Source organism: Pyxidicoccus caerfyrddinensis, from assembly GCF_010894405.1.
Lineage (GTDB): Bacteria > Myxococcota > Myxococcia > Myxococcales > Myxococcaceae > Myxococcus > Myxococcus caerfyrddinensis.
On record NZ_JAAIYA010000002.1, the window covers coordinates 55750 to 113420 of the forward strand.

A 57671-nucleotide genomic window follows, 5' to 3' on the forward strand; every position below is an offset into this window, starting at 1 on the left:
TCCGGAGAAGGGCGCGCCCTCCTGTTCGGGGCGGCGCTCGGGGCCGAACCAGGACTCGCCGTCGCGCAGGCCGCGCAGCTCCAGCTGGGTGGCCCCGTCCGCGCCCTCGACGCGCAGGAAGAGGGAGGTGGTGTCGTCGCCGCACGACACGGCGGCGGTGAGCAGCAGGGCGAGGAGGGCTCGGGAGGCGCGGCTCATGGCACCGTCACCGTGCCCAGGTTGGCGCGCGGCTCGCTCGAGCGCGTGAGCAGCACCGTGGTGGTGGCCCCGACGGCGACGACGCCCACGCCCGCCCAGAACCACTTGCTGCGCAGGAAGGCGGGGACGGAGGACGGTCGCTCCGCGGACTGCGCCTCGGGTGTCAGGGGCACGGCGAGCGGCGTTCCCTGCCGGGATTTATTCTCGAGCTCGGCCTGCTTCGTGTCCATCGTCTGGATGAGCTCATTGACGAGCGGCGCGTCCGGCGACTCCGGGTCCAGCGCGAGGTAGCGGCGGTAGAAGAACGCGGCGCGCTCGTACTGGCCGAGCTGGCGGTGGCACTGGCCGATGTTGAAGAGGAGCGCGGGCTCGGGGACGAGCCGGTAGGCCTCCGAGTAGCCGCTCAGCGCGTCGTTGAAGTTTCCGAGGTCGTACTCACGCTGCGCGTAGTCGAAGAGGACGCGGGCGGCGGACTTGGGGTCCTCCTTGCTGGCGGCGCCCGGCTTCGGCGGCGCGGCGGACGCGGCGGCGGCGAAGAGGGGCAGGGCGATGAGCAGCCAGCTACTTGCGGAACGGATTGAGGAGGCCATCTGTGGACTGGAGTCTAGCGCCTCGCCTGGGCCCCGCCGGGGCCTTGCCGCCCGTGGAGGCGGCTTTGTTCGGATTCAGCGTCACCTCGACGTGGGCGCCCTCCTCGGGTTTCGCCACCGCCTGCGCGGGCTGATAGCCGCGCAGCTCGAAGCGCAGGGCGCGCGGCTCCGTCACGGAGAGCTGGAGCGGGGTGACGCCGAGCGTCTCGCCCGTGTCGTCCTGAATCACCCGCGCGCCGGCCGGTGTCGAGCGCACCTGGAGGAGGACCTCGGCCGGCGCGGGCGGAGGCGCGGGCGGGGCCGCCACTCGTGGCTCCGCCGCCGTGCCCGTCGAGGCGACCGCCGGCGCAGTCGGCTGGGGGGCCGGTGCTTCCGCGCGCGACCACACGAGGGCGCCCGGAATGACGAGCAGCGCGACGCCCGCGGCGGCGAGCCACGGCCACCGGCGGCGCTTCCGGGACACGGGCTCCGTCACCCGCACCAGCACCGGCATGGGAGCCGGCGCCAGCATGGAGACCGGGGGCTGCTCGGGCACCGGTACCGGCACGGCGGGAATCACGAGCGGAATGGGCTCGCGCGCGAAGGGCCGCAGCGCCTCCGCGAGCGCGTCCATCGACGCGAAGCGGTCCTCCGGCGCCTTCTCCAGGCAGCGCAGCACCACGGCCGCGAGCCCGGGCGGAATCGGCTCTCCGGCGGGCGTCGTCTCGGGCAGCGGCGGCGGGGGCCGGACGATGAGGTCCACCGCCCACGTGCCCAGGTTCGTCGGCTCGAAGGGGCGCCGCCCGGCGAGCAACTCGTACAGCACCGTGCCCACCGCGTAGAGGTCCGCGCGCCCATCCACTTCGAGGCCCGACGCCTGCTCGGGCGCCATGTAGCCGGGCGTGCCAATCACCGCGCCCGCGAAGGTGTCCGGGTTCTTCGCGAGCCGCCCCGTGGTGAGCTTCGCCACGCCGAAGTCGAGCACCTTCACGAAGTCCGGCTCGCTGCCCCGCGCCGTCACGAAGACGTTGTCCGGCTTGATGTCGCGGTGGACGACGCCCGTGCGGTGCGCCGCGCCGAGCGCCGCGCAGAGCTGCTCGACGATGCGCACCGAGCGCCGCACGGCGAGCGTCTCGCGCTCGAGCAACTCCCGCAGGCTGGCGCCCTGGAGCAGCTCGAGCACGCAGTAGATGCGCGCAAGCGCCTGGGCGGGAGCGGGCTCCTCCACGAAGTCGAAAATCTCCACGATGTTCTCGTGGTTGATGGCGTTGACCGCCCGCGCTTCCTGGAAGAAGCGCTGCACCAGCGAGTGGTCCACCACGTGCTGGGGCTTCAGGATCTTCATCGCCACCGGCCGGCCCAGCCGCACGTGCCGGGCCTCGTACACCACGCCCATCGCGCCCTCGCCGATGACGCGCTCGAGCCGGTAGTTGCCGAGCACCTCGCCGAGGTTCGCCACCGGGCTCGTCCCGGCCGCGGGCGGCGGGGGCTCGGGCGTCACCGGAGGTGGGGGCGTGCGGAACCACGTCGCCTCCAGCCCGCCCGGGTCCAGCACGGAGCGGAGGGCCTGCCGCGCCTCCGCCAGGTCGGCGAATCGCGCCTCCGGCTCCGCGTCCAGGCAACGGAAGAGCGGCGCATTCAGACACGCCACGTCGCCTTCCAGCGGCTGCAGCGGCGTGCCGGGCGGCGTGCCGGACGCGGCTTCATAGAGGAGCGCCCCGAGCTGCCGGACGCACTCGCGGGGCTCCGCGGGCGCGGCCCCCACGCCGGGCGCGAGCGACGCGGACAGCTTCGCCAGCCCGTCCTCCAGCACCACGCGGTCCGCCGTCAGCGCGCTCCCCGCGGGCGCTCCCGCCTGCTCCAGGAAGCAGCTCAGCGGCTCGACGAGCTCCAGCACCTCGCGCGGCGACAGCCGACCGAAGCCACGCAGGTACGCGCCCAGCGTGCGCACCTGTGGTGGCGTGGGGAGCACGGTGGGGGCGTCTTGCGGTGGTGGCGTGGACGCGTCGCGCCGGGCACCTGGTGAATCTTCGGTCGATGACATGCGCTGACAGCGGCATTGTGAAGCCGGGCTGCCGTGCCATGCAAGCCGGCGGGGCCGCTGTCCTCGGCAGGACGAATAACGCGAGGGGGGCGGGTAGCCAACCCGATGAGGCAGGACCTAGCTTGGGGGTCGCGTGGGGCCGGTGGCGCCTGGAGGCAACATGGAGACCTTTTCACGGTCGGTCTACGACAGCGCCTTGAACCGCCAGCTCCAGCTGCTGCGCGAGGTGCTGGCCACGCGGCAGCTGGACGCGGAGGCGGTGGAGGCCCTGGAGGTGCTGACGCGCCGGCTCGCGGACCGAGGCCAGCGCCTGCGCATGCTGGGGCAGATGCTGAAGGGAACGCCTCCACCCATGGCGGCGGCCGTCGAGCCCGTCACGCCCGCGTACATCAAGGCCACCGTGGAGCGCTCCGACGCGGAGCTGCTCCAGGAGCTTCCCGCGCTCATCGAGCGGCTCCGCGCGAAGGGTTCCTGAAGACCCGCCCATCCCTGGAGTGCATCGCTGTCCGTTGCCGGACAGTCGAGCCCTGCACTGTCGCCTGGTGACCAGGCAGCACTGTCCGGGGGGCTGGCCCAAGTCCGCGCCAGTGCGGGAGAACACCGCTTCGCCAAGAGATTCCCGTCCCACGGCAGCCGCAGGCTCTGCCGGACCCGGACCGACCAGGGGCTCACATGACCACCAAGAAGGTTTCTCCCCGCCGCCCCCCCGCGGTGGCCCCTCCTCCGCCGTCACGGGCCCGCGAGGAAGACGACGCCAACAGCCTGGACTCGCGACAACTGCTGCGCGTGCTCACCGCCGTCCGCAAGGGCGACTTCTCCCAGCGCATGCCCATGGACAAGGTGGGCAGCGCCGGCAAGGTGGCCGACACGCTCAATGAAATCATCGAGCTCAACGAGCGCATGGCTCGCGAGTTCGAGCGCATCGGCACCGTCGTCGGCAAGGAGGGCCGCATCACCCACCGCGGCAACGTGGTGGGCGCGGTGGGCTCCTGGGCGGACTGCGTGGAGTCCGTCAACACGCTGGTCGCGGACCTGGTGCAGCCCACCACGGAAATGGGCCGCGTCATCGGCGCGGTGGCCAAGGGCGACCTGTCCCAGACGATGGCGCTGGAGGTGGACGGCCGTCCGCTGAAGGGCGAGTTCCTCCGCACCGCCCGGCTGGTGAACGGCATGGTGGAGCAGCTCGGCGCGTTCGCCTCGGAAGTGACGCGCGTGGCCCGCGAGGTGGGCACCGACGGAAAGCTCGGTGGACAGGCCAAGGTGAAGGGCGTGGCCGGCACGTGGAAGGACCTCACGGACAACGTGAACTCCATGGCCTCCAACCTCACCGCGCAGGTGCGCAGCATCGCCGAGGTGACCACGGCCGTGGCCAGGGGCGACCTCTCCAAGAAGATCACGGTCGACGTGCGCGGCGAGATTCTGGAGCTGAAGAACACCATCAACACGATGGTGGATCAGCTCTCCTCGTTCGCCTCGGAAGTGACGCGCGTGGCGCGTGAAGTGGGTACGGAAGGCAAGCTGGGCGGCCAGGCCGTCGTGAAGGGCGTGGGCGGTACTTGGAAGGACCTCACGGACAACGTGAACTCCATGGCCTCCAACCTCACGGCGCAGGTGCGCAACATCGCCGAGGTGACGACGGCCGTCGCGAACGGTGACCTCTCCAAGAAAATCACGGTCGACGCGAAGGGCGAGGTGCTGGAGCTGAAGAACACCATCAACACGATGGTGGACCAGCTGAACAGCTTCGCGTCCGAGGTGACCCGCGTGGCCCGCGAGGTGGGCACGGAGGGGAAGCTCGGCGGTCAGGCCATGGTGAAGGGCGTTGCCGGGACGTGGAAGGACCTCACCGACAACGTGAACAGCATGGCGTCCAACCTCACCTCGCAGGTGCGCAACATCGCCGAGGTGACGACGGCCGTCGCGAACGGTGACCTCTCCAAGAAGATCACCGTGGACGTGCGCGGTGAAATCCTGGAGCTGAAGAACACCATCAACACGATGGTGGACCAGCTGAACTCGTTCGCCTCGGAGGTGACGCGCGTCGCCCGCGAGGTGGGCACCGAAGGAAAGCTGGGCGGGCAGGCCGTGGTGCGCGGTGTCGGTGGCACGTGGAAGGACCTCACCGACAACGTGAACAGCATGGCGTCCAACCTCACCGCGCAGGTGCGCAACATCGCCGAGGTGACGACGGCCGTCGCGAACGGTGACCTCTCCAAGAAGATCACCGTGGACGTGAAGGGCGAGGTGCTGGAGCTGAAGAACACCATCAACACGATGGTGGACCAGCTCCGCGCGTTTGCCTCGGAGGTGACTCGCGTCGCCAAGGAAGTGGGCACCGACGGAAAGCTCGGTGGTCAGGCCGACGTGAAGGGCGTTGCCGGCGTGTGGAAGGACCTCACCGACAACGTGAACAGCATGGCGTCCAACCTCACCGCGCAGGTGCGCAACATCGCGGAGGTGACGACGGCTGTCGCCAACGGTGACCTGTCCAAGAAGATCACCGTGGATGTGCAGGGCGAAATCCTGGAGCTGAAGCAGACCATCAACACGATGGTGGACCAGCTCTCGTCGTTCGCTTCCGAGGTGACTCGCGTCGCCCGCGAAGTGGGTACGGAAGGAAAGCTGGGCGGTCAGGCCGTCGTGAAGGGTGTCGCCGGTACGTGGAAGGACCTCACGGACAACGTGAACTCCATGGCGTCCAACCTCACGGCGCAGGTGCGCAACATCGCCGAGGTGACGACGGCCGTCGCGAAGGGCGACCTGTCGAAGAAGATTACGGTCGACGCGAAGGGCGAGGTGCTGGAGCTGAAGAACACCATCAACACGATGGTGGACCAGCTCTCCTCGTTCGCCTCGGAAGTGACGCGCGTCGCGAAGGAAGTGGGTACGGAGGGGAAGCTCGGTGGTCAGGCAATCGTTCGCGGCGTCGGTGGAACGTGGAAGGACCTCACCGACAACGTGAACAGCATGGCGTCCAACCTCACCTCGCAGGTGCGCAACATCGCCGAGGTGACGATGGCGGTGGCTCGCGGTGACCTGTCGAAGAAGATCACCGTGGACGTGCGCGGCGAGATTCTGGAGCTGAAGAACACCATCAACACGATGGTGGACCAGCTCAACTCGTTCGCCTCGGAGGTGACTCGCGTCGCCCGCGAGGTGGGTACGGAAGGAAAGCTGGGCGGTCAGGCGATTGTGCGCGGCGTCGGTGGAACGTGGAAGGACCTCACCGACAACGTGAACAGCATGGCGTCCAACCTCACCGCGCAGGTGCGCAACATCGCGGAGGTGACGACGGCCGTCGCGAATGGCGACCTGTCGAAGAAGATCACCGTGGATGTGCGCGGCGAAATCCTGGAGCTGAAGAACACCATCAACACGATGGTGGACCAGCTGAACAGCTTCGCCTCGGAAGTGACGCGCGTCGCCCGCGAGGTGGGCACGGAAGGAAAGCTGGGCGGGCAGGCCATCGTGAAGGGCGTTGCCGGGACGTGGAAGGACCTCACCGACAACGTGAACTCGATGGCGTCCAACCTGACGTCGCAGGTGCGCAACATCGCCGAGGTGACGACGGCGGTGGCCAGGGGCGACCTGTCCAAGAAGATCACCGTCGACGTGCAGGGCGAAATCCTGGAGCTGAAGAACACCATCAACACGATGGTGGACCAGCTCTCCTCGTTCGCCTCCGAGGTGACGCGCGTGGCCCGCGAGGTGGGCACCGAGGGCGCGCTGGGCGGTCAGGCCGAGGTGAAGGGCGTGGCCGGCACGTGGAAGGACCTGACCGACAACGTGAACAGCATGGCCTCCAACCTCACCACCCAGGTGCGCGGCATCGCCAAGGTGGTGACGGCGGTGGCCAACGGCGACCTGAAGCGCAAGCTGGTGGTGGACGCGAAGGGCGAAATCGCCGAGCTGGCGGACACCATCAACGGGATGATTGACACGCTCGCGGTGTTCGCCGACCAGGTGACCACGGTGGCCCGCGAGGTGGGCATCGAAGGAAAGCTGGGCGGCCAGGCCCGCGTGCCCGGCACCGCTGGCATCTGGCGCGACCTCACGGACAACGTGAACCAGCTCGCCGCCAACCTCACCACGCAGGTGCGCGCGATTGCGGAAGTCGCCACCGCCGTGACGAAGGGTGACCTCACGCGGTTCATCACCGTGTCCGCGCAGGGCGAAGTGGCCGCCCTCAAGGACAACATCAACGAGATGATCCGCAACCTGAAGGACACCACGCGGAAGAATACGGAGCAGGACTGGCTGAAGACGAACCTGGCCAAGTTCACCCGCGTCCTCCAGGGACAGCGCGACCTGCTCACGGTGTCCAAGGTCATCCTGTCGGAGCTGGCGCCGCTGGTGGATGCGCAGCACGGCGTCTTCTACATCTCCGAGCGCGCCGAGGGCGGCGAGCACATGCTCAAGCTGCTGGCGTCGTACGCGTACCGCCAGCGCAAGGGGCTGGCCAACACGTTCAAGTACGGCGAGGGGCTCGTCGGCCAGTGCGCCCTGGAGAAGGAGCCCATCCTCCTGTCGGACGTGCCGGACTCGTACATCCGCATCTCCTCCGGGCTGGGCGAGGAGGTGCCGCGCAACATCGTCGTGCTGCCGGTGCTCTTCGAGGGTGAGGTCAAGGCCGTCATCGAGCTGGCCTCCTTCCACCGCTTCAGCGAGGTCCACCTGGGCTTCCTGGAGCAGCTCACGGAGTCCATCGGAATCGTCCTCAACACGATTGCCGCCAACATGCGCACGGAGGCCCTGCTCAAGCAGTCGCAGGCGCTCACCGACGAGCTCCGCAAGCAGCAGGAGGAGCTCACGGAGACGAACAAGCGGCTGGAGCAGCAGGCCACGTCGCTCCAGCAGTCTGAGGAGCTGCTCAAGCGGCAGCAGGAGGAGCTGCGCAGCACCAACGAGGAGCTGCAGGAGAAGGCGAAGCTGCTCTCCGAGCAGAAGACGGAGGTGGAGCGCAAGAACGGCGAAGTCGAGCAGGCCAAGCGCGCGCTCGAAGAGAAGGCCGAGCAGCTCAGCCTCACCTCCAAGTACAAGTCCGAGTTCCTCGCCAACATGAGCCACGAGCTGCGCACGCCGCTCAACTCGCTGCTCATCCTCAGCCAGACGCTCAGCGACAACGTCGACGGCAACCTCACCCCGCGGCAGGTGGAGTTCTCGAAGACGATTCACGCCTCCGGCGCGGACCTGCTGGAGCTCATCAACGACATCCTCGACCTGTCCAAGATCGAGTCCGGCACCATGGCCGTGGACGTGGGGCCGCTGCGCTTCAGCGACCTGCGCGAGTTCGTGGACCGCACCTTCCGGCAGGTGGCCGACAAGAAGGGGCTGGAGTTCACCATCGGCCTGGCGGAAGCGCTGCCCGGCGAGCTGGAGACGGACGCCAAGCGCCTGCAGCAGGTGCTCAAGAACCTGCTGTCCAACGCCTTCAAGTTCACCGAGTCCGGCACGGTGGCGCTGCGCATCGGCATGGCGAAGAGCGGCTGGACGTCGGACCACCCGGTGCTGACCACGGCCCCGTCGGTAGTCGCCTTCTCCGTGGTGGACACGGGCATCGGCATCCCGAAGGACAAGCATCAAATCATCTTCGAGGCGTTCCAGCAGGCGGACGGTTCCACCGCGCGCAAGTACGGCGGCACCGGCCTGGGTCTGTCCATCAGCCGCGAAATCGCGCGCCTGCTGGGCGGCGAAATCCGGCTGGAGAGCGAGGTGGGCAAGGGCAGCATGTTCACCCTGTACCTGCCGCTGGACTTCGTGGTGGAGCAGCGCCCCCCGCAGGAGTCGAGGGCCCGCGAGCCGCTCCATGCGGCCCCGACGCTGCCCCCGCACTTCCCCGACGAGGGCGGAGCCTTCCCGTCGGTCCGGGTGGACATCGAGGACGACCGCGGCTCCATCCAGCCGGGAGACCGGGTGCTGCTGGCGGTGACGCACACCGCGGACCACGCGGCGCGGCTGCGGGCCGCGGCGCAGGGCACGGGCTTCAAGGTGCTCGTCTCCACGGAGGTGGAGGGCGCGCTGGACGCCGTGCGCAACGCGCGGCCGGTGGCCGTGGCCGTGGACCTGGACCTGCCGGAGATGGCGGGCTGGGTGGTGCTCGACAGGCTGAAGCACGACGCCGCGACGCGGGCCCTGCCGGTGTACACGGTGTCGGATGACGACCACCGCGAGCGCGCGCTCAACCTGGGCGCCATCGGCCACCTCCAGGCGGCGGCGGACCCGGAAATCGCCGCGCAGGCGTTGGAGTCGCTGAAGAGCTTCGTGGAGCGCAAGGGCCGCGCGCTGCTCATCGTCGAGGACGACGACGTCCACCGGCAGACGCTGGTGGAATTGCTGGGCAGCGAGGACGTGCGCATGACGGCGGTGGGCACCGGCGTGGAAGCGCTGAGCGCCCTGGCCGACCGCCGGTTCGACTGCATGGTGCTGGATCTGGGCCTGCCGGACATGGCGGGCACGGAGCTCATCCGCCGCATCCGCGAGCTGCACGGCGCGGGCGGGCCGCCCATCATCGTCTACACGGGCCGCGAGCTGACGCGCTCCCAGGAGACGGAGCTGCGGCGGGTGGCGGAGGCCATCGTCGTCAAGGACGCGCAGAGCCCCGAGCGGCTCCTGGAGGAGACGAGCCTCTTCCTCCACCGCGCGCCCGCGCAGCTCACCGAGCCCAAGCGCCGCATGCTGGAGAAGGCGCGCGAGAGGGACCCCCTGCTCGTCAGCCGCAAGGTGCTGGTGGTGGACGACGACGTGCGCAACATCTTCGCCCTCAACACGGTGCTGGAGCGCTACGGCATGCGCGTGGCCTTCGCGGAGAGCGCGCGTGAGGGCCTGGGCCTGCTGGAGAAGGACACCGACATCGAGCTGGTGCTGATGGACGTGATGATGCCGGAGATGGACGGCTACCAGGCCATGCGCGCCATCCGCCGCATGGAGCGCGTCAGCCACCTGCCGATTATCGCCCTCACCGCCAAGGCGATGAAGGGCGACCGCGAGAAGTGCCTGGAGGCGGGCGCGTCCGACTACATCACCAAGCCGGTGGACATCGAAAAGCTGCTCAGCCTGCTGCGCGTCTGGCTGCACGCGCCGCGCGGCACGCAGCCTCGCGGCCCGCGCACGGAGGTCTCCAGTTGAGCACGGGCACTCCCAGCGCGGAGCTGGAGTCCATCGAGGTGGACCTGCTCCTCGAGGGCGTGGCCCGGCAGTGGGGCTTCGACCTGCGCAGCCACGCCCGGCCGCTGCTGCTCAGGCGGCTGCGGCGGCACCTGCGCGAGGAGCGGCTGGAGACCTTCTCCGAGCTGCAGGCCCGCGTGCTGCATGACGGCGAGGCGATGGACGGCCTGTTGCGCACGCTGTCCTGCACCCCGCCGTCGCTGTTCTCGGACCCGGACTTCTTCCGCGACTTCCGCGCGCGGGTGGTGCCGGTGCTGCGCACCTGGCCGTCGGTGCGCGTGTGGCACGCCGGCTGCGGCACGGGCGAGGACACCTATGCCCTGGCCATCCTCCTCCAGGAGGAAGGGCTGTGGGGGAAGTGCCGGCTGTATGCGTCCGACTCCAGCGAGGGGCTGCTGGCGGACGCGCGCACCGGCGTGCTGCCGCTGCCTGGCGAGGACGACGCGCGCCGGTACGTGGAGGGCGGCGGCAAGGGCACCCTCACCGACTACTACATGCGCGACGGCAACTGGGCGCTGCTCCAGCCGAAGCTGCGCGACGGCATCTTCTTCACCCAGCACAACCTGGCGACGGACGGCTCGTTCAACGAGTTCCACGTCATCGTCTGCCGGGACACGCTGCTCACGTTCAACCGCACGCTGCACAACCGCGTGCATGGGCGCCTCTTCGAGAGCCTCGCCCGCTTCGGCTTCCTGTGCCTGGGGCGCAAGGAGTCGCTGGCGCGCACGCCGCACGCCGCGGCGTACGAGGAGCTGGAGGGCTCGGGCCGCATCTTCCGGAGGGTGGAATGAGCTCCATTGGCATGCTGGTGGTGGGAGCGCCGCGCGCCGCGGCGGCGGACGTGGAGACGCTGCTGACGCTGCTGCCGCGCGAGCTGTCGGCGCCGGTGGTGCTGGTGCTGCACCGGGGGCCCCATGACGCGCTGGCCGCGCCGCTGGGCCGCCGCTGCGCGCTGCCGGTGGTGGAGCCGGACGACAAGGATGACCTGACGCCCGGCCGCGTGTACCTGGCGCCCGCGGGCTACCACCTGCTGGTGGACAAGGGCAGCGTGGCCCTGTCCGTGGAGCCGCCCGAGCACGGCCAGCGGCCCTGCCTGGACGCCCTCTTCGAGTCTGCAGCGGACAGCTATGGCCCCCGGGCCGCAGGGCTGCTCTTCGCCGGGCACGAGGACGGCCCGGCGGGCCTGGCGCTGCTCCAGGCGCGCGGTGGCCGCGTGGCCGTGGTGGGCGAGGACGGCGAGGGCGGCGGTGGACAGGACGGCCCGGTGGAGCGGCTGTCGCTGGACACCGTGGGCGCGTGGCTGGCGCGACTGGCGTACGTGCCGCGCGCCAAGGTGCAGTCTTGAGCACCCCGCTCACGCGCGAGCGTCTGCCGGCGGTGACGCTGGAGCCCGTCTCCGTCCTCCTGGTGGACGACCAGGCCGAGGGGCTGCTGGCGCTGGAGGCTACCCTGGCGCCTCTGGGGCAGCGGCTCGTCACCGCGCGCAGCGGCCGCGAGGCGCTGCGCCACCTGCTCACCGGCGACTTCGCCGTCATCCTCCTGGACGTCGTCATGCCGGAGATGGACGGCTTCGAGACGGCGCAGCTCATCCGCGAGCGCGAGCGCAGCCGCGACACGCCCATCCTCTTCCTCACCGCCCTGTCCCAGGGGCAGCTGCCGGAGCTGCGCGCCTACGCGGTGGGCGCGGTGGACTACCTCCTCAAGCCCTACGAGCCGGAAATCCTCCGCTCCAAGGTGGGCGTCTTCGTGGACCTGTTCCGCAAGACGGAGCTGGTGCGGCGGCAGGCCGAGGCGCTGCGCGAAGTCCAACGGCACGTGCACGAGCGCGAGCTGGCGGAGGCGAACCGGCGCGCGGAGGTGGAGCGCGGCCGCGTGCGCGAGGAGCTATTGCGGCGGGAGATGGAGACGAGCCGCAACCAGTACCGCTGGCTGGAGGCCGTGCTGGCCGCGCTGCCCACGCCGCTGGCGCTGGTGGAGCCGGGCAGCGGCCGCACGCTGCTGGCCAACCGGGCGGCACAGGGACTGGCCGGCGGGTGTCTGGCGTACCGCGAGGCGAGGGACCTCTACGGCGACGCCGTCTTCCGGGGCCCGGACGGGCAGCCGCTGGCGGAGGCGGCCATGCCGCTGATGCGCGCGGCCGGTGGTGAGGCCCTCCAGGGCCTGGCGGTGGAGTGGGAGCTCAACGGCCACCATGGAGCGGCGCTCGCCTTCAGCGCGCTCATGCCGCAGATGCACGGCCGCCCGGAGACGGTGCTGCTGGCGCTGCTGGACGTGACGGCCCTGCGCGCCACCGAGCGCGAGCTGCGGCGGGCCCTGCTGGGGCGCGACGCCCCGCTCGACGCCGTCCGCCTCGTGGAGGGCCTGCGCGGCCTGCCGGCTCCGGATGGCTCTCCTCCCGCGATGGACACCGGCCAGGCGGCCGACCCCGGCACCCCCAGCGTTGAACATCCCCGCGAGGGAAATGGTTGACGCACCAAATAACATGGGCAAGGTGGGCGTGTGAGCGATGCCGGACTTCCACCGCGGGTCCAGCGCTTCATCACGACGCATATCGACTCCCTCGAGAAGCTGGAGGTGCTCCTCCTGCTTTGGGCCCGAACAGACCGGGAGTGGACGGCGTCAGCGGTGAGCCTGGAGCTGCGAATCACAGAAACCTCGGCGACCGCGCGGCTGGTGGACCTGGCCGCGAGCGGGCTGCTGGTGGGCAACGGGGCGACTCCGCCCGCCTGGCGCTTCAGTCCCTCCCATTCGGAGGACGCGCAGGCGGTGACGGAGCTGTCGGCGGTGTATGGCGCGAAGCGCGTGAGCGTCATCACCTTCATCTTCTCGCGGCCCCTGGACAAGGTCCGGGGCTTCGCCGAGGCCTTCGTGTTGAAGAAGGACAAGGACGGTGGTGGCCATGGCTGAGGCCGTCTACATCCTCTGCGCCCTGACCAGCGTGGCCTGCGCGGTGCTGCTCCTGCGCGCCTGGAAGCGCACCCAGTCGCGGCTGCTCTTGTGGAGCGGCCTGTGCTTCGCGGGGCTGGCCCTCAACAACGTGCTGCTCTTCGTGGACCTGGTGCTGCTGCCCACGGCGGTGGACCTGTACATCCCACGCCTCGTCACCGGCCTGGCCAGCGCGGCCATCCTGCTCTACGGCCTCATCTGGGATGCCTCGTGAAGGTGGACGCATGATCAACCCCATCATCAACGGCGCGACGGCGATGGCGTGGTTCGCGTGCGCGCTGTTCTTCCTGCGCTTCTGGAAGCAGTCGCGCGACAGGCTCTTCGCCTTCTTCGCGCTGACCTTCGCGCTGCTCGCGGGCAACGCGGTGGCGGGCGCGCTCATCGACGTGAGCGACGAGCGGCGCTACTACATCTACGTGGTCCGCCTCTTCGCCTTCCTCCTCATCCTCTACGCCATCTGGGACAAGAACCGGGCCTCGCGCCGCGCCGGGTAGGCCCGACACACGGCCTTCAGCGGCTCCTTGCGCGGACGTCACCACGGTTCCGTGAATTCATGGAATACTAATCCTTCAGACCTTTCTGGAGGAGCATGGATGCGCCTGAACCGTCGTGACTTGCTTCGTCTCTCCGCGCTGGGTGGCGGAGCGTTGGCCCTGGGACCCGCCTTCTGGAAGGAGGCGTATGCCGCGCCGGCCCGGCCGGGGCCGAGCCCGTATGGCGCCATGTCCGGCTCGCCCGACGCCAACGGCGTGCGGCTGCCGGCGGGCTTCTCGTCGCGCATCATCGCCGGCTCGGGGCGGGTGGTGGCGGGCACGGGCTACACGTGGCACGGCGCGCCGGACGGCGGGGCGTGCTTTCCGCTGGCGGCCGGCGGCTGGGTGTACGCGTCCAACAGCGAGCTGTTCGACGGTGGCGGCGCGAGCGCGGTGCGCTTCGACGGCGGCGGCGCGGTGGTGGGCGCGTATCGCATCCTCGCCAACACGCTGCTCAACTGCGCGGGCGGCCCGACGCCGTGGGGCACGTGGCTGTCGTGCGAGGAGCACAGCGACGGCAAGGTGTGGGAGTGCGACCCGACGCGGCCGTCGCAGGGCGTGGCACGCGGGGCGCTGGGCACCTTCCCGCACGAGGCGGTGGCGGTGGACCCGGTGGGCCGGCGGCTGTACCTCACGGAGGACAGCGGCAGCGGGCGCTTCTACCGCTTCACGCCGTCCGCGTGGCCCTCGCTGACGGCGGGCACGCTGCAGGCGGCGAAGGTGACGGGAGACCCGGTCGCCGGCACGGCCACGCTGAGCTGGGTGAACTGCTCCGCGTCCAGCCCGGCGTCGTCGCAGTCGTCCGTGGCGTCGAAGACGACGGTGTTCAACGGCGGCGAAGGCTGCTGGTACGACAGCGGCGTCGTGTACTTCACCACCAAGGGGGACAACCGCGTGTGGGCGCACACGCCGGCCACCCGGACGCTGGAGGTCATCTACGACGACCTCTCCTCGACCTCGCCGCTCACCGGCGTGGACAACGTCACCGTGGCTCGCTCGGGCGACCTCTACGTGGCGGAGGACGGCGGCAACCTGGAAATCTGCATCATCACCCCGGGCCCCAACCGCGTGGTGGCGCCCTTCATCCGGCTGGTGGGCCACGACAGCTCGGAAATCACTGGCCCGGCCTTCAGCCCGGACGGGCGGCGGCTGTACTTCAGCTCGCAGCGGGGCACCACCGGCATGGAAGACGGGGGCATCACGTTCGAGGTGAGCGGGCCGTTCCGCTGAGCCTTCCGGTGACTCGCTGACGTTGGGATGGGGACGCCGTGGCGGGCAGCGCACGGTGTCCCCCGGGGGGCCATGGCGGTGCTTGACGGTGGCGGGGGGCTCCCGCCACAACGCGCGCATGGCCGACTCTTCGCTTCCCCGCTTCAGGCCGCGCCGCGCCCTGGGGCGCACCGGCTTCATCGCCACGGCGGTGGGCATCGGCGACATCGCCGACCGCGCCACGCCCCGGGACACGCTCGTCACTACGCTGCGCCGCGCGCTGGATGCCGGGCTCAACGTCATCGACACCGCGCCCAACTACGAGGAGGGCTTGAGTGAAGAGACGGTGGGCGAGGCGCTGCGCGGCCGGCGCGAGGGCGTCTTCCTCATCGACAAGGTGGACGCGCTGGATGCGCCGGTGGCGCCCCAGGTGGAGGGCAGCCTGCGGCGGCTGGGCCATGAGTCGGTGGACCTGTTCGTGTTCCACGCGGTGTCGGAGCCCGCGGCGTGGGAGCGGCTGGCCGCGCCCGGGGGTGGCCTGGAGCAATTGGACCGGTGCGTGCGCGAAGGCAAGGCGCGCTTCCGGGGCATCTCCAGCCACCACCCGGACGTGCTGCTAGCGGCGCTGCGCTCCGGGCTGTGCGACGTGGTGATGTTCCCCCTGGGGCCCTTCGTGGACGCGCGCTACGTGGTGGACGTGCTGCCGCTGGCTCGCTCGCTGGGCGTGGGCGTGGTGTCCTTCAAGACGTTCGGCGCGGGGAAGTTGCTGGGCGACACGGAGGGCTATGGCCGGCCGCTGGAGGCGAGGCCGCGCGGCAAGGTGGGCTCGGGTGGCCGCGAGGACCGGGACGCGCCCGTGCTGCCGCACCTCACGGTGGAGGAGTGCGTGCGCTACACGCTCACGCTGGACCCGGACGTCATGCTGATGGGCATGAGCCACCCCAACGAGCAGGACGCGGCGCTGCGCGCGGCCGCCGCCTTCCAGCCCCTGTCCACCGAAGAGCTGGCGCGGGTGCGCGAGCACGCCCGCCAGGCCATCCAGGGCAAGGGCGCCGTGTGGTGGGACCCGCCCGCCAAGGCCACCGGCGCGGGGTGACGCGAGGGGCGGGAAGCCACGGCACTCCTTCGCGGGGCGGACTCGTGGAAGGAACCCTCCTTCCGCGCCCGCCGGCTGCGGGGCGGACTCGTGGAAGGAACCCTCCTTCCGCGCCCGCCGGCTGCGGGACGGACTCGTGGAAGGAACCCTCCTTCCGCGCCCGCCGGCTGCGGGACGGACTCGTGGAAGGAACCCTCCTTCCGCGCCCGCCGGCTGCGGGGCGGACTCGTGGAAGGAATCCTCCTTCCACGCCCGCCGGCTGCGAGGGGGGCTCGTGTCCTGGAGGCGTCTCGCTGCGAGGGCCGGATTCCTCACCCGTGGTGCGACGCCCCGTACGGCGCGCGAGCCTGCGGGTCCGCCACCTGACACTCGTCTCGTACTCCAGGGAGGGGGCAGGTGCCCGTATCGCGGGTGCGTCATTATCTGGGGCCGCCATGTCGCGCCGCCCTCCGTCCCTGTCGCGGCCCGCGTCCGTGGCCGAGCCGTCCACGCCCGTCACCGCCGACGCTGGAGGCGTGCATCAGGGCGAGGGTTCCGGGGCGCCCGTTCCCGTCAACAGTGGCAACGTGCTCGTGCGCGAGGGCTTCGATGCGTCCGCTCTCGCGAACGGGGAAGGCATGCATCCGCGCGAGGGCTTCGATGCGCCCGTCTCCGCCGATGGTGGAGGCGTGCCCGCGCGCGAGGGCTCCCGGAGGTCCGTGCGCCTCAATGGACGCGACGACGCGGAGGAGCGCATCGCCTTCCTCGCCACCGCCGGGGAGCTGCTGTCCTCGTCGCTGGAGTGGCGCACGGTGCTGCGGCGACTGGCGGAGCTGACGGTGCCCGTGCTGGCGGACTGGTGCGTCGTGGACGTCCTCACCGACGACGGCCGCGTGGAGCGCGTGGCCGCGACGCACTGGGAGCCGGAGAAGGTGGCGCTGGTGCATGAGCTGTGGCGCCTGCGGCCTCCGGACCTGTCCACCCCGGGCGACCTCTCCGAGGTGCTGCGCACGGGCAAGCCGGTGTTCCTGCCCGAGGTGACGGACGCGATGCTGCCGGGAATGTTGCGCGTCCCCGAGCAGCTCGAGGTGGCGAAGCAGCTGGGCGTCCGCTCCGCCATCGTCGCCCCGCTGCGCGCGCGCGGCCGGACGCTGGGCGCCGTCGCGCTGATACGCGGCGACCAAGGCGGACGCTTCCAGGAAGCGGAGCTGGAGCTGACCCTGGAGCTGGCCCGCCGCGCCAGCCTGTCGATGGACAACGCGCTGCTGTACGCCGAAGCGCGCGAGGCCCAGTTGCGCACCGAGCGGCTGCAGGCCGTCACCGCCGCCCTGTCCCGCGCCGTCAGCGGGGAAGAGGTCGCCGAGGTGGTGATGCGCGAGGGGCTGGGCGCGAGCGGTGCGGTGCGCGGCGCCGTCCTCGAGGTCCGGGAGGATGATGGCATCACCGTGCGGGGCTCCTTCGGCTACACGCCGGAGCTCATCGGGTACTTCCGGGCGTGCAAGGTCTCCGAGGAGCCGCTGCTGCAGCGGGCACGGGAGCAGCGTGAGCCGCACTGGTTCACGCACCTGGAGCGGATGTCGCCCGCGTCGGACCCCGCCGTGGCGCTGGGCGAGGGCGCGCGGGCCCTCCTGCCCCTGCTGGTGGAGCGGGGCACGCGCGGCTTCCTGGTGCTGGCCTGGGATGCGCCGCGCGCCTTCGTCCCCGCCGAGCGCGCCTTCCTGGAGGCGCTGGCGTACCAGTGCGCGCAGGCGCTGGAGCGCGCGGCGCTGTACGAGACGCTGCGCGAGCGCGGCGAGCGGCTGCACCATGCGCTGGAGATGGGGAAGGAGGCCGAGGAGCGGCTGTTCTTCCTGCTCGACGCGAGCCGCGCGCTGGCGGAGCACCTGGACGACGTGGAGTGGACGCTGGAGCACGTGGCCCGCGCGGCGGCGCGAGGCGTGTCCACCTGCTGCCTGGTGGAGCTGGCGGGGCCGGACGGTGCGCTGCGGTGCGTGGCCGCCGCTCACCGGGACGCGACGCGCGACGCCTTCGTGCTGTCCACGCTGTCGCCCACGCTGAGCGACGGCACGTTGCACCTGGCTCGTGACTGCTTCCGGACGGGGGAGACGCGCTACCTGCCGGAGGTGGGCGAGGACCTGCGCGAGCGCATGTGCGAGGGGCCGGAGCACCGGGCGCTGCTGGAGGTGCTCGACCCGCACTCGCTGCTCGCGGTGCCGGTGCGGACGCGCGGGCGCACGCTGGGCGTGATTACGCTGGGCACCGCGCCCCCGCAGCGGCGGCTGGGCACCGCGGATGTCACCATGGCGGAGGAGCTGGCGCGGCGGGTGGCGGTGGCGCTGGAGAATGCGTCGCTGTACCGGGACGCGCAGGCGGCGGTGCGGCTGCGCGACGAGTTCCTCTCCGTGGCCAGTCATGAATTGAAGACGCCGCTCACCAGCCTCAAGCTGCAGCACGGGCTCATCGACCGCGCGCTGGGCACCGAGTCGCGCGAGAAGGTGGGCCCGCGGCTGTCCACGGCGATGCGCCAGGTGCACCGGCTCACCGCGCTGGTGGACAGCCTGCTGGACGTCAGCCGCATCTCCCTGGGCAGGCTGTCGCTGGAGCCCGCGGAGGTGGACCTGGGCCAGGCGGTGCGCGACGCGGTGGACCGGATGGAGGAGGTGTTCGCCCTGGCGGGGTGCTCGGTGCGCGTGGACGTGCCGGGGCCGCTGCCGGGACGGTGGGACTTGCTGCGGCTGGACCAGGTGCTGGTGAATCTGCTGACCAACGCGGCGAAGTACGGCGCGGGCCGGCCCGTGGTGGTGGAGGCCTTTCCCGAGGGCACGGGGGAGGTGCGGCTGTCGGTGCGCGACGAGGGCATCGGCATCGCCGCGGAGGACCTGGCGCGCGTGTTCGGCCGCTTCGAGCGCGCCGTGTCGGAGCGGCACTACGGCGGGCTCGGGCTGGGGCTCTACATCAGCCGGCAGATTGTGGACGCCATGGGCGGGCGCATCGAAGTGGAGAGCCGCCCGGGCGCGGGCTCCATCTTCACGGTGCGGCTGCCGCGAGGGCTCGACGCGGGACGGTGAGCGGAGGCGGCGCGCGCACCGTGGCACGCGTCCGGTTCAGGTTCAGGCAGCGTCCACGGAGGCAGGCCACGCCCATGCTCAGCGCTCCGCGCGAGGCTCCTCGCGCAGCAGGGTGAGCGCCCGCTCCAGCACTTCGTCGCGGCCGGAGCGCAGGCCGCGCACGGTGGGCTGAACCTCCACGTCGGGGCGCAGGCCCACGCCCTGCACGGCGCGGCCGTCGGGCGTCTCGAAGCGCTGGCCGGTGAAGAGGACGCAGATGGCGCCGGGCAGGCACACGTTGGTGGTGTCGCCCACGGCACCCGCGGTGGGACTGCCCACCAGCTTCGCGCCCGAGGCGGCCTGAAGCATCATCGCCGTGTACTCGCCCTGGCTCAGTGTGCGCGCGTCGACGAGCACCACCACGCGGCCCCGGTAGAGCGGCTTGTCGGTGGTGGGCAGGGCTTCCGGGTGACGCACCTCGCGCACCTCGCCCGCGGACAGCAGCGGCCGGGAGATGAGCGCGGACGTGGTGGCGCCGCGCGTGTTGAGGCGCGGGGCCAGGGCCCACGCACTGCCTCGCGGGTAGCCACGCAAGTCGAACACGAGCCCGCGCGTATCCTTCAGCGCGTCCAGCATGGCGTCCACGCCCTCCGCGCGCAGCAGACGCAGGTCCGCGTAGCCCACGCCGCCCTCCAGCTTCTTCCACGGCGTGGGGCTCTCCGGCGGCGGGCGGAGGAAGGGGAGGAAGTCTCGCGAGCGGAGCAGCTTCGACTCCTTCATCCGGCCATCCGCGCCCTGGAGCATCATCACCACGGGCGTGCCGTTCGCGCCCGCGAGCAGCAGGCTCGCCACGCGCGCCTGCCGGGCCGCGGCGTGGGACGCGCCGAGCAGCGCACCGAGCCGCTCGGCGCGGGTGGCCACGGCCTCTCCGTCCACGGACATCACCTCGTCGCCGAGGGAGATGCCGGCGGCGCGGGCGGCCTCGGGCACGGGCAATTCCGTGACGAGGAAGCGGCCCTCCACGGCCTGGAGCCCGAGCGGCGCGCTGGCCTCCGCGAGCGAGCGCAGCGGCACGCCGCCTTCCGCGACGAAGATGTGGCCGTCATTCACGCGGGCCGCCAGCGCGTAGAGGACGCGCGTGTATGCGGGCGCATCGGCCGCCTCGCGGGCCCGGGCGAGGAACGTGGGCAGCACCGCGTCCCAGTGGCTCAGCGCCTTCGGGTCCGGGTGGAAGAAGCGCATCACGTTCCAGAAGCGGATGACGGCGAGCATCCGGTAGGGCTCGGCCGGGTAGGGCATGAACTCGTAGGCGTCGTCCGGGCCGCCGGTGGGCAGCGTCGTGCTCGGGGTGGAAGCACGGGCGGAGGTCTTCGCGGTGCCCGAGCGCAACAGGCGCAAGGCGGCCTGGAAGGCGGGGCCGGAGTCCTGCGCGTCCGTGCTCGCGGGCACGGTGACGTCCGCGCGCAGTCCGGGGGAGCCGGAAGGGAAGGCGAGCTCCGACGCACGCACCACCGCGTGGTGGCCGCCCGGCAGAGGTACCTGACGCACCTGCACGGCGGAGGACTCGTCGAGCGCGCCCTGGGACACGAGGAAGGTGCGCGGTGAGGCGCGCAGGGCCAGCAGCAGCGGTGACAGCGGCGTGCGGCCGTTGACGAGGAAGGCGACGGAGCGCTTCGGATTGCCGGAAGCGGGAGCGAAGGTGCGGGCCAGTCGTGTCTCCACCGAGGCGCTGTAGCCGCCCGAGCTGGGGCCGAGCTGCACGGGAAAGCCGGAGTACACGCGGAAGCGCTCGGCGGGGGCCGTCACCTTCTCGGAGGGAAGCGAGCGCTCCAGGAAGCCGAGCGCCATGTCCATCCAGATGGCCTCGTCGGGGCCGCTGGCGCGCAGGTCCACGATGACGCGGCGGGCCTTCGCCAGCTCGGGCGCGAGCGCCGCCATGGCGGGGAAGAGCTCGTCGAGGTTGGCGTAGCGGCGGTCCAGGTCCACCACGAGCACGTCCCCGGACCAGAGGGAGAAGGGGCCCGGGGCCCTGGTGGACTCCTGGGCTGGCGCGGGTGGGGTGTCGCGCTCCACGCGGGTGAGCGGGTCGTCGAGGCGGCGCAGCATGGACTGGACGGCCTCCGCGAGCGCCTCGGGCGTCTTCGCGGCGGTGGCCTTCGGGAGGGCCTCGATGAGGGCGGCGTCCCAGTCCACCTCGCGGAAGGCGAGCGCGGGGTGCACGTACTTCACCGTGCCCCAGACGCGGCCCAGGAGGGCGGCGTTCTCCATCGCGGGCTCGGGCCTGTCGTCGGAAACGGGATCGGCTGCGGCCGGAAGGGCACCGAGTACCACTGCGAACACGGCGACACACCACGACCCTGCCGGCACACGCCAGCCATTCACGCGTTCCAAATCCGCCTCCTGGTGGCCGGCGCAGACACCGGCACCCGGAGAAAGGTTCCGCGAAAGTGAGCGGCCCCTACGGTCAGCCGCGCTGCTCGTGCTGCGGCCCGCGCGGTGGCGGGCCCTGCTCCTGGAGCGTGTGGTACTCCGCGTCCTCGAACACCCGCGAGCGGATGAGGAACCGCACGCCCTCGGGGGCCTCCACCGAGAAGCCGCTGCCGCGTCCTGGCACCACGTCCACCGTCAGGTGTGTGTGCTGCCAGTACTCGAACTGCGGCCCGGAGATGTAGAAGGGCGTGTCCACCACGCTGCCCAGGTACACGTCCTGCTGCCCCACGCGGAACTCGCCGCGGGGGAAGCACATGGGCGCGCTGCCGTCACAGCAGCCCCCGGACTGGTGGAACATCAGCGGCCCGTGCACCCCCTGCAGCCTGCGCAGGAGGACCTCGGCCGCCGGTGTCACGGTGACTCGCTCCACGCGCATCAGAAGAGGCCGGTGGGCTTCGGGTCGTAGCTCACCAGCATGTTCTTCGTGTGCTGGTAGTGCGACAGCATCATGCTGTGATTCTCCCGGCCGATGCCCGACTGCTTGTACCCGCCGAACGCCGCGTGCGCGGGGTACAGGTGGTAGCAGTTCACCCAGACGCGGCCCGCCTGCACCGCGCGGCCCATGCGGTACGCCGTGTTCTGGTCTCTCGTCCACACGCCCGCGCCCAGGCCGTACAGCGTGTCGTTCGCCACCGCCAGCGCGTCCTCCATGTCCCGGAACTTCGTCACCGACACCACCGGGCCGAAGATTTCCTCCTGGAAGATGCGCATCCGGTTGGTGCCCTCGAACACCGTGGGCTCCACGTAGTAGCCCTCGGCCAGCGCGCCCGGCAGCGCCTTGCGGCCGCCGCCCGTGAGCACCTTCGCGCCCTCCTTCTTGCCGATGTCGATGTACGAGAGAATCTTCTCCAGCTGGTCGTTGGACGCCTGCGCGCCCACCTGCGTCGCCGTGTCCAGCGGGTTGCCCTGCACCAGCTTGCGCGTGCGCTCCAGCGCGTGGTGCATGAACTCCTCGTAGATGCGCTCGGCCACCAGCGCGCGCGACGGGCAGGTGCACACCTCGCCCTGGTTGAGGGCGAACATGGTGAAGCCCTCCACCGCCTTGCGCGCGAAGTCGTCGTCCTTCGAGAGCACGTCCTCGAAGAAGATGTTGGGTGACTTGCCGCCCAGCTCGAGCGTCACCGGAATCAGGTTCTCCGACGCGTACTGCAGGATGAGCCGGCCCGTCGTCGTCTCGCCGGTGAAGGCCACCTTCGACACGCGCTTGCTGCTGGCGAGCGGCTTGCCCGCTTCGATGCCGTAGCCGTTCACCACATTCACGACACCGGGCGGCAGCAGGTCGCCCACCAGCTCCATCAGCAGCAGGATGGAGGAGGGCGTCTGCTCCGCCGGCTTGAGCACCACGCAGTTGCCCGCGGCCAGCGCGGGGGCGAGCTTCCACGTCGCCATCAGCAGCGGGAAGTTCCACGGGATGATCTGCCCCACCACGCCGAGCGGCTCGTGGAAATGGTACGCGACGGTGTGGTCGTCAATCTGGCTGATGGCACCTTCCTGCGAGCGGATGGCGCCGGCGAAGTAGCGGTAGTGGTCCACGGCGAGCGGCAGGTCCGCGGCGAGCGTCTCGCGCACCGGCTTGCCGTTGTCCCAGCACTCCGCCACCGCGAGCATCTCCAGGTTCTGCTGGATGCGGTCGGCGACCTTGTTGAGGATGTCCGCGCGCTCAGCGACGGACGTGCGGCCCCATGCGTCCTTGGCCCGGTGCGCGGCGTCCAGCGCCTTCTCCACGTCCTCGTGGGTGGAGCGGGCCACCTCGCAGAACGGCTTGCCATTCACGGGGCTGATGTTCTCGAAGTACTGGCCTCGCACGGGCGGGACGAACTCACCGCCGATGTAGTTCCCATACCGGTTCTTGAACCGCACCAGGCTGCCCGGCTGCCCCGGAGCTTCATAGACCTTCGACATGTGCAATCTCCCGCGTCGGCGGTGTGGGTGAGGACTGGCGAGGATGGAGCGTCCCGCAGTCGCACGTCCCTCACCCCCGAGGGTCGGCCAGCGTCGGGAAGTCGTCAGCGGCTTCAAGCACGCACCGTGGCGTGGTAGCCCGCCACGCATGCTCCCGTACGAAGCGCTGGAGACCGAGGCCCGCGCGCGGCTTCCCGAGGCGGTGTTCGACTACTACGCCGGCGGCTCCGGCGAGGAGTCCACGCTCGCGGAGAACACCGCCGCCTGGGCCCGCGTGCGCCTCCGCCCGCGCGTGCTTCGCGACGTGTCCTCCGTGCGCACCGCCACCGAGGTGCTCGGCACGCCGCTCGCCGCGCCCGTGCTCGTCGCGCCCACCGCGTTCCACTCGCTCGCGCATCCGGAAGGGGAGCTGGCCACCGCGCGGGGCACGCGTGAGGCCGGCTCGCTGCTGGTGCTCTCCTCGCGCGCCTCGCGCCGGGTGGAGGACGTGGCCGCGCTCGCCGGCCCGTGGTGGCTCCAGGTCTACGTCTTCAAGGACCGGGGCCTCACCCGTGCCCTCGTGCAGCGTGCCGTCACCTCGGGCGCCCGCGCGCTGGTGCTCACCGGTGACACCCCGGTGGTCGGCCGCAAGCGCCGCGACAGGGGCGACTCCGCCCTGGCCCTGCCCGAGGAGGACTTCCTCGCCAACCTGGAGGGGCTCACCCGCCGTGAGCTGGCCGAGCAGGCCCCCGATGTCACCTTCGCGGACCTCGACTGGCTGCGCGAGCTGTCCGGCCTGCCGGTGCTCGTGAAGGGCGTGCTGCGCGCGGACGACGCACGCGAGTGCCTGCACCATGGCGCCGCAGGCCTCATCGTCTCCAACCATGGCGGGCGTCAGCTCGACGGCGCGGTGTCCACGGCGGAGGCGCTCCCCGAGGTGGTGGAGGCCGCCGAGGGCCGCGTCCCCGTCCTCGTCGATGGCGGCGTGCGCACCGGCCGCGACGTGCTGCGCGCGCTCGCGCTGGGGGCCCGCGCGGTGCTCGTGGGCCGGCCCGTGCTGTGGGGCCTCGCCACTGGCGGCGCGGACGGCGTGCGCGGTGTACTCGAAGGACTGCGCGAGGACACCGCCCACGCGCTCGCCCTCGCCGGGGTGGCGGAGGTCTCCGCCGTGGGGCCGGACCTCATCGCCCCGGCGCGCCACCGCTGACCCCGGGTCCACCGGCAGTGACGTGAAACCCCCAACCCGCGTCCACAAGGGGTGCTCCACTCCACGGTTCCGCCGCCGGACGCAATCCGCGGCCCTGGTTTACGGAACGCCGGCCCGGGAGCTGGGGAACAATGTCGCCCCCATATGGCAACTCCAGTGACGACACCCGGCCCCTCGCGGGAGGCTTCCGTGTCGAAGGTGCTCTCCGTCTCCGCGCTGCGAAAGAGCTACGGTGACACGGTCGCCGTGGACGGCGTCTCCTTCGACGTGGGCCACGGCGAGATTGTCGGGCTGCTCGGGCCCAACGGCGCGGGGAAGACCACCACCATCAACATGCTCCTCGGCGTGCTGGAGCCCACCTCCGGCTCCATCCGCATCGAAGAGGTGGACCTCGCGCGGCAGCGCTCCCAGGCACTCGAGCGCACCAACTTCGCCGCCGTGTACTCGCCGCTGCCGGGCAACCTCACCGTGGCGCAGAACCTGCGCATCTTCGGCCTCATCTACGGCGTGAAGTCGCTGTCCGCGCGCATCTCCGAATTGCTGGAGCAGTTCGACCTGGTGCGCTTCCGCGACACGCGCTGCGGCGTGCTCTCCTCCGGCGAGCAGACGCGCGTGGCCCTGGCCAAGGCGATGCTCAACCGCCCGCACCTGCTCCTGCTCGACGAGCCCACCGCCTCGCTGGACCCGTCCACCGCGCGCGACATCCGTGGCCGCATCCGCGACTTCGCAGCGCAAGGTCACGGCGGCGTGCTGTGGACGTCCCACAACATGTACGAGGTGGAGGAGGTCTGCCATCGCGTGCTCTTCCTGTCGCGCGGCAAGGTCCTCCTCGAAGGAGACCCGAGGACGCTGCCCCGCGAGCACGGCAGGGCGTCCCTCGAGGAGCTCTTCATCGCCGTGGCGCGCGAGCCGCTCGCGCTGGGGAGGGCCTGAGCCATGCGCCCGTCCCGCGCCTACGCCATCGCGCTGCGCCACTTCTACCTGCTGCGCGGCAGCGTCGCCCGCTTCCTGCCGCTCTTCGCGTGGGTGGCCATCGACATGGTGCTGTGGGGCTTCATGAGCCGCTACCTCAACAGCGTCGCCGCCGCCCCCGGGCACGACTTCGTCCACACGCTGCTGGGCGCCGTGCTCCTCTGGGACTTCTTCACGCGCGTCATGCAGGGCGTGACGATGGTGTTCTTCGAGGACGTCTGGTCCCGCAACTTCCTCAACGTCTTCGCCACGCCGCTCTCCATCTCCGAGTACGTCGGCGGGCTGGTGCTCTCCAGCATCGCCACGAGCGTGGTGGGGCTCGCCGTCATGCTCCTGCTCGCGAGCACCGTGTTCGGCCTGACCTTCGCCGCGTACGGCGTCATGTTCGTGCCGTTCCTGCTCGTGCTGTTCCTCTTCGGCATCGCCATCGGCATCTTCGGCTGCGCGGTGGTGCTGCGGCTGGGGCCGGCCTCGGAGTGGTTCGTCTGGCCCATCCCCGCGCTCATCTCCCCGTTCGCCGGCGTCTTCTACCCGCTGGCCACGCTGCCCGCGTGGATGCAGGCCGTGTCCCGGCTCCTGCCGCCCTCGTACGTGTTCGAGGGCATGCGCACGCTCGTCTCCGGCGGCACGTTCTCCGGCACCGCGCTCTTGTGGGGTGGAGGGCTCGCCGTCGTGCAGATCCTGCTCGCGAGCGCCTTCTTCTCTCGCGTCCACCGCTACGCCGTGCGCACCGGCCTCATCGCCCGCTACAGCGCTGAGAGTGTGAGCTAAGGGTTCATTTTTCCAGCACATCTGTCCGCGTCATGAAGGGGTGACGCGCGTGGCCGGTGGTGGGGACGGAGGGTCTTCCGGCAGTGGTGGCTGTACCGGCGGGGGGCTGGCACCTGGAAGGACCGCGCAGGCGGCTCCAGACGCGACGCTCGAACCGCTGCCCCTCGGGGCATCCGGATGTGCGCGCTCGGATGGAACGCCTGACGGTGGGGTGGCCCCGTCACTGTTGCAGTGCCCGAACACCTGTCACTGGAGAACGCGAATGCGACGTCTCAACCTCGTTTCCTCGTCTGCCCTGATGGTGGCCCTCTGCACGCTGCTGGCGTGCGGTGGCCAGCCGCAGCAGAACGGGGAGCCCACCCCGGACGACCCGCAGAGCGGCGGGCTGGAGAGCGCGCCCCCGACGTCCGAGGACCCTTCTTCCGACGGCCAGGGTGACGACGCTCCGGGCAATCCGGCGGGCATCGGGAAGATCACCATCTGCCACATCCCCCCTGGCAATCCGGCCAACGCGCACACCATCACCGTGGGCCTGCCCGCGCTGAAGGCGCACACGAAGCACGGCGACACGCTGGGCGCCTGCGGCGGCGACGGCGGCACTGGCGGCGAGACGGACGCGGGCACCGGCGGCGAGACGGACGCGGGTACTGGCGGCGAGACGGACGCGGGCAGCGGTGACGTGGATGCGGGCTCCCCCGAGTGCGCGCCCGTGGGCTCCACCTGCGGCGGCGGCGTGGTCTGCTGCGAAGGGCTGACCTGCGGCCCCGAGGGCTACTGCGAGCCCATCATCGGCTGAGGCCCACGCCTCACCCGGAGCCTCCCTGTCACGTTGTGAACAGGGAGGCCCCACCGCACGCGTTCACTCATGACGCGCGCGCGTAGACCCCGGACGCCGGCCCTTCCGGCGCCCACCCGGGCGCGTTTCTGACGCGTCAAAAGCCTTGCAGGACGCGTGGGGCGAAGTCCGCCCGTGTCCTCGGCTCGGACCCCGGACTCCCCGCTCCGCGTCCCACGCGGACGCAGCCAGCGCACGGCGCCGCACGTCCACCTCACACTGCCCGCGTCCACCGCGCCAACGCCCGCGCCACCCTTCCATCCTCACGAGGTCGGAAAGGGACGGAAGCCCCGCGTGAATGTGCGGAGCGAGGCGTGTTCCGCCCAACAATGCGCGCCGTGTGCGTTAAGGAAAGGTGGGAGGACCTTCGCGTGAGGGCGAAGTCGGCGGTAATGTTTTCAACCGGGTGGCTGTAGTTTCTGCTGCCCTGGTGAGGGGGCCCATGAGACTCGTGGAGATGAGTTCCTGGCGACACTGTCCGAAATCCGAACCAGATCAACGCCTTGCTGTGGACCCTCCACGCGAAGCGAATTGAATCACCCCTGGCACGTGTCTCGCACTGGTCCCCGCCGCCACGCTCCACCCGGCAGTCCTCACCCCCGACTGTGTTCGCTCAATCCGCCATCGCCAACTGTTCCTGCGTGCCATCGCACGCCGACCTCAGTGAGTGCCCCACCTGGGTGCGCGCGCATCGAGACACGCCCGTGGACGGGGGGACGATGCTGTTCGCCGGGGGGACACCCGCTGGCGTCGTGGCGGCACACACGCCGGTGCCCGTGCCCTTCCAGCTCGTAGGCAAGCAGCTCGGCCACTTCCGCCTGCTGAAGGAGCTGGGCCGGGGCGGCATGGGCACGGTGCTGCTCGCGGAGCACGCCCTCATCCAGAAGCGCGTGGCCATCAAGGTGCTGCACGCGCACCTCGCGCAGGACCCGGACCTCGTCGCGCGCTTCCTGTCCGAGGCGCGCACGCTGACGCTCGTCCAGCACGAGAACGTCGTCACGCTCTACGATTTGGACACGCGCGACGGGCGTCCCTACCTCGTCATGGAGTACCTGGAGGGGCAGAGCCTGGCGTGCTTCGCCAAGGGCGCGCTGGCCCCCGCCATCGCGGTGGACCTGCTCACCCAGGTGTGTGACGCGCTGGGCGCCGCGCACGCGCACGGCATCGTCCACCGGGACCTCAAGCCCGCCAACGTCTTCCTCGTGCCGCTGCCCAACGGCCGCCAGCGGGTGAAGCTGTTGGACTTCGGCATCGCCAAGCTGCTGTCGCGGCCGGCGGGCCAGCTCACCACCGAAGCGGGCATGTTGCTGGGCACCCCGGAGTTCATGGCCCCGGAGCAGTGCGGCGACGCGCCGGTGGACGCGCGCACGGACATCTACGCGGCGGGCGTGCTGGGCTACTTCCTCGTCACCGGGCAGGTGCCCTTCGCGGGCCGCACGGCGGCGGAGGTGCTCATCGGCCACCTGCAGAAGACGCCGGTGCCGCCGCACCAGGTGAACCCGGCGGTGCCTCCGGCGCTCTCGCGCGTGCTGCTGCGCGCGCTCGCCAAGCGCCCCGCGGACCGCTACGCCAACGCCGCCGAGCTGCGCGCCGCCCTCGTCGCGTCGCTCACCTCCGCGCCGGAGTCCGTCGCGCCCGCCACCTTCAGCGCCCGGGTGCGGCTGGCCGGCGCGCCCCACTCGCAGGAGCTGCGCTGCGAGTGGATGGGCCGCGCGGGCCTCTTCCTCCACTTCGAAGGCGCGCCTCCGCCGCTGCTGTCCGACGTGGGGCTCCTCCTGCGGCTGCCCGGGGGCGAGCTGGGCTGTACAGGGCAGGTCGTGCGCCACGTCACCGCGGAGCAGGCTCGCGCCTGGCGCATGGTGCCCGGCTTCGGCGTGCAGCTGCGCGACACGTCCCCCGAGTTCCAGGAGGCCCTGGTGCGCATGAAGTCCGGCGCGCGCCTGGAGCCGCCCACGCCGGTGCCCGTCTCCGGGCAGGAAGATGTGATGGCGGAGCGCGCCCTCCAGGGCTTCCGCTCGCGGCTGTCGGGGGACCACTACGCCGCGCTGGAGCTGCCGCGCGACGCCACCTCCGAGGCGGTGCGCGCCTCCGCCCAGAAGGCGCGCGCGGCGCTGGAGCCGCTGAAGACGCGCACGCTCTCCATGGCCCAGCGCGCCCAACTGGAGCGGGCCGAGGAGCGCATGCAGGCGGCCTTCCACGTGCTGGGCCACGTGGAGCGGCGCGCGGAGTACGACGCGGGGCTGGGCAACGTGGAGGGTGTGGAGCGCTGCCTCGCCGCCGGCCTCACCGTCACCGCGATGGAGGGCTGCCGCCGCCGCTTCCTCACCGCGAATCCCGGCCGCGACGGCCGCGCCGCCGTGCACCGGCTGTCCGGCGACGCGCTCGCGTCCGTGGGGCGGCTCCAGGAGGCGCTCGCCGCCTACGAGTCCGCCGTGCGCCTGGACCCGCTCGATTTGGAAGGGCTCAAGCGCTGGCGCTCGCTGCGCGCGCGGCTGCGCAACACGCCGGTCCCCCGGTAGCACCCAGCCCGCCTCCACGGTGGGCGGCCGGGCACGGGCGAAAGCGGCCGTGCCTTGCGTCCGGGGAGCGGCACCGCGTTAATCGTCGGCCATCCCCATGGCCTCCGACTCCGACGACTCGCTGCCCCCTCAGGGGCGGTTCACCCGAATGCGCAAGCTGGCGGGCCTCTCCATGCAGGTGGGCTCGGAGGTGCTCAAGAGCAGCGCGAAGCGGCTGGCCGGAGGCACGCCGGAGCTGCTGTCCATGGGGGCCGCGGAGAAGCTGGTCGCCACCCTGGGCGAGCTGAAGGGCGCGGCGATGAAGCTGGGCCAGGCCATCTCCATGGACCCGGACCTGCTCACCCCCGAGGTGCGCCAGGTGCTCGCCCGCCTCCAGAACCAGGCCCCCGCCATGTCGTACGAGCAGGTGGCCCGCGTGGTGCGCGAGGAATTGGGCGCGCCGCCGGAAGAGGCCTTCCGCGAGTTCAGCCGCGAGCCGCTGGCCGCCGCGTCGCTGGGCCAGGTGCACCGCGCGGTGCTGCCCGACGGACGCCCCGTCGCGGTGAAGGTGCAGTACCCCGGCATCGCCGAGTCCATGGCGCAGGACCTCCAGAACGTGGGCATGGTGGTGAAGACGGTGTCCATGGCGTCGAAGCTGATGGACGGCTCCGCCTACTTCCAGGAGTTCCGCGACGAGCTGTTGCTGGAGCTGGACTACCGCCGCGAGGCCGCGCTGGCGAAGGGCTTCGCGCGCGCCGTGGCGCCGCTGAAGGACGTGTACGTGCCGGAGGTCTTCTCCAGCCACAGCGCCGGCCGCGTGCTGACGCTGGAGCTGCTGGAGGGCCTCACCCTCAAGGACTGGGTGCCCACCGGCCCGTCCAACGAGGAGCGCTTCCGCGTGTCGCGCCAGCTCATCCGCGCCACCTACGGCCCGTTCTTCGGCACCGGTGAAATCCACGCGGACCCGCACCCGGGCAACTTCATGGTGATGCCGGACGGGCGGCTGGGCCTGCTCGACTTCGGCAGCATCAAGCGCTTCAGCCTGCGCTTCGTGGACGCCAACCAGCGCATGTTCCAGCACGCCACGCGGATGGAAGCCATGGACGTGCTGGGCCTGAGCCGCGACGTGGGCTTCACCACGGAGCTGCCGGACGCGGAGGCCGAGGCGCTCATCCGCGAAATCCTCCACATCGCCGGGCGCCCCATGCGCACCACGCCGTACGACTACGCGACGTGTGAAATCTCGAGGGACCTACGCAACCACTTCGCGCGCAACGCGCCGCGCTTCCTCAAGCTCAAGCCGCCCGCGGAGGCGGTGATGTTCTTCCGCTCCACCGGGGGGCTGGTGCAGAACCTGCGGCTGCTCGGCGCGCGGGGGGACTTCCGCGGCGTCTTCCTGGAGGTGGCGGCGCTGCTGGGCTGAAGGCGCGCCGCGCCGGGTGCTACCGGACGGCCGGGGTGGCCTCGGTGGCGGCGCGGGCCTTCTGGTGGAGCGCCGACAGCCGCTGGGCCAGCTCCTCGCCCTGCACGCTCTTGGTGATGTAGCCGTCCGCGCCGGACGCGCGCGCCAGCGCACGCAGCTTGGCCTCGTCCGAGGCGGAGTAGAGGATGAACTTCGTCGCCGCCGGAGCCTGGGAGCGCGCCAGCGCCAGCACCTTGTCGCCGGTGAGCGCGGGGATGTTCACGTCCAGCAGCACCAGGTCTGGCGCCGACGTACGCACGAGGTTGGACACGCCCAGCGAGGAGCGGTGGGTGCGGACCTCGAAGCCGTAGGCGGACAGCGTGCGCTCGGCCAGGGCGAGTTGGTCCTGATCATCGTCCACGATCAGGACGCGGATCTTCGTCTCCGACATATGAGTCGTCCCCCAGAGAGTGCGAATGCGTGCGTGCCCGAGTATCCCGCACCCGCGTCCTCCTGTCGCCACCCCCCGGGGAGGGCCCTTCCGACCCCGACACTTCCCCCGTGAAACCGCCTGAAAGACCCGCACAGTCTGAAAGACGGGGTGAATGACGCCCTACCCGGTGCGTCAGGCCACTCAGCCCGGGGGCTCCGGGAGGCGGTTCGGACCCGGGAGAGAGCAGGGTGCCAGGGGAGCGGCCGGTGTGGCGGGGTGGCTCGGAGCGGTGCCCCGTCCGAGCGTACTTCCTACGTTGAATCTGAAGGACGGAGGCGCATGGCCCATCACGACATCATCGTCATCGGCGCGTCCATGGGGGGAGTCGAGGCGCTCTCCACCCTGGTGGCGCAGCTTCCCAGGGAGTTTCCGGCGGCGGTCCTGGTGGTGCTGCACCTGGCGCCGCAGCACAAGAGCGCCCTGCCCGCCATCCTCACGCGGAAGGGCGCGCTGCCCGCGCGTCACCCGAAGCATGGCGAGCCGCTCCAACCCGGACGCATCTACGTGGCGCCGAATGACCGGCACCTCGTGGTGGAGCCCGGGAAGGTGCTGGTGGTGAAGGGGCCGCGGGAGAACGGGCACCGGCCGGCGGTGGACACGCTGTTCCGCTCGGCGGCGCGCGCCTATGGCCCGCGCGTGGTGGGCGTGGTGCTGACCGGGGCGCTGGACTGCGGGACGGCGGGCCTGCTGGCGGTGAAGGCGCAGGGAGGCGTCGCCGTGGTGCAGGACCCGGCGGACGCCTTCTGTCCGGACATGCCCCGCAACGCGCTGGAGTACGTAAAGGCGGACCACTGCGTGCGGCTGGGGGAGATGGGACCGTTGCTGGAGCGGTTGGTGGCCACGCCGGTGACGGTGCGCGCTCCGAAGCCCCCGGAGCCGTCGCGCAGCCTGGAGGCGGAAGTGAAGACCATGACCTTGGAGGAGGACACCATGGCGGGAGAGCCCCCGAAGTACGGGGAGCCCTCGCACTTCTCCTGCCCGGACTGCGGTGGGGTGCTCTTCGAGATGGACGACGAGGGGCTGCTGCGCTTCCGGTGCCGCACCGGGCATGGCTACACCAGCAATGCGCTCGTCGTCGGGCAGCAGAAGGGCGTCGACGAGGCGCTGTGGGCCGCGCTGCGCGCCCTGGAGGAGAGCGCCGCACTGGCCCGCCGCATGGCCGCTCGCGCGAGGCAGCACCAGCACTCGCACTCGGCGGCCCGCTTCAAGCAGCGGGCGGAGGAGGTTGAGGCACAGGTGCTCGTCCTGCGGCAATTGCTGCTCGGAGGCTCCTCGCAGGACGCGGACGCGGTGCTGGAAGTAGAGGAGCCCGTCCCGCGGCGACAGCGCCAGGAGTGAGGCCCGCTCACGTTCTCCCGCCGCACTGTCCAGGCAACCTTGAACGTCTCCTGAACATCTTTTCCTGAACAGCGAGGGCCCGCCTGCCCGGCGGGGGACTCGTGCGACCTCATCTGGAGGGTTACATCTCGGTGTACGTGCGGTGCCGCGGAGCACGTCGCGGCCGGGGATTCCTAGAGGATGACATCCATGAGTGGAGCGCGAATCCGGGTGGCCATTCTGGAGGACCAGCAGGTCTTCCGGGAGTGTCTGGGGGCGGTGCTGGAAGGCGCCGGCATGGAAGTCGTGGTCAGTTGCTCGCAGACGGCGCCCTTCCTGGCGCGGGTGCGGGAGTCGGTGCCCGACGTGGCGATGCTGGACCTGCGGCTGGACGTCTCCGGGCGCGACGAGAAGGCCGGCGGGCTGGCGGCGCTGCAGTGCCTGCACGACTTCTACCCCGGCGTGAAGACGCTGGTGATGTCGGGGGACCAGGACGCGTCGATGGTGGAGCAGTGCATGAGCGTGGGCGCGGCGGGCTACCTCTGGAAGCAGAGCGTGGGCCTCAACGAGGTGGTGGAGGCCGTGCAGCGGGTGGCGCGCGGCGAGCGGCTGATGCCGCTGGGGCTCGCGTGGACGTCTCCCTTCCAGGGCTTCCAGCCGCAGCAGGAGCCGGTGGACACCGGAGGCGAGCTGGGCAAGCTGACGCTGCGCGAGCGCGAGGTGCTGGGCTACATCGCCGCGGGCGCGGACAACCTGAAGATTGCCGCGTGTCTGGGCATCACCGAGCGCACGGTGAAGGCGCACATCACCAGCATCTACAAGAAGCTGGGGCCGGAGAACCGCACGCAACTGGCCGTCCTCGCGTGTCAGCTCGGCGTGCAGCGCCCGGCCAGCGTCTAGCGGCGCGCACCGCGTGACGGAAGGCCTCGCTTCCAGGGCCGGGTGGTGCGGGAACCCGCATCACCCTGGCGGACGAGTCCTCCAGGGCATTCGACTCCGGGCCAGTATCCGAGCGCTCGCGATGAGCGCATCGTGGACTCAGCCTCGGAGCCCGCCGTGAGTCTCCCCCCGGCGGCGGGTACCGTGGGCTCGTTCGATGTCCCCAGGTGGGCCGGGGCAGACCCGACGGGCTGCCCCGGTCCCGCGTTCCTCCGGCGCTACACGCCGAGGGCGTGTGACTCGGGCTGCGTCTCCCAGCGGGGCGCGCCCAGGTGCTGGAGGAACCAGAGCCCGGCCAACTCCACCATCTGCGTCTGGGTGCCCGGCTCCTCGAAGCGGTGCGTGGCGCCGGGGATGACCTCCAGTCGCTTCTCCGACTTCAGCGCGGCGAAGGCCCGGCGGTGCGGCTCCATCGCGGACGTGTCGTCCCCGCCGACGATGAGCAGCGTGGGCGCGCGCACGCGCGACAGCACCGTGCCGGACATCGCCACCCGCCCGCCGCGGCACACCACGGCGTCCACGTACTCGGGCCGCAGCGCGGCGGCGGCCAGTGCCGCGCCCGCGCCGGTGTAGCTGCCGAGGTAGCCCACCCGCAGGCCGCTGGTGCGAGGCGCGCGACGCAGCCAGCGCGCCACGCCCGCGAGGCGCCCGGCGAAGAGGCCCACGTTGAAGCGCAGGTCCCGCTCGCGCCAGGCTTCCTCCTCCGCCGCCGTCAGCAGGTCCACCGCCATCGTCGCGAGCCCCTCCGCCTGGAGGAGGCGGGCCACCGTCAAGTCGCGGGCGCCGCGCCGGCTGCTGCCATGGCCTCGCGCCAGCACCACGACGCCCGACGCGGCCGGCGGCACCTGGAGGATGCCGCGCAGCTCCACGCCCTCGTCCACCTGCACCCGCACCTCGCCGTTGTTCGCGGGCGGCGTCCAGGCCCCCGGGCCTCCCGCCAAAGTGACCAGTCCTCGGACCGCCTTCCCAGCACCCTCATCCGACCTGCGTGAACCCTGCTTCTTCATGCGGAGTCCTTCCTTTTGTCGGACTGCGTCAGCCTTGAAGTTGCACACTCCACGAGCGAGTGGGACTGCAGGGCCCGTGCCAGCCCGTCGGGGGGCGGGGGAGCAGGCGGGCGGTTTCAGGGAAGGGCGAGGCGGGCCGGCTCCCAGGGGCGTCTGCCCAGGGTGCCGTGAAGCCAGAGCGAGTGCTGGCGTTCCTCCTCATGGTGACAGCGTAGCAGGGCGGCGACTTCCGGGGGCCACTCCTCCCGGAGTACGAGTGCGTAGCTGTGGTCCACCAGATGCTCGCAGCCCGTCACGGCGGTGAGGGCCGCTTCGATTCGGGAAGGGACTTTCGTTTTTACGGGAGGCGGCGGGCCCACCAGCGGCCCGTGGCGCACCTCCAGGGACGGCACCACCGGCGGCTCGCCCTGGCGCATGAGGAAGGCGTTGAGGGCCGCGAGGTGCTGGAGGTGCTCGTCGCGGAAGGCCTCCAGGTGGGGGCGCAGCGAGGGCAGCTCGACGCGCTGGAGGGCGGCGGCATGGGACGCCGCCGCGTCCGCGTCCAGGAAGATGAGCTCGCGCAGCAGGTCCAGCTGGTTCTTGGAGAGCATGTGCACCTCGGCCTTCCGGCACCAGCGTGGGCTCTGTGGGAAGCGTGGGTAATCACCCCTTCGTACGACGGGGGCCTGACATGGCGGCGCGCCGTCACGGCTTCGTGGCGACCAGCAGCTCGAAGGGGCCGGGGAGGACTTCGGCCCCGGTGAAGCCCGTCTCCTCGAGCACGCGCAGGTAGTGCTCCACCTCGCGCAGCCGGCTGACGCAGGAGTCCACGCCGATGAGGAAGTAGGACCAGAAGAACTGGGCGGCCAGCCGCTCCGGAGTGCGGAACTCCTCGCAGATGAGGACGCGGCCGCCGGAGGGCAGGGCCTCCCACGCGGCCTGCAGCAGCGCGCGCGCGGTGTCCGCGGGCCAGTCGTGCAGCACGCGGATGAAGGACAGCGCGTCGTAGCCGCGAGGCAGCGGCTCCTTCAGGAAGTCGCCGCCGACGAAGCCCAGGCGCTCCGGTGGCAGGCCGTGCTGCTCGCGCGTGCGCGCCACCAACGGAGCGGTGGCGGGGAGGTTGTAGACGTCCACGGCGAGGCCGGGGTGCTCGCGGACGAGGTGCGCGGCCAGCGTGCCGTCGCCGCCGCCCACGTCGAGCAGGCGCGCGCCGCCCTTCCACAGGCGCGGGCCGTGCGTGCGGAACGTCTCGAGGATGGGGGGCAGGCCCGCGGCCATGCTGGCCTCGAAGCCCTCCACCTGCTCGGGCGTGCGGGGAGGCCAGTCGAAGGCGGCGGCGGGCATGGCGTGTTCGCCGCGCAGCACCTGGGGGAGCTTTCCGCGCAGCTCGCTCCAGGCGTACTTCTCGCGGTCCCTCTCCAGCGAGCGCGGGCCCAGCACGGCGTCCGCGGCCGCGCGCAGGCCCGGCACCGCGCGGTACGTGGCGGACTCCAGCGCGTCCGAGGGCTGCTCGCGCTTCACGAGCCCGAGGCTCTCCAGGCAGTCGAGGAGCTTGTAGAGGCGCCCCGGGATGAGGTGGTGGCGGGAGGCCAGCTCGCCGAGGGTGACAGGGCCCGGCTCCAGTTCGTCCAACAGTCCGAGCTGGAGCGACGCCTCCACCACGTCCACGGCGCGCGCGCCGTTGAACAGCAGGTGCAGCAGCGCGCGCGGGGAGGGCGGGGCGGGAGACGGGGGAGGGTGAGCCGCGGTCATGGCTTCTCCATCACGCGAGGTGCCACTCAGCTGCGAGGCGCGGTCTTCGTGCGAGCTGCTGTTCGCATGCGAGGCGTTGTCCTCATGCGAGGCGCCACTCACATGCGAAGCGCCGTTCGCATGCGAGGCGCGGTCTTCATGTGAGGCGCCACTCACATGCGAAGCGCCGTTCGCATGCGAGGCGCGGTCTTCATGTGAGGCGCCGTCCTCCTGCACGGCGCTTCACGCCTGCGCGGAGTCTTCAGCGCTCCGCGGGAGGGAACGAAGCCCCGGCGTGTGCCGGGCACCCCGCGGCACGGGCCGCCGCCGCGTACGCCCCGGGGCTCGCGTGCATGCAGCCGTCGCGGAGCGCGCCCGGGGCGATGCCGCCCTCGCGCCGCCACGAGGACGTCAGCTCCACGCGCACGTCCCACAGCTGGCGGAACAGCGGCAGCGTCATCCGCCCCGCGAGCACCTGCGAGGGCAGCCCGTCCAGCGCCTTCACCGAGCGGTCCACGCCGATGGTGCGGCGCACCAGCTGGAAGTGCGCGTACAGCCAGTTCTGGAACGCCTCGTCCACGTCCATCAGCTGCTCGCACAGCCGCTTGAGGTCGTCCGGCCCGCCAACCGTGTAGACGTCCTTCAGCGCCACCCCGCGCCGCGCCAGCAGCCGCTCCAGCGCCGCCTCCAGCCCGCCCGCCGCGTGCCGGAGCATGTTGTAGCCCGGGGACTCCTGGCCGCTGCCGTTGCCCAGGCTGCGCCGGATGACCTGGTACGTGTCCGGCGTCATCGTCTCCAGCACGGCCATCTCGGTCACCATCGAGCGCAGCACACGGAGGATGCGCTCCAGCCGCGCCGAGGCCGCCCACAGCTTCCCCGCGTCCAGCTCCGCCACCACCTCCACCGCCTCGCGCGAGGCCAGCTTCAGCCACAGCTCCTGCGCCTGGTGCACCACCTGGAACAGCAGCTCGTCGTGGGTGACGCGCTCTCCCTCTCCCGCCTGCAGGGACAGCAACACCGGGGTCTTCAGGTACACCTCGTAGTCCAGCTCGCCCCGACCGACCCATTTCTTCAGCAGCGGGTTGAAGAGAGGTTCCGAGAGTTCGACGCGCAACTTTTCAGCTGGACTGTAATCAGAGGCCGTGTTCATGGGCCCTCCGGAGGGGGACTTCGGAAGGTGCTGCTTATACCTCCGGGCCGGAAGGGGGCCCGGAATGTCTACAGCTGAAGTCTCAGGTGGCCGGGGCCGGGGTGGGGGTCGGGGGGCGGGGCTTGAGGCGGAAGGCGCGGAGGCGCTGGGCGAGCTCTTCGCCCTGGACGCTCTTGGAGATGTAGCCGTCCGCGCCCGAGGCGAGCGCGAGCGAGCGGAGCTTCGACTCGTCCGAGGCCGAGTAGAGGATGAACTTCGTCTTCGCGGACGCGTACTGGCGGGCCAGGTTGACGACCTTGTCCCCCTTGAGGGCGGGGAAGTTCACGTCGATGAGGACGAAGTCCGGCTCCACGGAGCGAACCAGGTTGGAGACCCCCAGCGCCGAGGTATGCGTCAGCACCTCGAACCCATACGAGCTCAGCGAGCGCTGGACGAGGTCGAGCAGGTCCGGGTCATCGTCCACCACCAGGACGCGTGCTTTTTCTTCAGCCATGGGTTCTCCCTAGATGCTTGCGAATCATCTCGAGCAACTGGTCACGATCGAGGGGCTTCGTGAGGTACGCGGTGCAGCCGGCCGCGTGCGCCTTGTCCTGGTACTCGCGTCCCGCGTGCGCCGTGACGGCGATGACGGGGATGTTGGCCGCGGACGGTAGCGCGCGCAGGCGGCGGGTGACTTCCCAGCCGTCCAGCCGGGGCAGGGACAAATCCATCAGGATGAGGTCCGGGCTGTCGCGGGTGGCCCGCTCCAGGCCGTGCTCGCCGTCCTCGGCCTCGATGACCTCGAAGAGGCCGCCGAGGTAGCGCCGGACGATGTCCCGGTTCTGCGCGCTGTCCTCCACGTAGAGGATGCGGTGCAGCTTGCCGGCGGTGGCGGCGCGCTGGGACAGCAAGAGGCCCTTGGCCTGGGCGATGACGTCCTCCAGCGCGTGGCCGCCCTTCTTCACGAAGCCGGCGAAGCCGTCGCGCAAGAGCGCCTCTTCTTCCGAGGACAGCGTCTTGCCGGTGAGGACGACGACGGGCACCTGGAGCTTCTCCGCGCGCAGCCGGCGCAGCACCTCGAAGCCGTCCAGGTTGGGCATCATCAGGTCGAGCACGACGAGGGCCGGCGGCGAGACGCGCGCCTTGAGCAGGGCGTCCTCGCCGCTGCGGGCCTCGGCGGTGGAGAAGCCGGCGCGGCGCAGGTTGCGGCTGACCAGCTCGCGGGTGGCGGAGTCGTCGTCCACAACCAGCACCTCGCCCGCGTGGGCGGAGGAGCCGGCCGACTGGCCCAGGCAGCGCTGCACCACCTCCACCAGCCGCTCCGGCTCCACCGGCTTGACGAGGTACTCGCACGCGCCCAGCGAGAAGCCGCGCGCGCGCTGCTCCTCCACGGAGATGAGGATGACGGGGATGCCGGACAGCGACGGCTCGCCCTTGAGCTGGCTGAGCACGGACCAGCCGTCCAGCTTGGGCAGGTGGATGTCCAGGAGGATGGCCTGCGGCCGGAGCTCGCGGGCGCGCTTGAGGGCGGCGATGCCGTCCTCGGCGCCCACCACCTTGAAGCCCGCCGGCTCCAGCTGCCCCGCCACCAGCTGCTGCATCAGCGGGTCGTCGTCCACCACCAGCACGGTGCTGCCCGGCTGGGCCATGGTGCCCAGGTGCTGGGCCACCTCGGACATGGGCACCGCGCGCTCGGACGGGTGGGCCGCCGAGGGGATGCCGGCCGGCGCCTCCAGCGCGTTGGGCAGGCGCACGGTGAAGGTGGAGCCGCGGCCCAGGGTGGACGTCACGGACACGGTGCCGCCCAGCACGCGCGACAGCTCCTTCACAATCGCGAGGCCCAGGCCGGTGCCGCCCACCTTGCGCGTGGTGGAGCCGTCCACCTGGCGGAACTTCTCGAAGATGAAGGGGAGCTGGTCGCCGGGGATGCCGACGCCGGTGTCCTCCACCGTCATCACCACCTCGTCGCCGGCGGGCACCAGGTTGAGGGCCACCTCGCCCGCGTCGGTGAACTTGGCGGCGTTGCTCAGGAGGTTGAGCATGATCTGCCGCAGCTTCAGCGCGTCCGAGCGGAGCAGGCGCGCCGCCGGGTCGATGTTCGTGGTGAGGCTGACGTCCTTGCCCTTGAGGTACTCCTTCACCGTGGCCATGCACTCGTCGGCCAGCTCCTGCAGGTCCACCTGCTCGGTGACGACCTCCACGCGGCCGGCTTCAATCTTGGACAGGTCCAGGATGTCGTTGATGAGCGCCAGCAGCGTCTTGGCGTTCGTCTTGACGACGTTGAGGTCCCTGCGGCCGTGGGCGGTGAGGCGGCTGCCCTCCTCGCGCATCAGCAGGTCGCAGTAGCCGATGATGCCGTTGAGGGGCGTGCGGATTTCATGGCTGAAGTTGGCCAGGAACTCGCTCTTGAGGCGGGCGGCGGCCTCGGCCTCGCGGGCGCGCTCCTCCTCGTTGCGCTTGGCCACCGACAGCTCCTGGGCCAGCCGGTCCAGGTCCTCGTTCTGCTGGCGGATGATTTCCATCTGCAGCGCGCGCTGCTGGTAGGACGCCAGCGAGCGCGCGGACACGGCGCGCGTGCGCTTGATTTCCTCCAGGCTGGCGGCGAGCTGCTTGTTGGCGGCCAGCAGCTCCGCCTGCGAGGCGCGCAGCATCTCCTCACGCTGCTTGCGCTCGGAGATGTCCTCGGTGACGCCGAGCACGAAGCGGGCCTCGCCGTGCTCGTCCAGCAGCGGAATCTTGCGCGTGCCGAAGATGCGGTCCACGCCGTCGGCCCGGGCCACCTCCTCGAAGGACTTCATCTGCTTGGTGGTGAGGATTTCGGTGTCGATGGCGACGAAGGAGTCCGCCTGCTCCTTCGGGAAGTAGTCGTGGTCCAGCTTCCCGAGCAGCCACTGCTTGGTGACGCGGAAGATGTCCGCGAAAGTCTTGTTGGCCACCACCAACCGGCGCGTCTCCGCGTCCTTCACGAAGAGGACGAAGGGGAGCGAGTCGATGATGTTTTCCATCAGGTAGTTGGTGCGCTGCAGGTCCTCCGCCGTCTTGCTGTGACGGAGGCGGTCCTCCGTCATCCGCAGCTCGCGGCGCACCACCGGGGCCAGCCGGCTGAAGCGGTCCTCGGTGACGTAGTCGAGCGCACCGGCGCGCACGCTCGCCTCCAGCGTGTCCTCGCTCCAGTCGCGCGAGAGCACCACGAAGGGCAGCTCCTTGCCGTACTTGCGCCAGAGCGACTGCACCTCGGCGAAGCCCAGGCTCGGCAGCTCGGAGCCGCAGAGGGCGAGCGACCACGACTTCGACAGCGCCGCTTCCACCTGGGCCGCGGTGGTGGCGCGCTCGGTCTTCACGGCCACGCCCGCGCTGGCGAGCGCTGCCTCCACCCGCTGGCACTCGCGCTCGCTCGCCACCAGCAGGACGGAGGCGCTGTCCGAAGTGTCGGAGTTCGGCATGGTTCTAGTTCGCCCCAAACACCAGCGTGGTCAGCGTGGTGTTGATGTGGAAGCCCGAGTAGATCTCGAAGTGCACGTTCATCCCAGCGGCGGTGGGTGCGGCCCGGAGAGTCTCGGCGAGCTGTGACACGGTGTTGGTGGCGCTCGCATACCACATGCGCCCACCGCAGTGGAACAAGAGGGCAGCCTGGGGGTTCTGTACCCGGCGGGGCATCTCTTCCGTGAAGAAGGCGCGCGTCATGCCGGCCATGTCGCCCATCTTCATCAGCTCCAGCTCGGTGCCCTCCTCCAGGAGGTTGGCGAAGAGGATGGAGCCGTCGTCCAGGGGCTTCCAGGCGCTGCGGATGAAGTACTCGCGGCCCACGCGCAGGGCGGTGGGGCGCACCGCGAAGCCCTGCGGGGTGCCGAACTCGAGCTGGCGGATGTCCTCCACGCCGAGCAGCTCCGCGTAGCGCTTCGCGGCCGGCCGGCCGTCGATTTCGAGCGCGCGGGTGTGGCTCTCGTCCACCTTCGTAATCGTGAGCTTCTCGCCAGTGGGCACGTACCAGTGCGAGCGCAGCGCGGCCCAGGGAGCATTGGTCTTGAAGAGGGCCACCAGCACCGCGTCGCCGGCCACCTCGCCATCCACGTGGATGAGGGCGGACTGCTTCGCCGGGTCGCGGTTGGTGTCGCTGGCGCCGCCGCCGACGAGCACCAGCGTCTGGCTTTTCTCCAGGATGCCCAGCAGCAGCTCTTCCTTTTTGTAGCGGAAGCCATCGTCGATGACGAGGCCGACGTACTTGCGCGGGTCCAGGTCCTGCTGGCGCACGCCCAGGTCGTCGCAGGCGCGCTTGATGGCGGCCGCGCCAGCGCCGATGGCGTCCACGGACAGGCCGCTGCCCAGGCCCAGGCCCACCTCGAAGTCACCGGACAGCGCGGACAGCACCACGCTGCCCTCGTGGATGCCGGTGTTGTCGAGCTCGCCCGCGGTGGTGGCGCCGATGAGGCGCGTGCCCTGCGGGAGCCGCGCGCGCACCGCGCGGTTGAGGGCCTGCTGGTCCCGCTCGCGTGAGGCGAACATCGTCACCAGCCGGGGGTGGGTGCCCCCCAGCTGGCTGAGGAGGTCTTCCGCGGCGGCATCCGGCTCTTTCAACGTGGTGCGGGCCGTGTGCATCTTCACTTGTGCCATGGAGGACCTCCGGGTTGTTGCGGGTGGCGGCTAGAGGCCGCTGCCCGGGTGCTGAGTATGACAGGCCCCGGTGCACTGCTGGAACGGCGTGCGGTCGTTCCCCACGTACATGCTCTCGATGGGTCCGAACTGCGCCACGTGGGAGTCCGGGTAGGACTTGTGGCAGGACAGGCAGGCGGCCTTGCTGGTGCGCTGGATGCTCGCCTTCGTCAAGTGACAGGAAGAGCACTTCTCCAGGGGGGCGTCGAAGCGGTTGGAGCGTGAGTGGATGAAGTGGGTCCGCACGAAGATGGGGCCCTCCAGCTCGAACTCCAGGGGGGCGTGGCAGCCGGCACAGGCGGCGCGGTTGTCATTGGCATGCAGCACCTGGCTCAGCTCGCCACCCTGGCTGTGGCAGCTGTTGCAGGGGCCGGTGGTGAGGGTGGCCTGGGTGTGCTGCGGCGTGCCCACCTGGATTTCAATCGTCGTGGAGCCGGGCAGGTCCTCACCCAGATACACGCGGCGGCCCTTGGCCGTCACCAGGTAGGTGCCGGGGGCGGCGTTCGCCGGGACGGTGAACGTCCAGGTGTCCGTGTTGATTTGATTCCAGAGGTTCGGGTCGATGAAGGCGCCGCCGAACAGGACGTTGGCGAAGGGGAACGTCGTGAACTGGGCGAAGACGCCGTCGCGCTCCGGGGTGGCCACCACCTGCGCGTCGATGTCCGGGTCGAGGAACGCGCCGAGCTCGACGATGGAGCGGACGGGCTGGATGTTCTGCGCGGGGCCGATGATCTGCGCCATCAGCATGCGCTCGCGGTGCTTGCGGCGGTAGTACGTCGTCGTCGCGTCGAAGAAGGCCCGGTAGTACTGGAGGCCGGACTCGGTGCCATCCGGCGCCACCTCGTTGTAGGGCGGCAGCACGCCCTTGGGGTGCAGGCGCTTGCCCGCTCCGTCCCGCAGGGTGAGCTGGAAGGTGATGTCACTGCCCGGCGCATAGGTTCCGTTCGGCCGCGGCGGGGTGAGGGCCGCGAGCTCCAGCTTGAAACCGTAGGAGTACTCGGGGTTCTTCACCTGCTCGACGGGGATTTCGTAGGGGGCGAACGGGCGCAGGCTCCAGCGCAGGCGCAGGGCGCGGGTGTTCGGCTGGAAGGTGAGCGTGTGCGCCTTGGCGTGGTCATACGCGTTGCGCAGCTCCACGAGCGCCTCCTCCTCGAAGGCGGTGGAGCCCGAGCAGTCCGTCTTGGTGGCGCAGCCCGTGGCCGTCTGGATGGCGCGGAAGCGGCGGACGAAGAAGTCGTCGCTCTCCGTGCGGCGCGTGTACTCGCTGCCGGCATTCACCAGCACCGGCGCGCCGGTGAGACGGCCGTGCTGGTCCACCGGCTCCACCGTGAAGAAGCTGGGCACGTCCATCCAGGCCGCGGCCCGGTAGAAGCGGCGGCGGGTGAAGGGCGCGCCCAGGCCCGTGGACTCCTGGTCCGCCACGCGCACGCCGGCCCAGCCCAGGCCCGCGAAGTCGCTGTCGGTGCGCAGGGACTTCAGGCCCTCGTCCGTGGTGGCCTGCACGATGGCGCGGATGTCGATCTGGTTGATGAAGAAGGTGCCGCCCGCGCGTACGCGCACCGGCTTGCCCTCGCCATTGTGTACTTCCAGGGCCAGTGCCACCGGCTTGACGGACCCGGGACGCAGCGCGTCCGACTCCGTCACCGCCTGGGACTGCTCCTCCACCGCGACGTCACTTCCCAGCTCACCGGACACGTCCGGTCCGCCGCAGGCGAGCATCAGGCTCGCGAGGGAAGCGAGCAGGGCCGCGCGGCAGGTCGCCAGGACGGAGGGCATGCGCGAAGCAGACTGCTCGCGGCTCGCCCGGGGGGCTCCAAGACCACCCATGGTGAATCTCCTCGTACGTAGTTGAAGGCACCCTCATGGCGCCCCCCGGCCAGCGGACCCTGTGGCCCGTCGCCCGGGGGGGCGGTGAGGGCGGGGTCTCTCCCGTTTCCGGGTTTCCCCGGATCGAGCCTTTTTAGCCGTACGAAGAATATCTGCAATGAACAGAGCAATTCAACTTAGGGGCGAAATATCCGCTGTAATCCAAACCATTAGTGTTGTCGGGTGGATAGGCGAGTGACCGAGGGTGAAGTCGTGCCCCAAAGTTACGCTCGTGCTTCCGAGGGCAGGCAGGCCTCCGTGCGGGGAGTTCGGGGCAGTTCAACCGTGAATTCCGCGCCTTCTCCGGCGCGGCTGTGGACCTGGATGGAGCCGCCGTGGGCCTCCACCAATTGGCGGACGATGTAGAGGCCCAGGCCGGTGCCGGGGTGGTGGCCTCCGTCGTGGACGCGCTGGAAGCGGCAGAAGAGGCGTTGCTGGGCCTCGGTGGAGATGCCGATGCCGGCGTCCTTCACGGTGAAGCGGGCGTGGTCGGCGTCGGCGTGGACGCGCACCTCCACGGGCTGGCCCCGGCCGAACTTGAGGGCGTTGCTGACGAGGTTGGTGACGACGCGGTCCAGGCGCTGTCTGTCCCAGAGGCCGGTGGCGTCCTCGTCCACGCGCAGGGTGAGGGCGCAGCCGGCGGCGGTGGCCTGGTCGCCGTGGCGCTCCACCACCTCGCGCACCAGCTTGGCCAGGTCGAGCTCCTCGGTATCCAGCACCATGCGGCCGGCGGACAGGCGCGACAGGTCCAGCAGGTTGTGCACCAGCCGGCCCAGGCGCCGCGTCTCCATCTCCGCCCCGGCCAGCCCGTCGCGCATGCGCGGGTCATGCGAGGTGGTGTTGGCGCCCTCCAGCATGCGCAGCCGCCGCAGCCGGAGCTGGAGCGAGCTGAGCGGGTTGCCCAAATCGTGCGCCGCCACGCCGATGAGCTCGAGCGCGTCCTTCGCCTCGGCCAGCAGGCGCGCGTTGTCCAGCGCGAGCGCGGCGCGCGCGGCCAGCTCCTCCATGAAGGCGCGGTCCACTTCGCCGAAGCGGCGGTGGGGGCCGGTGGACATGAGGCACAGCGCGCCCAGCACGCGGGTGCCCACGGCCAGCGGCACGGTGAGGGCGGACGTCACGCCCAGCGTGCGCAGCAGCTCGCCGTACGCGGTGCCGGCCAGCGCCTGCGACGTGCGCGCCGCGTCCAATTCGGGCAGCAGCTCGCCGCGGCCGGTGCGCACCACGCGCGAGGGGCCCACCTCGCCGTCGTCCGGGCAGCGCAGGAGCGGCTCCCAGATGCGGCCGGCGGCGTCCATGTCCGCGCACGCCACGGCCTGCGGCCGCACGGTGCCGTCCTCACCGGGGACGAAGAGGATGCAGGCGTCGGCGACCTCGGGCACGCACAGGCGCGTGAGGGCCTCGCCCACCTCGCGCGCGCCGGACAGCGGCTGGAGGACGCGGCCGGCCTCGGCGAAGAGGGCCTGGGCGCGCTCCATGCGGCGGCGCTCGGTGATGTCGCGCGTCACCTGCGCGAAGCCGCGCAGCCGGCCGCGGCCGTCGTGCAGCGCGCTGAGCAGCGTCTCCGCCCAGAAGCGCGTGCCGTCGCGGCGCACGCGCCAGCCCTCGGCCAGCAGGCGCCCCTCGCGCGCGGCGCGCTCCTGGTGCGCGCGGGGCACCCCCGCGGCGACCTCGTCCTCCGGGTAGAGCCGGTCCGCCTCGCGGCCGATGACGTCCGCCTCCGACCAGCCGCTGAGCCGCGCCGCGCCCGCGCTCCACGCGGTGACGCGGCCGGCCCTGTCGAGGAAGCACAGCGCGTAGTCCGTCACGCCGTCCATGAGGAGCTGGAGGCGCTGCTCGCTGTGCTCGTGCCGGGCGTGGAGCGGCGCCAGGGAGCGGTGGAGCACGAAGCCCAGCGCGCCCACCCCGGCCAGTCCCACCAGCCCCGCCACCAGCGCCTGGGGCAGCGCGCCGGGCGTGGCCTCCTGGGTGATGAGGTGACCGTAGACTGCGGACAGCAGCGTCCCGAGGAGCAGCACTCCGGCCAGCAGGCATGCGGACAGACCTGCCCCAACTCGCTGAGCGAACGTCCAACGGCGCATCATTTGGCACTCCCCCCCAGCCGCTCCGGGAAACCCCGTACGGCAGGCAAGGTCAGCATCACCGATGTGAAGCACTGAAAACATCACCCCATTGGACGGGGCGGATCCGACCCGCGAGGGTTGTGATCAGCCAGGGGCAGGACATTCGCTGGTAGGCCCGGAGGCGCGCGGGGCGTCGTCGACGGAATGGCCTTCGTGATGCCAGGGGGTTATGAGGCGAACCCCCCATTTCGGGGGGCCCTGCGTTCAAGCCCATGTCCCTCGTCGAAGGTTCCAAGGTCCGCTACCTCCCGCAGCCCGAATGGGGTGTGGGACACCTGATGTCTTTTCAGGAGGAGGGCGCCAAGGCGCTCGTCTCCTTCCCGGCCCGGGAGGATGCGCCGGTGCTGGTGTCCACCAAGGGCGGCGCGCTGGTCCAGTACGCGCTGCCGCCGGGCGAGCCGGTGCTGACGTACAAGGGAAGGCTGGCCCTGGTCATCCGCGAGGAGCCGGGCGCGCGCGGCCTGCGCCGCTACGTGCTGCGCTACGCGGACGACGGCGAGGAGGACGAGCTCCCCGAGTCCGAGGTGCGCGCGCTGCCGCCGCGCTCAGACTTGCTGTCCACGCTGCGCGAGGGGCGCGTGGGCGACTCGAAGGCCTTCATGCTGCGCAAGCAGGCGCTGGTGCTGGACGACGAGCGCCGCTGCGACGCGCTGGGCGCGCTGCTGGCCAGCCGCATCATGGTGAAGCCGCACCAGGTGGGCGTGGTGCAGCGCGTGCTGTCCGCGCGCCGGCCCCGCTTCGTGCTGGCGGACGAGGTGGGCCTGGGCAAGACGATTGAAGCGGGCATGGTGTTCAGCGCGCTGCGCCTGTCGGGCCTGGCGCGCCGGTGCCTCGTGGTGGCGCCCAGCCACCTCACCGTTCAGTGGCTGGTGGAGCTGTTCCACAAGTTCAACCAGCTCTTCACGCTGATGGACTCGGACCGCTACGAGCAGTCCCTCAAGGAGGCGCCGGGCGTCTCCCCGTGGGCGCGCTTCCCGCTGGTGGTGACGAGTCTGGAGTTGCTGTCGCGCAGCGCCGAGCACCGCCGCGAGCTGGCCGGCGAGGACGCCTTCTGGGACCTGGTCATCGTCGACGAGGCGCACCACCTCAAGGGCGAGAAGGCCTTCGAGTCGGCGAAGGTGCTCGCGGGCAACTCATGGGGCCTGTTGCTGCTCACCGCCACGCCCATGCAGTTGGACCCGGCGGAGTACCACGGGCTGCTCACGCTCATCGACGCGGGCACCGCGCCCACGGTGGCGGGCTTCGAGGAGCGGCTCAAGCGTCAGGAGGAGCTGTCCTCCGCGGTGCGCGCGCTGATGGAGGGTGGCAAGCCCTCCACCGCGGTGCAGGCGCTGGCGAAGCGCTTCCCCGAGGACGCGAAGCTCGCGGCGCTGAAGGACAGGGACGCGCTGCTCCAGCACCTCGCGGAGACGTACAGCCTCAGTGACAGGCTGGTGCGCAACCGCCGCGCGGTGGTGGGTGGTTTCTCCACGCGCCGGCTGCACCGGCACCCGGTGGAGCTGCCCGCCGAGGAGCTGAAGGTCCGCGACGCCGCGCTGGCGACGCTGGCCGAGGGCTCGCTGCGAGGCGCGCCGCTGGGCAACGTGCTGCGCCGGCTGGAGTCCAGCCCCGCCGCCTTCGCGGGCGCGGTGAAGGCCAACCCCGTCTTCAAGGGCAAGGCGGATGCGCTGCGGCTGCCCACGCGCGACGCGAAATTCACCGCGTTCCTCGGCGTGCTGCGCGGCGTCTGGAAGACGGAGCCGGCGGCGAAGGTGCTCGTCTTCACGGAGAGCCGCGACACGCTGGACGCGCTCCAGTCCGAGCTGGGCCGCGAGGGCGTGGAGGCGCTGGGCTACCACGGCGACTTGCCGCTGGTGGAGCGCGACAGGCAGGTGGCGCGCTTCAGAGACCCCGAAGGCCCCAAGGTGCTGCTGTGCACGGAGGTGGGCGGCGAGGGCCGCAACTTCCAGTTCGCGCACCACCTGGTGCACTACGATTTGCCCTGGAGCCCGGCCACGGTGGAGCAGCGCATCGGCCGCCTGGACCGCATCGGCCAGACGCACCCGGTGGAAATCCACGTCTTCGACCCGGCGGGCACGCTGGCGTCGGACGTGCTGATGCTGCTGGCGGATGCCGTCGGCGTCTTCGGCGAGACGGTGGGTGGCCTGGACGCGGTGCTGGAAGAGGTGGAGGACCGGCTCGCGGAGCTGGCGCTGCTGCCTCGCGAGGCACGCGTGGCGTACGCCCAGGAGCTGAAGGCGAAGGTGGAGGCCGCGCGCGCGCAGGTGAAGCGCGCGTATGACCCGCTGCTGGACGTGCGCAGCTTCGACAAGCCGGCGGTGGAGCGGCTGGTGAAGCGCGCCCAGGAGCGCATGGGCATCGAGGCCGACGAGGACGAGGACGAGGACGGCGAGGCCCCGAGCGTCGAGGACGGCCTGTGGGGCGTGGCGCGTGACCTGGACGAGCGCCTGGAGGAGAGCGTCACCGAGCTGGCGCGCCGCGTGGGCATCGGCGTGGACGTGGACGAGCAGGTGGAGGCCTTCCAGGTGGCCTTCCAGTTCGGCCACGCGCTGAAGGTGGACGGGCTGCCGGGCCTCGACGTGATGGAGGACCGGACGCTCTTGGGCACCTTCTGGCGCGACACGGCGGTGGAGGCGGAGGAGCTGGAGTACTTCGCCACCGGCCACTCGTTGGTGGAGGCCCTCTTCGGCTTCCTGCGCGACGGGCCCTACGGGCGCAGCGGGTTCCGCTTCATCGAGAAGCGCGGGCCGATGAAGGCGCGCGGCCTGGAGGTGCTGTACCACGTGCAGCTCCCGGAGCCGGAGGACACCTCCCCGGGCGCGCGCGTGCCCAGCCGCCAACTGGCGCGCTTCCTGGAACGCACGCTGCTGCACGTGGCGGTGGTGGAGGGCGCCAGTGGCCCGAAGGCGGACACCACGGTGCTGTCAGCGCTGGAGACCGACGGCCGCGCGCTCAAGGGCGACGAGGTGAATCGCGCCTTCCCGGGCTTCGGCCCCTTCGTGGACGCGGCCGTGCCGGTGGCCCAGAAGGCCGCGGAGGCGGACCTGGCGAAGCTGGCCACCCGCGCGCGGAAGGCGATTGAGGCCGAGCGCGACGCGGCGGCCGAGCGCCTGCGCCTCTCCCTGGCCCACCAGGGCCTGAAGGCCGACGCGGTGGAGGCGCAGCTGGACGCCGAGCGCACCCACTACGAGCGGCTGCTCAAGGCGCTGGCGGGCGCGAAGGTCGTCCTCGACTCCGCTTGCGGCTTCGTCATCAATCGCTGACGCTCGGGGCAGGCGTCGTAGCGTCTGGCTCGGGCCAGACGGTGTAATGTCTGCCCTTGAACGGCCGGGGTCCCCCTCCCCGGCCGCGCACAGCCCGGCTGTACGCGTAACAGTGGTGCTGTGCGTCAATGTGTGATCCCCGTCCATTTGACCGATTCCTCAATCAACCAGAAAAGAGGAATCCGGTAATAGCCATGGCACACCGGGGCACCGCAGGGACACGACAGGCAGGGCAGGCGGCGGTGGAGGCCGCGCTGACGCTGCCGTTGGTGGTCTTCCTGGTGCTGGGGACGCTGCAGCTGTTCCTGATGTTGCAGGCGCGCATCCTCGCCCAGGTGGCGGTGTACCGGGCGGTGCGCGCGGGCAGCCTCAACCACGGCAACTGCCTGCCGATGACGCACGCGGCGCTGGTGACGATGCTGCCCACGGTGGCGCGCACCGACACCGCGGAGCGGCTCGCGGATGCCTTCTCGCCCCGGCGCCACAACCACTTCTGGGTGCGCGGCTCCACCGGCGACCGCTTCAACGAGCCGATGATTGAAATCGTCCGCGAGTCGCCGGACGCGGGCTGGGTGCAGGGGCTGGATGGCGACGAGGATTTGATGTTCGACCAGCCCACCAACAACGCCCGTGAGTTGGGGCGGCGCACGTTGGAGATACGGATGGTGGCCTGGTACTACATGCGCATCCCCTTCGCGAACTGGGTGATGAGCCGCATGTTCCTGGCCCACTTCCAGCTCCAGCGCTACACGGCCACCAATCCGCTGATGCCCACGCAGAAGCGCGCGGCCTGGTACGGCGAGACGGACGAGACGATTGGGCGCGACAGGTGGCCGGGCGGGGACCTGGGCGACCGCATGGTGCGCTGGAGCAACGACGGGCACTTTCTCTTCCCCATCCAGGTCAATGCGGCCATGCGGATGATGACGCCCGTGATGTCCGAGTACTTCCAGGGAGGCCCCGCTTGCGCCCTTCACGGTTCATGACCCGCGCACGGCGGGGACAGGCGCTGGTGCTCTTCGCGCTGACGCTGCTGCTCCTCGCGGTGCTGGTGCTGATGACGCTGGGCTTCGGCATGCGCGCGAAGGAGCGCGTGGAAATCCAGATGGCGGCGGACGCGGCGGCCTACAGCCAGGCGGTGGCCACGGCGCGGACGTTCAATGCGATTTCGGTGATGAACCGCGCGCAGGTGGCCCACATGGTGGCCATGGCCGGCACGCAGGCGCTCATCAGCCACAGCAGCCAGGAGTACGCGGCGCACAACGTGGTGTGCCCGGGTGAAATCCTGCCCAGCGATTGGTTCACGGCGGACGAGGCGGCGGCCTCCCAGGTGCTGAGCCTGCAGGGGCAGGCGGGCAACATGTACCGGGCCGGCATGTCCATCTACATCAAGCTGCTGGGTGACCACATCGCGGGACAGGAGCTGGCCAAACAGGTCGCCGAGGCGGTCAACCCCGAGCTGCAGGCTCCACCGGCGGGCGCGGAGAAGAGCTTCTCCGAGCTCAACGGCGCCAATGCGATTCGCACGCGCGACGACGTCATCAACGCGATGCTGGCGGGCACCAACAACTGCGGCGTCGGGGACGGCGCGGTGTGCCCGTCCGGCGGCAGCACCCCCGCGCTCAACGCCACCATGGGCAGCATGGGCTGGACGTGGGTGCACAACCGCCCGGGCGGCGGCGCGGCTTTCGGTACCGGTGGCGCGGCGGTGTCCACCGGCTTCAAGCACTACAACTCCTCGGCGCAGATGGACTCGTCCCGGTATGACACCGTCTCCGGGCGCAACTCGAATGCGCATGACCATGGGCGCACCGTGACGCCCGCGCTCTGCCCCACGCCGCCTCCCGTGCTGCCCGTCGCGAACGACGCGTGGGTGATGTCCGACGAGCGGCAGACGCACGAGGACCAGCACGTGTACGGCGCCCGCGCGCCCCCGGGCCAGGCGCCGGAGAATGCCAACCCCGTCTGGGAGATGCACACGCTGGGCGAGTGCGTCGTCTGCCCGGGCATCTGGCCCTTCTCCATGAGCTACAACACGGCCGAGCTGCAGCGGGGACAGGCCAACCAGTACGGCCAGCCCAAGCTGTACGCCATGCTCTACCGGGACTACGCCAGCCCCCGGCGGCGGCAGCACCCGGACCCGTGGAACCTCTTCTTCCGCTTCCGCTTCACGGAGGACAGCGACGCGGAGTTCGACAACGCCAGCCCGCTGGGCCGCGTCGGCCCCACCGGGCGCGAGGACGTGCACCGCAACCAGGTGGCCCTGTCCGCCGGCCTCGTCTACTACCACCGGCCCCGTCCCGCGGCGCAGGGGGGCGGCTGGAGCGAGCCTCCCAACTTCCTCAACCCCTTCTGGCGCGCGACGCTCGCGAGCCCCGAGGGCTCCGTCGACGACCGGCCCGCGGACAGCCTCGCCGGCGCGGGCTTCACCGGCCACGCGCGGGCCCTGCGCCGGCTGGTGGGCGAGGGCTACCGGGGCGGTGGCCCGGGCGGGAGGGGGTACTGACATGCGCTCGCGCCAGGCACGCGGACAGTCGCTGGTGGAGACGTCGCTGGCGTTGATGGTGTTCGTCACCATCCTCATCTTCGGCATCTACTTCGCGGAGGTGGGGGCGCTGACGCTGAAGGTGCAGGAGGCCGCCAACTTCGCGATGTGGGACGCCACCGGACGCGTGCTGCACAACCCGGCGGGAGGTGACTGGGGCCGGCGCGACGTGGTGGCGGACGCGGAGGCCGAGGCCACCGCGCGCTACGCGGACTTCGACGGGCGCGAGCGGATGGGCGGCACGGGCATGCCGATTCAGCAGGCGATTGCGCGGGCGCAGGCCATCCAGGTCGACTGCCGGCCGACGTTGGCCGCGGGCGTGCCGAGCCTTCCTCCGAGCTCCGCGGAGGTGTCACCCGGCGTCTCCCCTCTGGGCGATGCGATGAGCGTGGGCACGGAGGGCATGGCGTGCACGGCGTCCTCGCGGATGCGCGGTTCTCGCGTGGGCCGGTTCATGGAGGAGCGCTTCAAGGAGGCGCACCGTCGCGCGGCCACGGTCTTCACGGTGTGCGCGGCAGGGCGTGCGACGAATGGCAGGTGCACGGGGCGCTTCTCGGTGATGCTGGATGACTGGGGGCTGTCGGGCGTGGCGGAGGGGCGCGCGTGCCCGCTGAGCATCGACAGCGGGACCGAGTGCGCCAACGTGGACTACTACCGGTGGACGGAGCGCATCTACCGGGCCAACGGCGGTGGGGGTGGCGCGGGGTCCGCGCTCGCGGGGCTGGTGGGGGGTGAGTCCGTCAACGAGGACCAGTTCTTCATGAGCTTCCGCGGCCAGGAGGACAACTACGAGGAGAACCTCGGCTCCACGCATGCGGGAGGACAGCCGCGCTGGGAGACGACGCCGTTCGAGGCGCCGAACGTCCCCAACTACAACGCGGGCCGGCGGAGCCACTGGCTCGGGATGCCCCGGTGAAGCGAGTCGCCGTCGTGCTGTGCGGAGCGTGGCTCCTCGGCGCGGCCCCCCCGGCGCGGGGCGTTGCGGCGGAAGGAACGTTCATTCCAGGCAAGGCGGCCTCGGGCCCGGCGGCGGAAGGAACGTTCATTCCAGGCAAGGTGGCCTCGGGCCCGGCGGCGGAAGGAACGTTCATTCCAGGCAAGGTGGCCTCGGGCCCGGCGGCGGAAGGAACGTTCATTCCAGGCAAGGTGGCCTCGGGCCCGGCGGCGTCGGCACGCGCGGCGGCGCCGAGCAAACCGCCCGAGGAAGCCGGTGCGCCGCGCTTCGCCTGGCCCCGGTTCCAGGTGCTGGAGTACGTCGAATCGAGCGAAATCATCGAAGCCGGTGGAATCCCAGTCGCCCTGCGCGCGGTGCGCGTGAAGGAGCGGCTGCCGGAAGTGGTGCAGCGCCTCGCGGACGCGTTCCGCGATGGCGGGCTCCACGTTCCCCCGGGCCCCGAGCAGCCCCAGCTCGCCAGCGGCGCGGTGATGCTCACCGCCGTCGATATGTTCAAGCGGCTGACGTACACCGCCATCGTCCAGCCCCAGCCGGACGGCACCACCTCGCTCTACCTCGGTGAGGCCAACCACATGCTGCGCCGCGAGCCCGTCGCCGCGGGGGACTTCGCGCCCCTGCCGCCCGGCGCGAGCCAGGTGCTGCGCGTGGGAAGCGAGAGCTCACGGACGATGGCCTTCCACGTTCCCCTCTCCGGAGAAGACGTGGACGCCTTCTACATGCGCGCCCTGGCCCAGCACGGCTGGCAGCGCGTCGCGGAGGAGTCGGGCAGCTTCACGCGCTCCGGTGAGGAGCTGCGCGTGGTGCACGAGCCGGGCGCGGGAGGCCAGCGCGCGGTGGTGCTCGTATACCGGCGGGGACCCGCCACCGTCTCGCAGCCCGCGCCGCCCTGAGCGTCAGGCGCGCAGCTTCTCGCGCAGCGTCTTGGCGCGGCCCTGCATGTCGGGGTCCATACTGGTCAGCTCCACGGACTTCAGGCGCTGATCCAGACTCTGCGGCACCTTCACCTTGAGCTTGCCCTCCTCGGACATCAGCTCGAGCTTCGCCAGCGCCTTGTCGACGATGCGCTCGCGCGGGTGGTCCAGGAGGCTGTCGAGGAAGTACGCGTCCTCGGGCAGCTCCGGGTACTTCTCCAGGTAGTCCACCACGGCCTTCACCCAGTCGGCGCGGGACTCGGCGTCCGCCACCTTCTGCATGGCGGCCTTCTGGGCCTTGCGCTTGCCTTCCGGGTCGAACGTCTTGGCGAGGCCCTCGGGCAGCTCGCCGCCGGTGAAGAGCGCGTCCGCGGCGGCCTTGTACTTCTGGTAGCTCGCGCTGCGCTCCAGCTTCTGCTGCGCGGGGTCATCCTGGCGGGAGGCGTACTTGCTGCCCTTGCCGCGCCCCGCGTCGATTTCGCGCCAGCTCTTGTTGCGCTTCCCCGAGAAGCCGCCGCCGTTGTCGTCCTTGTCCTTCGCCATCCTTCATCTCCCCTTGCGCGCGCTCCACAGCGCGGCCAGTCCGCGACGGACGAGACGCCGCACCGCCTCCAGTTCCTGGGAGGACAGGGGCTGCTCCTCGTCCTGCTCCGCCTCGAAAAGCGCCTCGTCCGCGTAGGCTTGCAGCGGTTGGGGCAGCGGTGGAGCGTCCGTGTCCGCCTCCAGTGCCGCCGGGCTCACCGCGGTGAGTCCTGGCGGCCACCCCAGCTCCAGCATGGCGTACAGCTCGAAGAGCAGGTGGCGGGCGACTCCGTATCCTTCGTCCGTGAGCCCCGCGGCGTCAAGCGCGCCCAGCATTGCGTCCTGGCGGTTCTCGAAGGAATGCGTGAGCCGCGTGCGCGACTTCTCGTCGTCCTCCAGGTAACGCCAGGCGGCCTCCACGAATTCGGCCGTGGGCTCTCCCGGGTGGAAGGGCGCGGGCGGCGTGGCCTTCACTTTCTTCGGGCGCGGCGGGCGCGGGCCGTCATCCTCCAGCCGCACCGCCTTGCCCTCTTCCACCAGGTCCCAGAGGCCCAGCAGGTTCTGGTACAGGCGCCGGGCGATTTCCGGTGAGGGGAAGCGCGGCTCCTCCTCGAAGAAGGTGGGGATGAGGTCGCTATAGGCCGTACCGTCGGCCCGGGCGGCCTGCATGCGGGCGAGCACCTCGGCACTGTCCAGCGGGCTGCCAGACAGGTCGAGCAGTCCGTCGAGCGTCTGCGCGCCCTCGAATTGGCGTTGGAAGTCGGCACCTCTGTCACGGGAGCGGCTCATGGTGGAGGGGACGCTAACCACACCGGGCGAGCGGGCGCACGAAGCTTCAGTGTTCGGCGGGCCACTCGCCCATCAGCTCGTCCTGGCGCTCCTTCGGGTTGGTGGGCCACGCGTAGTCCTCGGGCACGTGGCCGCCGCCGTGCGCGGCCTGGCCGTCCCAGCTCACCTGGCCGCGCAGGAAGTCCTCGGAGTCCTCCTCCGTCACCGCCCGGCGGTTGGCGGGCACGGTGAAGGGGGCGTCGATGGGCTCTTCGGGGATGATGATGGCCATGGGGGACTCCCTCCGAGGAGACCCGGCGCGCGCGGATGTCCGCTGCCACACGCGGCCAGTGTCCTCCTGTCTCCAGCAAACCTAGGCAGGCGCCGCGCGGGAGAGGAGCGTGTGGGGCCGGGCAGCCGAGGGGCAGGCCGTCTTCCGTTTCCGGCCCGTCGCTCCTAGTCTCGGCCCCACATGGCAGAGAGTTCGGTGGAGACGTTGAGGTCCGCGGTGCAGGCGCTCTACCGCGTCCACGCGGTGGAGGGCCCGCCAGGAGAGAACGGGCTGCGCACGGTGTGGCACCTGTGCCAGGACGGCGCGGAGCTGCTGTCGCTGGTGGACGTGGATGGGCGCGTGCAGCGGCAGGAGCTGACGCTGCTGGAGGACCACTACATCTGGGCCAGCGGGCAGGGCGTGCGCACCGGGAGCCTGGAGCGTGGAGGCGCGCGGAAGGCCGGGCCCTCGGTGGTGGTGAATGCGGACCCGGAGCTCGTCCCGCAGCGGCTGCTCAAGGCCGCGTCGGCCATGGGCACGTATACGGGGCAGGACCGCTACATCATCCACATGCAGCGCGTGCTGGCGCTGGCGCGCGAGGGGCTGGAGATGGCGGGCGGCGGAATCACCCCGGGGCAGCGTCCGTCGGAGCCCACGCTGCCGTCGCTTCAGCCCGCGCCGCCGCCGGTTCAGCTCGCGTTCGGCGAGGCGCTGCCGGACGAGGTGCTGCCGCCGGTGGTGCGCAACTCCGAGGGCCTGGTCATGGTGGCCGTGCTCGGCGTGGGGGTGCTGGTGGGGCTGGCCATCCTCGCGTTCATCCTGCTCGGCTGACGCGGCGCCTCGAAGCCGGGCAGGTGCACGCCCTGGCCGGCGGGAATGGCCACGGGCGCGCGCGCGGTGACGGAGCTCACCGGGTGCGCGTCCAGCACCAGCAGGGCCGCCACGGCCGCGGCGGGCACCAGCCGCGCGGACCAGCCCAACGGCGAGTGTCCGTCACCCGCGGTGCGGCGCACGAGCAGGGTGAAGCCGAGCACCGCGAGCACGCCGGTGCAGGCCCAGCGCACGGTGCGCAGCGTCGCCGCCACCTCGAGCCCGGTCGTCACCAACTCCTGGCGTCCCGACTCGGGCACGTGCGCCAGCCCCGTGAGCAGCTCGAAGAGGTGCCGCGCCTCCATCGCGCCCACCAGCGCCACCGAGGCGAGCGATGCGCAGACGCCGCTGGCCAGCAGCAGGCCGCGCGCGCGGTGGCACGTGCACTCGTCCCTCGTCGCGTGGGAGGGGCCGAAGCGCGCCAGCGCCAGCCCCAGTGAGAGGCCCAGCAGCAGCGCCGCGCTGGTGAAGGCGCCCAGCAGCCGCGGCGCCATGGCCTGGCCGGTGCTGGAGGCGAGCACGAGGCCGGCCTCCACCTCATCCAGGTGGGGGAGCACGGCGTTGGCACGCTCGACGAGGACTTCCGTGCCCATCAACCCCAGCATCCACGGCAGCGTGGCCATTCCGAGCATGACGGGCAGCGGCACCTTGCGCTCCATGCCGGTGCTGGCGAGCGCCAGCGACAGCAGCGGCAGCTCCACCAGCAGCGCCAGCGCCACTAGCGCGGCGTAGGGGCCGGCCGCGTCCACGGTGTGCGACAGCTCGGCGGAGCCGTGCATCAGTGGCGCAAGTGTTAAGCACCACAGGAACACCGTGACAGGCACGGCCGACGCCACGGAGAGACCGGGCGCGAGACGGAGCCGGAATGGAACGAGCATTTCCAGAGAGAGTAGTCTCTCCCGCTAAATCTGTGAATTCAGACTGGGGGACGACCGACCAGCCAGTAGACGACGCTGGCGAGGGCTCCCACCACGGGCGACACCACCACACCCAACAGGTAGAGCTTCGGACACCCGCCCTCGGCGCAGCCGATGCGGCCGTGTTCGAGGGCGCCGCCCAGCAGCACGGACAGGTGCATGCCGAGGAGGAAGACGCCCACGCCGCGCAGCACGAGGCCGCGGTACCAGGTGCGTGTCCACAGGCGGAAGACGACGGGCAGCAGGACGAGGGTGACGGTGGCCGCGGCGGCCAGCGCCACGTGCCGGGCAGAGGCGGCCACACACGCCAGGGCCGCGAGCGCCAGCGCGGGCACGAGCAGCAGCGCGTTGAGGGACAGGGGCTCCCGGAAACGCATGGGGACGGGAGCGACGGTGGCAGAGCGGGGAGGGTGAGGCAAGGGCGGAGGTGCCGCCGTTGCCTGGACGACCTCGCGAGTCTTCAGGCGGCGACAGCGCCCTCGCCGAGCAGCTGCAGGTACCGCCCGCGCAGCGCCAGCAGCTCCGCGTGGGTGCCGGCCTCCACCACCCGCCCGCCCTCCACCACGGCAATCACATC

At 71.2% G+C, this 57671-nt stretch carries 46 protein-coding genes (2 of these 46 only partly in view); 25 read left to right on the plus strand and 21 right to left on the minus strand.

Features of this window, described 5'->3' with window-relative positions:
- The 3 genes in view from G4D86_RS53700 to G4D86_RS03845 are tightly spaced (each overlapping or abutting the next) and all read right to left on the minus strand, a layout consistent with a single transcriptional unit that may run on beyond the window.
- Positions 1 to 198: the beginning of a hypothetical protein gene (locus G4D86_RS53700; RefSeq protein ID WP_163989410.1), read on the minus strand. It extends 723 nt beyond the left edge of the window; 198 of the gene's 921 nt are visible here — the first part of the coding sequence; its start codon is at positions 196 to 198; its stop codon lies beyond the left edge, outside the window.
- Complete coding sequence (locus tag G4D86_RS03840; protein ID WP_163989502.1) at positions 195 to 788, minus strand: tetratricopeptide repeat protein; 594 nt, start codon at positions 786 to 788, stop codon at positions 195 to 197. Before G4D86_RS03840 ends, G4D86_RS53700 begins: the two co-directional genes overlap by 4 nt.
- Entirely contained in the window at positions 760 to 2739 is a 1980-nt protein-coding gene (locus G4D86_RS03845; RefSeq protein ID WP_163989503.1) for a protein kinase domain-containing protein, read from the minus strand. The genes G4D86_RS03840 and G4D86_RS03845 overlap by 29 nt, the downstream gene beginning before the upstream one ends.
- A gap of 232 nt (positions 2740 to 2971) precedes the next feature.
- Here G4D86_RS03845 and G4D86_RS03850 point away from each other — a divergent pair, with 232 nt between their 5' ends.
- The 11 genes from G4D86_RS03850 to G4D86_RS03900 all read left to right on the plus strand — a co-directional run bounded on the left by G4D86_RS03850 (position 2972) and on the right by G4D86_RS03900 (position 18806).
- The gene (locus tag G4D86_RS03850; protein WP_163989505.1) at positions 2972 to 3286 is read left to right on the plus strand and encodes a hypothetical protein; all 315 of its coding nucleotides are present in this window, start codon (positions 2972 to 2974) and stop codon (positions 3284 to 3286) included.
- A 197-nt stretch (positions 3287 to 3483) separates the two neighbouring features.
- Positions 3484 to 9936, plus strand: a complete 6453-nt coding sequence (locus tag G4D86_RS03855; RefSeq protein WP_240360025.1) for a HAMP domain-containing protein — start codon at positions 3484 to 3486, stop codon at positions 9934 to 9936.
- Entirely contained in the window at positions 9933 to 10766 is an 834-nt protein-coding gene (locus G4D86_RS03860; RefSeq protein WP_163989506.1) for a CheR family methyltransferase, read from the plus strand. The genes G4D86_RS03855 and G4D86_RS03860 overlap by 4 nt, the downstream gene beginning before the upstream one ends.
- On the plus strand, positions 10763 to 11320 hold the full coding sequence (locus G4D86_RS03865) for a chemotaxis protein CheB (RefSeq protein ID WP_163989508.1): 558 nt from the start codon (positions 10763 to 10765) through the stop codon (positions 11318 to 11320). Before G4D86_RS03860 ends, G4D86_RS03865 begins: the two co-directional genes overlap by 4 nt.
- A complete protein-coding gene (locus G4D86_RS03870) occupies positions 11317 to 12444 on the plus strand; it encodes an ATP-binding response regulator (protein WP_163989510.1) in 1128 nt (375 codons plus the stop codon). Before G4D86_RS03865 ends, G4D86_RS03870 begins: the two co-directional genes overlap by 4 nt.
- A 30-nt stretch (positions 12445 to 12474) precedes the next feature.
- Positions 12475 to 12882, plus strand: coding sequence for a hypothetical protein (locus G4D86_RS03875; protein ID WP_163989512.1), 408 nt, complete (start codon positions 12475 to 12477; stop codon positions 12880 to 12882).
- Complete coding sequence (locus tag G4D86_RS03880) at positions 12875 to 13135, plus strand: DUF5985 family protein (RefSeq protein ID WP_163989514.1); 261 nt, start codon at positions 12875 to 12877, stop codon at positions 13133 to 13135. Before G4D86_RS03875 ends, G4D86_RS03880 begins: the two co-directional genes overlap by 8 nt.
- A gap of 10 nt (positions 13136 to 13145) precedes the next feature.
- The gene (locus G4D86_RS03885; protein ID WP_163989516.1) at positions 13146 to 13415 is read left to right on the plus strand and encodes a DUF5985 family protein; all 270 of its coding nucleotides are present in this window, start codon (positions 13146 to 13148) and stop codon (positions 13413 to 13415) included.
- Positions 13416 to 13514: 99 nt separating this feature from the next.
- Positions 13515 to 14684, plus strand: coding sequence for an alkaline phosphatase PhoX (locus tag G4D86_RS03890; RefSeq protein WP_163989518.1), 1170 nt, complete (start codon positions 13515 to 13517; stop codon positions 14682 to 14684).
- Positions 14685 to 14802: 118 nt separating this feature from the next.
- Complete coding sequence (locus G4D86_RS03895) at positions 14803 to 15759, plus strand: aldo/keto reductase (protein ID WP_163989520.1); 957 nt, start codon at positions 14803 to 14805, stop codon at positions 15757 to 15759.
- 434 nt (positions 15760 to 16193) lie between these two features.
- Positions 16194 to 18806: a sensor histidine kinase gene (locus G4D86_RS03900; RefSeq protein WP_240360026.1), complete on the plus strand. Its 2613-nt coding sequence runs from the start codon at positions 16194 to 16196 to the stop codon at positions 18804 to 18806.
- Between the two features lie 78 nt (positions 18807 to 18884).
- Here G4D86_RS03900 and G4D86_RS03905 read toward each other — a convergent pair whose 3' ends face one another.
- The 3 genes from G4D86_RS03905 to exaC form a co-directional block, all read right to left on the minus strand.
- Positions 18885 to 21053, minus strand: coding sequence for a S41 family peptidase (locus tag G4D86_RS03905; RefSeq protein WP_163989522.1), 2169 nt, complete (start codon positions 21051 to 21053; stop codon positions 18885 to 18887).
- 196 nt (positions 21054 to 21249) lie between these two features.
- Positions 21250 to 21651, minus strand: coding sequence for a DUF779 domain-containing protein (locus G4D86_RS03910; RefSeq protein WP_163989524.1), 402 nt, complete (start codon positions 21649 to 21651; stop codon positions 21250 to 21252).
- The gene (gene exaC, locus G4D86_RS03915; RefSeq protein ID WP_163989526.1) at positions 21651 to 23177 is read right to left on the minus strand and encodes an acetaldehyde dehydrogenase ExaC; all 1527 of its coding nucleotides are present in this window, start codon (positions 23175 to 23177) and stop codon (positions 21651 to 21653) included. Before exaC ends, G4D86_RS03910 begins: the two co-directional genes overlap by 1 nt.
- A gap of 148 nt (positions 23178 to 23325) precedes the next feature.
- Between exaC and G4D86_RS03920 the strand changes: the two genes are divergently transcribed.
- From G4D86_RS03920 to G4D86_RS03945, 6 genes are all read left to right on the plus strand, one after another.
- A complete protein-coding gene (locus G4D86_RS03920) occupies positions 23326 to 24363 on the plus strand; it encodes an alpha-hydroxy acid oxidase (RefSeq protein WP_163989527.1) in 1038 nt (345 codons plus the stop codon).
- 144 nt (positions 24364 to 24507) lie between these two features.
- A complete protein-coding gene (locus G4D86_RS03925; RefSeq protein WP_163989530.1) occupies positions 24508 to 25296 on the plus strand; it encodes an ABC transporter ATP-binding protein in 789 nt (262 codons plus the stop codon).
- A 3-nt stretch (positions 25297 to 25299) separates the two neighbouring features.
- Positions 25300 to 26106, plus strand: a complete 807-nt coding sequence (locus tag G4D86_RS03930; RefSeq protein ID WP_163989532.1) for an ABC transporter permease — start codon at positions 25300 to 25302, stop codon at positions 26104 to 26106.
- A 262-nt stretch (positions 26107 to 26368) separates the two neighbouring features.
- On the plus strand, positions 26369 to 26902 hold the full coding sequence (locus tag G4D86_RS03935; protein ID WP_163989534.1) for a hypothetical protein: 534 nt from the start codon (positions 26369 to 26371) through the stop codon (positions 26900 to 26902).
- A 719-nt stretch (positions 26903 to 27621) separates the two neighbouring features.
- Entirely contained in the window at positions 27622 to 29460 is a 1839-nt protein-coding gene (locus G4D86_RS03940; RefSeq protein WP_240360027.1) for a serine/threonine-protein kinase, read from the plus strand.
- 97 nt (positions 29461 to 29557) lie between these two features.
- Positions 29558 to 30862, plus strand: a complete 1305-nt coding sequence (locus tag G4D86_RS03945; protein WP_163989535.1) for an ABC1 kinase family protein — start codon at positions 29558 to 29560, stop codon at positions 30860 to 30862.
- Between the two features lie 19 nt (positions 30863 to 30881).
- On the opposite strand, the gene G4D86_RS03950 is transcribed toward G4D86_RS03945, so the two are convergent.
- Positions 30882 to 31292 (minus strand): response regulator, encoded by a 411-nt coding sequence (locus tag G4D86_RS03950; RefSeq protein ID WP_163989538.1) that lies wholly within the window; start codon positions 31290 to 31292, stop codon positions 30882 to 30884.
- A 321-nt stretch (positions 31293 to 31613) separates the two neighbouring features.
- On the opposite strand from G4D86_RS03950, the gene G4D86_RS03955 reads away from it, so the two are divergent.
- Together G4D86_RS03955 and G4D86_RS03960 are read left to right on the plus strand one after the other, a co-directional pair.
- Positions 31614 to 32672 (plus strand): chemotaxis protein CheB, encoded by a 1059-nt coding sequence (locus G4D86_RS03955; protein ID WP_163989540.1) that lies wholly within the window; start codon positions 31614 to 31616, stop codon positions 32670 to 32672.
- 189 nt (positions 32673 to 32861) lie between these two features.
- Positions 32862 to 33551 carry a response regulator transcription factor gene (locus G4D86_RS03960; RefSeq protein WP_163989542.1) on the plus strand — a complete coding sequence of 230 codons (690 nt, stop codon included), beginning with the start codon at positions 32862 to 32864 and terminating at the stop codon, positions 33549 to 33551.
- A 257-nt stretch (positions 33552 to 33808) separates the two neighbouring features.
- Here G4D86_RS03960 and G4D86_RS03965 read toward each other — a convergent pair whose 3' ends face one another.
- The 9 genes from G4D86_RS03965 to G4D86_RS04005 form a co-directional block, all read right to left on the minus strand.
- A complete protein-coding gene (locus G4D86_RS03965; RefSeq protein WP_163989543.1) occupies positions 33809 to 34597 on the minus strand; it encodes a dienelactone hydrolase family protein in 789 nt (262 codons plus the stop codon).
- A gap of 116 nt (positions 34598 to 34713) precedes the next feature.
- Positions 34714 to 35187, minus strand: coding sequence for a hypothetical protein (locus G4D86_RS03970; RefSeq protein ID WP_163989545.1), 474 nt, complete (start codon positions 35185 to 35187; stop codon positions 34714 to 34716).
- Positions 35188 to 35281: 94 nt separating this feature from the next.
- Positions 35282 to 36328 (minus strand): methyltransferase, encoded by a 1047-nt coding sequence (locus G4D86_RS03975; RefSeq protein WP_163989547.1) that lies wholly within the window; start codon positions 36326 to 36328, stop codon positions 35282 to 35284.
- Positions 36329 to 36569: 241 nt separating this feature from the next.
- Positions 36570 to 37421 carry a tryptophan 2,3-dioxygenase family protein gene (locus G4D86_RS03980; protein WP_240360028.1) on the minus strand — a complete coding sequence of 284 codons (852 nt, stop codon included), beginning with the start codon at positions 37419 to 37421 and terminating at the stop codon, positions 36570 to 36572.
- A 118-nt stretch (positions 37422 to 37539) separates the two neighbouring features.
- A complete protein-coding gene (locus G4D86_RS03985; RefSeq protein WP_163989550.1) occupies positions 37540 to 37950 on the minus strand; it encodes a response regulator in 411 nt (136 codons plus the stop codon).
- Complete coding sequence (locus tag G4D86_RS03990) at positions 37943 to 40879, minus strand: response regulator (protein ID WP_163989552.1); 2937 nt, start codon at positions 40877 to 40879, stop codon at positions 37943 to 37945. Before G4D86_RS03990 ends, G4D86_RS03985 begins: the two co-directional genes overlap by 8 nt.
- Before the next feature lie 4 nt (positions 40880 to 40883).
- Positions 40884 to 42047, minus strand: a complete 1164-nt coding sequence (locus tag G4D86_RS03995) for an FIST signal transduction protein (RefSeq protein ID WP_163989554.1) — start codon at positions 42045 to 42047, stop codon at positions 40884 to 40886.
- 30 nt (positions 42048 to 42077) lie between these two features.
- The gene (locus G4D86_RS04000; protein ID WP_163989556.1) at positions 42078 to 43913 is read right to left on the minus strand and encodes a cytochrome C; all 1836 of its coding nucleotides are present in this window, start codon (positions 43911 to 43913) and stop codon (positions 42078 to 42080) included.
- 263 nt (positions 43914 to 44176) lie between these two features.
- Positions 44177 to 46033, minus strand: coding sequence for a sensor histidine kinase (locus G4D86_RS04005; protein WP_163989558.1), 1857 nt, complete (start codon positions 46031 to 46033; stop codon positions 44177 to 44179).
- Positions 46034 to 46284: 251 nt separating this feature from the next.
- On the opposite strand from G4D86_RS04005, the gene G4D86_RS04010 reads away from it, so the two are divergent.
- The 5 genes from G4D86_RS04010 to G4D86_RS04030 all read left to right on the plus strand — a co-directional run bounded on the left by G4D86_RS04010 (position 46285) and on the right by G4D86_RS04030 (position 53725).
- Complete coding sequence (locus G4D86_RS04010) at positions 46285 to 49335, plus strand: helicase-related protein (protein ID WP_163989560.1); 3051 nt, start codon at positions 46285 to 46287, stop codon at positions 49333 to 49335.
- A gap of 194 nt (positions 49336 to 49529) precedes the next feature.
- Entirely contained in the window at positions 49530 to 50321 is a 792-nt protein-coding gene (locus tag G4D86_RS04015) for a TadE family protein (protein WP_163989562.1), read from the plus strand.
- Positions 50318 to 51841, plus strand: coding sequence for a pilus assembly protein (locus G4D86_RS04020; protein ID WP_163990796.1), 1524 nt, complete (start codon positions 50318 to 50320; stop codon positions 51839 to 51841). Before G4D86_RS04015 ends, G4D86_RS04020 begins: the two co-directional genes overlap by 4 nt.
- A gap of 1 nt (position 51842) precedes the next feature.
- The gene (locus G4D86_RS04025; protein WP_205519452.1) at positions 51843 to 52796 is read left to right on the plus strand and encodes a hypothetical protein; all 954 of its coding nucleotides are present in this window, start codon (positions 51843 to 51845) and stop codon (positions 52794 to 52796) included.
- Positions 52793 to 53725 carry a hypothetical protein gene (locus tag G4D86_RS04030; RefSeq protein ID WP_240360029.1) on the plus strand — a complete coding sequence of 311 codons (933 nt, stop codon included), beginning with the start codon at positions 52793 to 52795 and terminating at the stop codon, positions 53723 to 53725. The genes G4D86_RS04025 and G4D86_RS04030 overlap by 4 nt, the downstream gene beginning before the upstream one ends.
- Before the next feature lie 3 nt (positions 53726 to 53728).
- Here the strand turns inward: G4D86_RS04030 and G4D86_RS04035 are convergent, their stop codons facing one another.
- From G4D86_RS04035 to G4D86_RS04045, 3 genes are read right to left on the minus strand one after another with little or no spacing between them, the layout of a single operon-like run.
- Positions 53729 to 54289 carry a hypothetical protein gene (locus G4D86_RS04035; protein WP_163989566.1) on the minus strand — a complete coding sequence of 187 codons (561 nt, stop codon included), beginning with the start codon at positions 54287 to 54289 and terminating at the stop codon, positions 53729 to 53731.
- A 3-nt stretch (positions 54290 to 54292) separates the two neighbouring features.
- A complete protein-coding gene (locus G4D86_RS04040) occupies positions 54293 to 55057 on the minus strand; it encodes a hypothetical protein (protein ID WP_163989568.1) in 765 nt (254 codons plus the stop codon).
- Positions 55058 to 55103: 46 nt separating this feature from the next.
- Positions 55104 to 55328 (minus strand): hypothetical protein, encoded by a 225-nt coding sequence (locus G4D86_RS04045; protein ID WP_163989570.1) that lies wholly within the window; start codon positions 55326 to 55328, stop codon positions 55104 to 55106.
- Positions 55329 to 55523: 195 nt separating this feature from the next.
- Between G4D86_RS04045 and G4D86_RS52570 the strand changes: the two genes are divergently transcribed.
- On the plus strand, positions 55524 to 56138 hold the full coding sequence (locus G4D86_RS52570; protein WP_240360030.1) for a hypothetical protein: 615 nt from the start codon (positions 55524 to 55526) through the stop codon (positions 56136 to 56138).
- Between the two features lie 955 nt (positions 56139 to 57093).
- On the opposite strand, the gene G4D86_RS04055 is transcribed toward G4D86_RS52570, so the two are convergent.
- Both G4D86_RS04055 and G4D86_RS04060 read right to left on the minus strand, forming a co-directional pair.
- Entirely contained in the window at positions 57094 to 57471 is a 378-nt protein-coding gene (locus tag G4D86_RS04055; protein ID WP_163989574.1) for a hypothetical protein, read from the minus strand.
- A gap of 83 nt (positions 57472 to 57554) precedes the next feature.
- A protein-coding gene (locus tag G4D86_RS04060; RefSeq protein ID WP_163989576.1) for an ABC transporter ATP-binding protein crosses the window boundary here: on the minus strand, positions 57555 to 57671 show its 3' end. The gene runs 1647 nt beyond the window's last position; 117 of the gene's 1764 nt are visible here — the last part of the coding sequence; the start codon falls outside the window, past its right edge; the stop codon is at positions 57555 to 57557.

Coding starts and splice junctions, on each gene's coding strand:
- G4D86_RS03880 (WP_163989514.1), top strand. CDS start 12,875: ATGGCTGAGGCCGTCTACATCCTCTGCGCCCTGACCAGCGTGGCCTGC.
- G4D86_RS03950 (WP_163989538.1), bottom strand. CDS start 31,292: ATGTCGGAGACGAAGATCCGCGTCCTGATCGTGGACGATGATCAGGAC.
- G4D86_RS03930 (WP_163989532.1), top strand. CDS start 25,300: ATGCGCCCGTCCCGCGCCTACGCCATCGCGCTGCGCCACTTCTACCTG.
- G4D86_RS03960 (WP_163989542.1), top strand. CDS start 32,862: ATGAGTGGAGCGCGAATCCGGGTGGCCATTCTGGAGGACCAGCAGGTC.
- G4D86_RS03890 (WP_163989518.1), top strand. CDS start 13,515: ATGCGCCTGAACCGTCGTGACTTGCTTCGTCTCTCCGCGCTGGGTGGC.
- exaC (WP_163989526.1), bottom strand. CDS start 23,177: ATGTCGAAGGTCTATGAAGCTCCGGGGCAGCCGGGCAGCCTGGTGCGG.
- G4D86_RS04025 (WP_205519452.1), top strand. CDS start 51,843: ATGCGCTCGCGCCAGGCACGCGGACAGTCGCTGGTGGAGACGTCGCTG.
- G4D86_RS03855 (WP_240360025.1), top strand. CDS start 3,484: ATGACCACCAAGAAGGTTTCTCCCCGCCGCCCCCCCGCGGTGGCCCCT.
- G4D86_RS03850 (WP_163989505.1), top strand. CDS start 2,972: ATGGAGACCTTTTCACGGTCGGTCTACGACAGCGCCTTGAACCGCCAG.
- G4D86_RS03885 (WP_163989516.1), top strand. CDS start 13,146: ATGATCAACCCCATCATCAACGGCGCGACGGCGATGGCGTGGTTCGCG.
- G4D86_RS04005 (WP_163989558.1), bottom strand. CDS start 46,033: ATGATGCGCCGTTGGACGTTCGCTCAGCGAGTTGGGGCAGGTCTGTCC.
- G4D86_RS03925 (WP_163989530.1), top strand. CDS start 24,508: ATGGCAACTCCAGTGACGACACCCGGCCCCTCGCGGGAGGCTTCCGTG.
- G4D86_RS03905 (WP_163989522.1), bottom strand. CDS start 21,053: ATGGAGAACGCCGCCCTCCTGGGCCGCGTCTGGGGCACGGTGAAGTAC.
- G4D86_RS03955 (WP_163989540.1), top strand. CDS start 31,614: ATGGCCCATCACGACATCATCGTCATCGGCGCGTCCATGGGGGGAGTC.
- G4D86_RS04020 (WP_163990796.1), top strand. CDS start 50,318: ATGACCCGCGCACGGCGGGGACAGGCGCTGGTGCTCTTCGCGCTGACG.
- G4D86_RS03840 (WP_163989502.1), bottom strand. CDS start 788: ATGGCCTCCTCAATCCGTTCCGCAAGTAGCTGGCTGCTCATCGCCCTG.
- G4D86_RS03970 (WP_163989545.1), bottom strand. CDS start 35,187: ATGCTCTCCAAGAACCAGCTGGACCTGCTGCGCGAGCTCATCTTCCTG.
- G4D86_RS04040 (WP_163989568.1), bottom strand. CDS start 55,057: ATGAGCCGCTCCCGTGACAGAGGTGCCGACTTCCAACGCCAATTCGAG.
- G4D86_RS03945 (WP_163989535.1), top strand. CDS start 29,558: ATGGCCTCCGACTCCGACGACTCGCTGCCCCCTCAGGGGCGGTTCACC.
- G4D86_RS04035 (WP_163989566.1), bottom strand. CDS start 54,289: ATGGCGAAGGACAAGGACGACAACGGCGGCGGCTTCTCGGGGAAGCGC.
- G4D86_RS03995 (WP_163989554.1), bottom strand. CDS start 42,047: ATGGCACAAGTGAAGATGCACACGGCCCGCACCACGTTGAAAGAGCCG.
- G4D86_RS03910 (WP_163989524.1), bottom strand. CDS start 21,651: ATGCGCGTGGAGCGAGTCACCGTGACACCGGCGGCCGAGGTCCTCCTG.
- G4D86_RS03975 (WP_163989547.1), bottom strand. CDS start 36,328: ATGACCGCGGCTCACCCTCCCCCGTCTCCCGCCCCGCCCTCCCCGCGC.
- G4D86_RS03920 (WP_163989527.1), top strand. CDS start 23,326: ATGCTCCCGTACGAAGCGCTGGAGACCGAGGCCCGCGCGCGGCTTCCC.
- G4D86_RS04015 (WP_163989562.1), top strand. CDS start 49,530: ATGGCACACCGGGGCACCGCAGGGACACGACAGGCAGGGCAGGCGGCG.
- G4D86_RS03935 (WP_163989534.1), top strand. CDS start 26,369: ATGCGACGTCTCAACCTCGTTTCCTCGTCTGCCCTGATGGTGGCCCTC.
- G4D86_RS03985 (WP_163989550.1), bottom strand. CDS start 37,950: ATGGCTGAAGAAAAAGCACGCGTCCTGGTGGTGGACGATGACCCGGAC.
- G4D86_RS03965 (WP_163989543.1), bottom strand. CDS start 34,597: ATGAAGAAGCAGGGTTCACGCAGGTCGGATGAGGGTGCTGGGAAGGCG.
- G4D86_RS04010 (WP_163989560.1), top strand. CDS start 46,285: ATGTCCCTCGTCGAAGGTTCCAAGGTCCGCTACCTCCCGCAGCCCGAA.
- G4D86_RS04055 (WP_163989574.1), bottom strand. CDS start 57,471: ATGCGTTTCCGGGAGCCCCTGTCCCTCAACGCGCTGCTGCTCGTGCCC.
- G4D86_RS03990 (WP_163989552.1), bottom strand. CDS start 40,879: ATGCCGAACTCCGACACTTCGGACAGCGCCTCCGTCCTGCTGGTGGCG.
- G4D86_RS03865 (WP_163989508.1), top strand. CDS start 10,763: ATGAGCTCCATTGGCATGCTGGTGGTGGGAGCGCCGCGCGCCGCGGCG.
- G4D86_RS04045 (WP_163989570.1), bottom strand. CDS start 55,328: ATGGCCATCATCATCCCCGAAGAGCCCATCGACGCCCCCTTCACCGTG.
- G4D86_RS04000 (WP_163989556.1), bottom strand. CDS start 43,913: ATGGGTGGTCTTGGAGCCCCCCGGGCGAGCCGCGAGCAGTCTGCTTCG.
- G4D86_RS03900 (WP_240360026.1), top strand. CDS start 16,194: ATGTCGCGCCGCCCTCCGTCCCTGTCGCGGCCCGCGTCCGTGGCCGAG.
- G4D86_RS03895 (WP_163989520.1), top strand. CDS start 14,803: ATGGCCGACTCTTCGCTTCCCCGCTTCAGGCCGCGCCGCGCCCTGGGG.